Source organism: Variovorax endophyticus, from assembly GCF_025376855.1.
In the GTDB taxonomy this organism is placed as follows: Bacteria; Pseudomonadota; Gammaproteobacteria; order Burkholderiales; family Burkholderiaceae_C; genus Variovorax.
Genome location: NZ_JAHUTH010000012.1, coordinates 1 through 56,045 on the forward strand (window position 1 = coordinate 1; position 56,045 = coordinate 56,045).

51 protein-coding genes (1 of these 51 running past the window's edge) are annotated in these 56,045 nt (G+C 69.4%); 26 read left to right on the plus strand and 25 right to left on the minus strand.

From position 1 onward, the window contains the following. Positions 1 to 185 precede the first annotated feature (185 nt). Positions 186 to 1,319 carry a class I SAM-dependent methyltransferase gene (locus tag KV106_RS17055; RefSeq protein ID WP_261211259.1) on the minus strand — a complete coding sequence of 378 codons (1,134 nt, stop codon included), beginning with the start codon at positions 1,317 to 1,319 and terminating at the stop codon, positions 186 to 188. 21 nt (positions 1,320 to 1,340) lie between these two features. Here KV106_RS17055 and KV106_RS17060 point away from each other — a divergent pair, with 21 nt between their 5' ends. The 5 genes from KV106_RS17060 (at position 1,341) to KV106_RS17080 (ending at position 4,965) form a co-directional block, all read left to right on the plus strand. Then, entirely contained in the window at positions 1,341 to 2,141 is an 801-nt protein-coding gene (locus KV106_RS17060; RefSeq protein ID WP_261211260.1) for an SDR family oxidoreductase, read from the plus strand. A 44-nt stretch (positions 2,142 to 2,185) separates the two neighbouring features. Then, positions 2,186 to 2,563 (plus strand): dihydroneopterin aldolase, encoded by a 378-nt coding sequence (locus KV106_RS17065; RefSeq protein WP_057591108.1) that lies wholly within the window; start codon positions 2,186 to 2,188, stop codon positions 2,561 to 2,563. A 58-nt stretch (positions 2,564 to 2,621) separates the two neighbouring features. Then, complete coding sequence (gene ttcA / locus KV106_RS17070; protein ID WP_057591109.1) at positions 2,622 to 3,566, plus strand: tRNA 2-thiocytidine(32) synthetase TtcA; 945 nt, start codon at positions 2,622 to 2,624, stop codon at positions 3,564 to 3,566. Between the two features lie 46 nt (positions 3,567 to 3,612). Further along, the gene (locus KV106_RS17075; protein ID WP_409976532.1) at positions 3,613 to 4,254 is read left to right on the plus strand and encodes a DUF4136 domain-containing protein; all 642 of its coding nucleotides are present in this window, start codon (positions 3,613 to 3,615) and stop codon (positions 4,252 to 4,254) included. Positions 4,255 to 4,317: 63 nt separating this feature from the next. Further along, the gene (locus KV106_RS17080; RefSeq protein ID WP_057591111.1) at positions 4,318 to 4,965 is read left to right on the plus strand and encodes a histidine phosphatase family protein; all 648 of its coding nucleotides are present in this window, start codon (positions 4,318 to 4,320) and stop codon (positions 4,963 to 4,965) included. Between the two features lie 9 nt (positions 4,966 to 4,974). Here KV106_RS17080 and KV106_RS17085 read toward each other — a convergent pair whose 3' ends face one another. The 9 genes from KV106_RS17085 to KV106_RS17125 all read right to left on the minus strand — a co-directional run bounded on the left by KV106_RS17085 (position 4,975) and on the right by KV106_RS17125 (position 13,305). Continuing rightward, positions 4,975 to 6,021, minus strand: coding sequence for an ABC transporter permease (locus KV106_RS17085; RefSeq protein ID WP_261211264.1), 1,047 nt, complete (start codon positions 6,019 to 6,021; stop codon positions 4,975 to 4,977). Further along, the gene (locus KV106_RS17090) at positions 6,018 to 7,523 is read right to left on the minus strand and encodes a sugar ABC transporter ATP-binding protein (RefSeq protein ID WP_057591112.1); all 1,506 of its coding nucleotides are present in this window, start codon (positions 7,521 to 7,523) and stop codon (positions 6,018 to 6,020) included. The genes KV106_RS17085 and KV106_RS17090 overlap by 4 nt, the downstream gene beginning before the upstream one ends. 8 nt (positions 7,524 to 7,531) lie before the next feature. After that, positions 7,532 to 8,326, minus strand: a complete 795-nt coding sequence (gene torT, locus KV106_RS17095) for a TMAO reductase system periplasmic protein TorT (protein WP_261211267.1) — start codon at positions 8,324 to 8,326, stop codon at positions 7,532 to 7,534. 178 nt (positions 8,327 to 8,504) lie between these two features. After that, a complete protein-coding gene (locus KV106_RS17100; RefSeq protein WP_261211269.1) occupies positions 8,505 to 8,876 on the minus strand; it encodes a hypothetical protein in 372 nt (123 codons plus the stop codon). Positions 8,877 to 8,940: 64 nt separating this feature from the next. Next, entirely contained in the window at positions 8,941 to 9,918 is a 978-nt protein-coding gene (locus KV106_RS17105; RefSeq protein ID WP_261211270.1) for a 5-oxoprolinase subunit C family protein, read from the minus strand. Next, on the minus strand, positions 9,908 to 10,816 hold the full coding sequence (locus KV106_RS17110) for a 5-oxoprolinase subunit B family protein (RefSeq protein WP_261211273.1): 909 nt from the start codon (positions 10,814 to 10,816) through the stop codon (positions 9,908 to 9,910). Before KV106_RS17110 ends, KV106_RS17105 begins: the two co-directional genes overlap by 11 nt. Continuing rightward, on the minus strand, positions 10,813 to 12,219 hold the full coding sequence (locus KV106_RS17115; RefSeq protein WP_261211274.1) for an acetyl-CoA carboxylase biotin carboxylase subunit: 1,407 nt from the start codon (positions 12,217 to 12,219) through the stop codon (positions 10,813 to 10,815). The genes KV106_RS17110 and KV106_RS17115 overlap by 4 nt, the downstream gene beginning before the upstream one ends. 13 nt (positions 12,220 to 12,232) lie before the next feature. Next, a complete protein-coding gene (locus KV106_RS17120) occupies positions 12,233 to 12,481 on the minus strand; it encodes an acetyl-CoA carboxylase (RefSeq protein WP_261211275.1) in 249 nt (82 codons plus the stop codon). 50 nt (positions 12,482 to 12,531) lie between these two features. Further along, positions 12,532 to 13,305 (minus strand): 5-oxoprolinase subunit PxpA, encoded by a 774-nt coding sequence (locus tag KV106_RS17125; RefSeq protein WP_057591118.1) that lies wholly within the window; start codon positions 13,303 to 13,305, stop codon positions 12,532 to 12,534. 222 nt (positions 13,306 to 13,527) lie between these two features. On the opposite strand from KV106_RS17125, the gene KV106_RS17130 reads away from it, so the two are divergent. Then, positions 13,528 to 14,454 carry a LysR family transcriptional regulator gene (locus tag KV106_RS17130; protein ID WP_057591119.1) on the plus strand — a complete coding sequence of 309 codons (927 nt, stop codon included), beginning with the start codon at positions 13,528 to 13,530 and terminating at the stop codon, positions 14,452 to 14,454. A gap of 15 nt (positions 14,455 to 14,469) precedes the next feature. Here the strand turns inward: KV106_RS17130 and KV106_RS17135 are convergent, their stop codons facing one another. Together KV106_RS17135 and KV106_RS17140 are read right to left on the minus strand one after the other, a co-directional pair. Further along, positions 14,470 to 17,619 carry an efflux RND transporter permease subunit gene (locus KV106_RS17135; RefSeq protein ID WP_057591120.1) on the minus strand — a complete coding sequence of 1,050 codons (3,150 nt, stop codon included), beginning with the start codon at positions 17,617 to 17,619 and terminating at the stop codon, positions 14,470 to 14,472. Then, entirely contained in the window at positions 17,616 to 18,845 is a 1,230-nt protein-coding gene (locus KV106_RS17140; protein WP_082321631.1) for an efflux RND transporter periplasmic adaptor subunit, read from the minus strand. Before KV106_RS17140 ends, KV106_RS17135 begins: the two co-directional genes overlap by 4 nt. 184 nt (positions 18,846 to 19,029) lie before the next feature. Here KV106_RS17140 and KV106_RS17145 point away from each other — a divergent pair, with 184 nt between their 5' ends. From KV106_RS17145 to KV106_RS17185, 9 genes are all read left to right on the plus strand, one after another. After that, entirely contained in the window at positions 19,030 to 19,488 is a 459-nt protein-coding gene (locus tag KV106_RS17145; RefSeq protein ID WP_057591121.1) for a hypothetical protein, read from the plus strand. A gap of 133 nt (positions 19,489 to 19,621) precedes the next feature. Then, positions 19,622 to 20,980, plus strand: coding sequence for a tRNA (N6-isopentenyl adenosine(37)-C2)-methylthiotransferase MiaB (gene miaB, locus KV106_RS17150; protein WP_261211276.1), 1,359 nt, complete (start codon positions 19,622 to 19,624; stop codon positions 20,978 to 20,980). After that, a complete protein-coding gene (locus tag KV106_RS17155; protein ID WP_057591123.1) occupies positions 20,980 to 22,404 on the plus strand; it encodes a sensor histidine kinase in 1,425 nt (474 codons plus the stop codon). Before miaB ends, KV106_RS17155 begins: the two co-directional genes overlap by 1 nt. A 63-nt stretch (positions 22,405 to 22,467) precedes the next feature. Then, on the plus strand, positions 22,468 to 23,133 hold the full coding sequence (locus KV106_RS17160) for a hypothetical protein (protein ID WP_261211277.1): 666 nt from the start codon (positions 22,468 to 22,470) through the stop codon (positions 23,131 to 23,133). Further along, positions 23,130 to 24,530, plus strand: a complete 1,401-nt coding sequence (locus KV106_RS17165) for a sigma 54-interacting transcriptional regulator (protein ID WP_057591125.1) — start codon at positions 23,130 to 23,132, stop codon at positions 24,528 to 24,530. Before KV106_RS17160 ends, KV106_RS17165 begins: the two co-directional genes overlap by 4 nt. A gap of 181 nt (positions 24,531 to 24,711) precedes the next feature. Continuing rightward, a complete protein-coding gene (locus KV106_RS17170) occupies positions 24,712 to 24,918 on the plus strand; it encodes a hypothetical protein (RefSeq protein WP_057591126.1) in 207 nt (68 codons plus the stop codon). Between the two features lie 5 nt (positions 24,919 to 24,923). After that, complete coding sequence (gene mdoH / locus KV106_RS17175) at positions 24,924 to 26,927, plus strand: glucans biosynthesis glucosyltransferase MdoH (protein ID WP_057591127.1); 2,004 nt, start codon at positions 24,924 to 24,926, stop codon at positions 26,925 to 26,927. Between the two features lie 319 nt (positions 26,928 to 27,246). Beyond that, complete coding sequence (locus KV106_RS17180) at positions 27,247 to 28,146, plus strand: RNA ligase family protein (RefSeq protein ID WP_261211280.1); 900 nt, start codon at positions 27,247 to 27,249, stop codon at positions 28,144 to 28,146. Next, the gene (locus KV106_RS17185) at positions 28,143 to 29,282 is read left to right on the plus strand and encodes an AAA family ATPase (RefSeq protein ID WP_261211282.1); all 1,140 of its coding nucleotides are present in this window, start codon (positions 28,143 to 28,145) and stop codon (positions 29,280 to 29,282) included. Before KV106_RS17180 ends, KV106_RS17185 begins: the two co-directional genes overlap by 4 nt. A 67-nt stretch (positions 29,283 to 29,349) precedes the next feature. Here KV106_RS17185 and ffh read toward each other — a convergent pair whose 3' ends face one another. Then, on the minus strand, positions 29,350 to 30,738 hold the full coding sequence (gene ffh, locus KV106_RS17190; RefSeq protein WP_261211284.1) for a signal recognition particle protein: 1,389 nt from the start codon (positions 30,736 to 30,738) through the stop codon (positions 29,350 to 29,352). Between the two features lie 125 nt (positions 30,739 to 30,863). Here ffh and KV106_RS17195 point away from each other — a divergent pair, with 125 nt between their 5' ends. From KV106_RS17195 to KV106_RS17230, 8 genes are all read left to right on the plus strand, one after another. Beyond that, positions 30,864 to 31,673 carry a cytochrome C assembly family protein gene (locus KV106_RS17195; RefSeq protein ID WP_261211286.1) on the plus strand — a complete coding sequence of 270 codons (810 nt, stop codon included), beginning with the start codon at positions 30,864 to 30,866 and terminating at the stop codon, positions 31,671 to 31,673. Between the two features lie 9 nt (positions 31,674 to 31,682). After that, positions 31,683 to 31,934: a PP0621 family protein gene (locus KV106_RS17200; RefSeq protein WP_261211288.1), complete on the plus strand. Its 252-nt coding sequence runs from the start codon at positions 31,683 to 31,685 to the stop codon at positions 31,932 to 31,934. A gap of 28 nt (positions 31,935 to 31,962) precedes the next feature. Beyond that, positions 31,963 to 33,669 carry a two-component system sensor histidine kinase NtrB gene (locus KV106_RS17205; RefSeq protein WP_261211291.1) on the plus strand — a complete coding sequence of 569 codons (1,707 nt, stop codon included), beginning with the start codon at positions 31,963 to 31,965 and terminating at the stop codon, positions 33,667 to 33,669. Positions 33,670 to 33,673: 4 nt separating this feature from the next. Then, a complete protein-coding gene (locus tag KV106_RS17210) occupies positions 33,674 to 35,269 on the plus strand; it encodes a sigma-54-dependent transcriptional regulator (RefSeq protein ID WP_261211292.1) in 1,596 nt (531 codons plus the stop codon). Next, a complete protein-coding gene (gene ampD / locus KV106_RS17215; RefSeq protein WP_261211293.1) occupies positions 35,256 to 35,876 on the plus strand; it encodes a 1,6-anhydro-N-acetylmuramyl-L-alanine amidase AmpD in 621 nt (206 codons plus the stop codon). The genes KV106_RS17210 and ampD overlap by 14 nt, the downstream gene beginning before the upstream one ends. 352 nt (positions 35,877 to 36,228) lie before the next feature. Next, positions 36,229 to 39,147 carry a ribonucleoside-diphosphate reductase subunit alpha gene (locus KV106_RS17220; protein ID WP_057591137.1) on the plus strand — a complete coding sequence of 973 codons (2,919 nt, stop codon included), beginning with the start codon at positions 36,229 to 36,231 and terminating at the stop codon, positions 39,145 to 39,147. Between the two features lie 214 nt (positions 39,148 to 39,361). Next, positions 39,362 to 40,582, plus strand: coding sequence for a ribonucleotide-diphosphate reductase subunit beta (locus KV106_RS17225; protein ID WP_057591138.1), 1,221 nt, complete (start codon positions 39,362 to 39,364; stop codon positions 40,580 to 40,582). A gap of 197 nt (positions 40,583 to 40,779) precedes the next feature. Further along, positions 40,780 to 41,280 carry a histone H1-like DNA-binding protein gene (locus KV106_RS17230; RefSeq protein ID WP_082321630.1) on the plus strand — a complete coding sequence of 167 codons (501 nt, stop codon included), beginning with the start codon at positions 40,780 to 40,782 and terminating at the stop codon, positions 41,278 to 41,280. 121 nt (positions 41,281 to 41,401) lie between these two features. On the opposite strand, the gene KV106_RS17235 is transcribed toward KV106_RS17230, so the two are convergent. The 7 genes from KV106_RS17235 to KV106_RS17265 form a co-directional block, all read right to left on the minus strand. Continuing rightward, positions 41,402 to 42,307: a carbohydrate kinase family protein gene (locus KV106_RS17235; protein WP_261211296.1), complete on the minus strand. Its 906-nt coding sequence runs from the start codon at positions 42,305 to 42,307 to the stop codon at positions 41,402 to 41,404. Between the two features lie 69 nt (positions 42,308 to 42,376). Beyond that, positions 42,377 to 43,795 carry a zinc-ribbon and DUF3426 domain-containing protein gene (locus KV106_RS17240; protein ID WP_261211298.1) on the minus strand — a complete coding sequence of 473 codons (1,419 nt, stop codon included), beginning with the start codon at positions 43,793 to 43,795 and terminating at the stop codon, positions 42,377 to 42,379. Between the two features lie 88 nt (positions 43,796 to 43,883). Then, entirely contained in the window at positions 43,884 to 44,768 is an 885-nt protein-coding gene (gene prmA, locus KV106_RS17245; RefSeq protein WP_057591145.1) for a 50S ribosomal protein L11 methyltransferase, read from the minus strand. Positions 44,769 to 44,784: 16 nt separating this feature from the next. Further along, positions 44,785 to 46,134: an acetyl-CoA carboxylase biotin carboxylase subunit gene (gene accC / locus KV106_RS17250; protein ID WP_057591146.1), complete on the minus strand. Its 1,350-nt coding sequence runs from the start codon at positions 46,132 to 46,134 to the stop codon at positions 44,785 to 44,787. A gap of 2 nt (positions 46,135 to 46,136) precedes the next feature. After that, positions 46,137 to 46,598, minus strand: a complete 462-nt coding sequence (gene accB, locus KV106_RS17255) for an acetyl-CoA carboxylase biotin carboxyl carrier protein (protein WP_057591148.1) — start codon at positions 46,596 to 46,598, stop codon at positions 46,137 to 46,139. Positions 46,599 to 46,699: 101 nt separating this feature from the next. Next, positions 46,700 to 47,245, minus strand: coding sequence for a TlpA family protein disulfide reductase (locus tag KV106_RS17260; RefSeq protein ID WP_261211303.1), 546 nt, complete (start codon positions 47,243 to 47,245; stop codon positions 46,700 to 46,702). Continuing rightward, entirely contained in the window at positions 47,242 to 47,841 is a 600-nt protein-coding gene (locus tag KV106_RS17265; protein WP_057591151.1) for a hypothetical protein, read from the minus strand. Before KV106_RS17265 ends, KV106_RS17260 begins: the two co-directional genes overlap by 4 nt. A gap of 105 nt (positions 47,842 to 47,946) precedes the next feature. Between KV106_RS17265 and mpl the strand changes: the two genes are divergently transcribed. Genes mpl through KV106_RS17280 form a run of 3 tightly spaced genes read left to right on the plus strand, consistent with a single transcriptional unit; the run spans position 47,947 to position 51,191 of the window. Then, the gene (mpl, locus tag KV106_RS17270) at positions 47,947 to 49,356 is read left to right on the plus strand and encodes a UDP-N-acetylmuramate:L-alanyl-gamma-D-glutamyl-meso-diaminopimelate ligase (RefSeq protein ID WP_261211305.1); all 1,410 of its coding nucleotides are present in this window, start codon (positions 47,947 to 47,949) and stop codon (positions 49,354 to 49,356) included. A 12-nt stretch (positions 49,357 to 49,368) separates the two neighbouring features. Then, a complete protein-coding gene (locus KV106_RS17275; RefSeq protein ID WP_261211307.1) occupies positions 49,369 to 50,670 on the plus strand; it encodes a hypothetical protein in 1,302 nt (433 codons plus the stop codon). A 14-nt stretch (positions 50,671 to 50,684) separates the two neighbouring features. Next, a complete protein-coding gene (locus tag KV106_RS17280) occupies positions 50,685 to 51,191 on the plus strand; it encodes a cupin domain-containing protein (protein WP_093353427.1) in 507 nt (168 codons plus the stop codon). A 4-nt stretch (positions 51,192 to 51,195) separates the two neighbouring features. Here the strand turns inward: KV106_RS17280 and KV106_RS17285 are convergent, their stop codons facing one another. The 5 genes from KV106_RS17285 to KV106_RS17305 all read right to left on the minus strand — a co-directional run. Beyond that, entirely contained in the window at positions 51,196 to 52,314 is a 1,119-nt protein-coding gene (locus tag KV106_RS17285; protein WP_057591158.1) for a 3-deoxy-7-phosphoheptulonate synthase, read from the minus strand. Positions 52,315 to 52,576: 262 nt separating this feature from the next. Further along, positions 52,577 to 53,113, minus strand: a complete 537-nt coding sequence (locus KV106_RS17290; RefSeq protein ID WP_261211309.1) for a hypothetical protein — start codon at positions 53,111 to 53,113, stop codon at positions 52,577 to 52,579. Between the two features lie 79 nt (positions 53,114 to 53,192). Beyond that, positions 53,193 to 54,653, minus strand: coding sequence for a metalloprotease TldD (gene tldD, locus KV106_RS17295; protein ID WP_261211310.1), 1,461 nt, complete (start codon positions 54,651 to 54,653; stop codon positions 53,193 to 53,195). Between the two features lie 59 nt (positions 54,654 to 54,712). After that, the gene (gene rodA, locus KV106_RS17300; protein ID WP_261211311.1) at positions 54,713 to 55,867 is read right to left on the minus strand and encodes a rod shape-determining protein RodA; all 1,155 of its coding nucleotides are present in this window, start codon (positions 55,865 to 55,867) and stop codon (positions 54,713 to 54,715) included. 32 nt (positions 55,868 to 55,899) lie between these two features. Then, a protein-coding gene (locus tag KV106_RS17305; protein ID WP_261211312.1) for a sensor histidine kinase crosses the window boundary here: on the minus strand, positions 55,900 to 56,045 show its 3' portion. The gene runs 1,717 nt beyond the window's last position; only the last 146 of its 1,863 coding nucleotides appear in the window; its start codon lies beyond the right edge, outside the window — the gene reads right to left on this strand; it ends in the stop codon at positions 55,900 to 55,902.

Genomic DNA, 56,045 nt, shown 5'->3' on the forward strand with positions numbered 1-56,045 from the left:
CGAAGCGAGTTCTGCGAGACCCCGCGAAACGCGAGCACCGCAGGTTGCCCGTAGCGAAGCGCAGGGTCGCAGACAGTGGGGTCGCCTTCTTTTGCTTACTTTTCTTGGCGAGACAAGAAAAGTGAGTCGCCCGCCGGGGCGAGTCCCGGCCTACAGCCTCAACAAAAGCACGTCTTCAAAAAAGATCAGAGCGTATGACTCCGATCCCCCTCAACAAACCCAAGCGCCTCCCAAGCATCACCCACAGCAAACCCCACCACCTTGAACAGCTCCCCCATCTCATGCTCATGCACCAGCCGAGCACCCATGGCCCTCTCCCCCACGGAAGCCGTCTCCATCAACGAAACCAGCCCGCAGTTCAACAGAAAGCGCGCCTGACTCGCATACCCCAGCACGGCAAGCCCCGCCTCCTGCCCCGCCAACGCCACCCCCGTGAAGTCAACGTGCGCAGTGATGTCCTTCAACCCCACGTCGGACAGCGGATCCCCATCCGCCCGATGCGCCCGATGGCACATCACCGTCCCCATGTGCCGCTGCGGGTGGTAGTACTCGCTCTCGGGAAAGCCGTAGTCGATCAAGAAGGCAGCCCCGCGCTCGAGCCGGTCCGCCAGCGTCGCGACGAAGGCCTTGGCCTGGGGATGGATCTCCGTCAGGTAGTCGTGCTCGCCCGGCACCTCGACCGGCGGCCGCAGCTCGGTCTCGCGGTCGGCCCAGGCCCAGCCGTCGCCGGCCGCATTGCGCACCACGCCGCGCTCGAACCAGCGCCCGCCATGGCGCGCGAGCAGTTGCACCGGCATCGCGTCGAGCACCTCGTTGCCGACCACCACGCCCTGCATCGCCGCGGGCAGCTCGAGCCGCCATTCGACGCGGTCGCCGAAGCGCGCCAGCGCCTGCTGCTGGCGCGCGCGCAGGGTGCCCGAGAGGTCGACGATGCGGTAGTTCACGTCGCTGCGGCCCAGGGCATCGAGCGCATCGAGCAAATGGGCGGCGAGCGCGCCCGAGCCGGCGCCGAACTCCCACACCGTGGCGGTGCCGGTCTTCTCGAGCGCCTCGGCCAGCTGCGCGGCCAGCGCGCGGCCGAACAGCGGGGTGAGCTCGGGAGCGGTCACGAAGTCGCTGCCCGATTCGGGCATCTGGCCGAACTTGGCGAGGCTGTTGGCGTAGTAGCCGAGCCCCGGCGCATAGAGCGCGAGCGCCATGAAGCGGTCGAAGCCGATCCAGCCGCCGGCGCGCTCGACGGCACGGGCGATCAGGGTGTCGAGGGCGATGGGTAAACTGCTGTGGGTCTGTGTCGTCACGGGCACCGATTCTCCTCGCATCCTCCAACCCCCACCTTCCGCATGAGCGCCGCGCCCTCCTCCACCGCCACGCCACCCGAGCGCCGCACCGTCCTCGTCACGGGCGCGGGCAAGCGGCTGGGGCGCGAGATCGCGCTGGCGCTGGCCGCGGGCGGCTGGCGCGTGGCGGTGCATTTCCGCCAGTCGCGCGCCGAGGCCGAGCAGACGGTGGCCGACTGCGCCGCGCTCGCGGGCGAGGCCCATGCCTTCGGCGCCGACCTGCTCGACGAGGCCGCCACGCGCGCGCTGCTGCCGCAGGTGGCGGCGCACTTCGGCCGGGTCGACGCGGTGGTGCACAGCGCCGCGCTGTTCGAGCACGACGACGCGGCCAGCTTCAGCTACGCGCTGATGGACCGCCATGCGCGCGGCAACACGGGGGCCGCGATCGTGCTGGCGCAGGCGCTGCACGCGCACCTCGCGCAACGCGATCCAGAAGGCACGCTCACCGGCGCGATGGTCCACATGCTCGACCAGAAGCTGTGGAACACCAACCCCGATTTCCTCAGCTACACGCTCTCCAAGGCCGCGCTCGAGGCCGCCACGCCGATGCTGGCGCTGGCTCTCGCGCCGCGCGTGCGCGTGGTGGGCGTGGCGCCCGGCCTCACGCTGCCGAGCCACATGCACGACGACGACAAGTTCGCGCAGCTGCACAAGCTGTCGCCGCTGGGGCGCTCGTCCACGCCGGCCGACGTGGCCGCCACCGTGCGCTTCGCGCTCGAGAACGGCTCGATCACCGGCACCACGCTGCTGGTGGACGGCGGCCAGCACCTGATGAAGTTCGAGCGCGATTTCTCGCACATGTGAATCCAGGCCCGCCGCCCGAGGCCCCCTTTTTCGAGCACCACCCGATGTCACCCACCACCCCCCTCGGGCGCCAGACGCTCACCCTCAACGGCCTGCGCTTCGACGCCAACCTCGGCATCCTCGAGCAGGAAAAGGTCGCGCCGCAGCCGATCCAGGTCGATGCCGAGCTCAACCTCGGCCCGCAGCCGCTGCTGCCCAAGGACGACGACATCTTCCACGTGCTCGACTACCGCAAGGTGCGCCGGATCATCATCGACGAGTGCACGGCCGAGCACGTGAACCTGCTCGAAAGCCTGATCGGCAAGCTCGCGCAGCGCCTGCTGCAACTGCCCGGCGTGCTGGGCGTGCGCGTGAAGATCGCCAAGCTCGAGATCTTCGAGGACTGCGAGGTCGCGATCCGCATCGAAGCCGGGGAATGGTGATCCGGGGCAAAATCGCCCCCTTCCCCCGTTTTTTGCTGCCCCGGGCAGCCCTTTTGCCATGAACGCCGTCTGGATCGACGAGGCGCCCGTCGCCGACGCCTCCGCCTCGCCCCCGCCCGCCAACTCGATGAAGATCGAGCGCGAAACGCACAAGCTCGAGAAACGCCTGTGCCGCGAGGTGGGCCGCGCCATCGTCGACTACAACATGATCGAGGAAGGCGACAAGGTCATGGTCTGCGTGTCGGGCGGCAAGGACAGCTACGGCCTGCTCGACATCCTGCTCAAGCTCAAGGCCCGCGCCCCTATCCACTTCGACATCGTCGCGGTCAACCTCGACCAGAAGCAGCCCGGCTTCCCCGAGGAAGTGCTGCCGAAGTACCTGAGCGACCTCGGCGTGGCCTTCCACATCGAGAACCAGGACACCTACAGCATCGTCAAGCGCGTGATCCCCGAGGGCAAGACCACCTGCGGCCTGTGCAGCCGGCTGCGCCGCGGCATCCTCTACCGCGTGGCCGACGAGTTGGGCGCCACCAAGGTCGCGCTGGGCCACCACCGCGACGACATGCTGCAGACCTTCTTCCTCAACATGTTCTTCGCGGCCAAGCTCAAGAGCATGCCGCCGAAGCTGGTGAGCGACGACGGCCGCCACGTGGTGATCCGGCCGCTGGCCTACGTGGCCGAGAAGGACCTGGTGCGCTGGGCCCAGCACCGCGAGTTCCCGATCATTCCGTGCACGCTGTGCGGCAGCCAGGAGAACCTGCAGCGCAAGCAGGTCGGCGAGATGCTGCGCGAATGGGAGCGCAAGTACCCGGGGCGCATCGAGAACATGTTCAGCGCGATGCAGAACGTGGTGCCTTCGCACCTGCTCGACGGAACGCTGCACGACTTCAAGGGTCTGAAGCCGACGGGCGTGGCCGACGAGAACGGCGACAAGGCCTTCGACACGCCCTCCTTCGACCCGCTCTCCCAGGCACCCGCCGCCCTGCGCATCGTTCAGGGCTGATCCGGCTACCCAGGGGAATTTTGGGCTCACCGGCCCGGAGACCCTCATGAAACGCGCCTTCTCTGCTCTTCCCGCTCTCCTTTTGGTAGCAACCCTGTCCGGCTGCGCCACCTCCTGGGTGGTCGACAGCGACGTGAAGAGCTTCTCCTCGATCGACACCGTTCCCGCCGGCGCCACCTACCGCTTCGAGCGCCTGCCCTCGCAGCAGGCCAACGGCGAGCGCCAGGCCTCGCTCGAGGCCATGGCCGCCGCCGCGCTCGAGCAGGTCGGCCTGCGCCGCGACGACGCCAACCCGCGCTACACGGCGCAAATCAGCGCCCGCGTGACCACCACGCTGTCGCCCTGGGCCGACCCCTGGCTCTGGGACGGCCCTTTCGGCTACGGCTACGGCTATGGCTACGGCCCCTACGGCTACGGCCGGCGCTGGTACGGCGGCGGCTGGTATGGCGCGCCGATGATCCCGCAGGCCTCCAACCCCTGGTACGAGCGCGAGGTCGGCGTGGTGCTGCGCGAGCTCGGCAGCAACCGCGTGGTCTACGAGACCCGCGCGCGCAACGACGGCCCCTACACCTCGAGCGCCGCGGTGCTGCCGGTGATGTTCCAGGCCGCGCTGCAGGGCTTCCCGAAGCCGCCCGAGGGCGTGCGGCGCGTCAACATCGAGCTGCCCACGGCGAAGAAGCAACAGTAAGGGCCCGCCTCGGGCCTGGAGCGGCGGCACGATCCGAAATGCCGCCCTCCTAGAATTTCGACCATGGAAGACCTCACCCGCCTGATCGCCGTTCGCCATGGCGAAACCGCCTGGAACGTCGACACGCGCATCCAGGGCCAGCTCGACATCGGGCTCAATCCCACCGGCGTCTGGCAGGCCCAGCGCGTGGGCCAGGCGCTGGCCGACGAGCCGCTGGCCGCCATCTATGCGAGCGACCTCTCGCGCGCCTGGCAGACCGCGCTCGAGATCGCCAGGCCGCACGGCCTCGAGGTCCGGCCCGAACCCGGCCTGCGCGAGCGCGCCTTCGGCCGCTTCGAGGGCATGAGCTTCGCCGAGATCGAGGCCGAGCTGCCCGAACAGGCCAGGCGCTGGCGCGAGCGCGATCCCGAATTCGAACCCGAGGGCGGCGAGAGCCTGCTGGTGTTCCGCGAGCGCATCACGCGCGTGGCCGCCGACCTGGCCTCGCGCCACACGGGCGAGTTGGTGGCGCTGGTCGCGCACGGCGGCGTGATGGACGTGCTCTACCGCGCCGCCACGCGCCAGGAGCTGCAGGCGCCGCGCACCTGGCAGCTCGGCAACGCGGCCATCAACCGCATGCTGTGGAGCAGCGAGGGCTTCAGCCTCGTGGGCTGGAGCGACATCTCGCACCTCGCGGCCGAGGGCGGGCCGCGCGACGAGTTCGCCAACTAGCTCGGTGCGTCAGTGCGAGCCGCGCGCCACCATCCGGTGGCGCAGCTGGTCGGCCACCACCGCCACGATCAGCAGCGCGCCCAGCACCACCATCTGCAGGTACGACCCCACGCTCGCGAGGTTCATGCCGTTCTGCACCAGGCCGATGAAGATCGCGCCCATCACCACGTTCGGCACCCGGCCCATGCCGCCACGCAGGCTCACGCCGGCGATCACGCAGGCCGCGATCGACTCCAGCGCCACGGTGCCGCCGAGGTTGGCCTCGCCGGTCTCGACGCGCGCGGTCAGCAGCAGGCCGCTGACGGCCGCGAGGCCCGCGCACAGCAGGTAGGCCACGAGCAGCACGCGCCGGGTGTCGATGCCCGACAGCGCCGCCGCCTTGGCATTGCCGCCCACGGCCAGCAGGTGGGTGCCGGTCGGCATGCGGCCCATCAGCACGCCCATGGCCGCCACGCAGACCGCCGTGACCCAGATCGGCACCGGCACGCCCAGCAGCGTGCCGAAGCCGAACAGCTCGCTGAAGCCCGCGGGCAGGCCCGACACCGGCACGCCGCCCGTGAGGTAGAGCGCCAGGCCGAAGCCGATCGACTGCACGCCCAGCGTGACGATGAAGGGCGAGACGCCGATGAAGGCCACGCCGATGCCGTTGATCAGCCCCACCGCGAGCCCGGCCAGCATGCCGCAGGCGCAGCCCAGCGCGATCGCCAGCCAGGCGGCGTCGGGCAGCGCGGCGCCGAAGAACTGCATGGCCAGCGCCGCCACCACCGAGGTGATCGCCATCACGGTGCCGACCGAGAGGTCGAAGCCGCCGGTCACCAGCGCCAGCATCTGGCCCATGGCCACCAGGATCAGGTAGACCGACTGGCGCAGCAGGTTGACCAGGTTCTGCACCGTGAGGAACTGGTCCGACAGGGTGCCGAACACCACGAAGGCGATCGCCAGCATGAAGGGCAGCACGCCCAGGCGCAGGAACAGGGCGCGCAGCAGGGCCAGCGCGCGGCCGGCGGGCCCCGGTGCCGAAGGCACGGCGGTGGCGACGGAGGAAGACGAAGTCATGGCTTGTTGTTCTCGCTGGAACCGAAGAAGAGATTGAGCACGGCGGTCTCGCCGATGGCGTCGCCCTGCAGCTCGCCGGCGATCTCGCCGCGGCACATCACGTAGACGCGGTGGCTCAGGTGCAGCACCTCGGGCAGGTCGGAGGAGATCACGACCACCGCCGCGCCGCCTTCGCAGAGCTTGCGGATCACCTGGTAGAGCGCGCTGCGGGTGCCGATGTCGACGCCCACCGTGGGCTCGTCGAACACGTAGAGCGCGGCGTCGCGCGTCATGCCCTTGCCGAACAGCACCTTCTGCTGGTTGCCGCCCGACAGGAGCGCCACCGGCCGCTCGAGGTTGCGCGGCGCGAGCTCCACGCGCTCGGCCGCGGCCGTCGACAGCCTTCGCCCGAGCCGCTTGCGCAGCCAGCCGCCATGGCCGCGCAGCGGGCCGTGCACCAGCGGCAGCGTGATGTTGGCGCGCGAGCTGAAGCCCAGCACCAGCCCCTCGCCCTTGCGGTCGGGCGGCAGGTAGAACAGGCCCTCGTCGAGCAGCCGGCGCACCCTGGCGCCGGTGCGCGGCTGGCCCTTGAACAGCACGCGGCCCGCGCTCACCGGATCGAGCCCGCAGACCGCGCGGAACAGCTCCGACTTGCCGCAGCCCACGAGGCCGGCCAGCCCGACCACCTCGCCGCGCCGCACCCCGAGGCTGGCGCCGCGCACGCCGTTGGGCGAATGCAGGCCCTCGACCTCGAGCACCGTCTCGCCCGGCGCAAAGGCGATGCGCGGATAGACCTGTTCGATGGCACGCCCGCTCATCAGCTCGATCAGGCGGTCGGCATCGGTCTCGCGCGCCTCGACCGTCGTCACCTGGCGGCCGTCGCGCAGCACCGTGATGCGGTCGGCGATGCGCGCGATCTCCTGCATGCGGTGCGAGATGTAGACGATGCCCACGCCGCGCGCCTGCAGCCGCGCCACCAGCTCGAACAGGCGCTGCGTCTCGGCATCGGTCAGCGAGGCCGTGGGCTCGTCGAGGATCAGCACCGAGACCTCGCCGCGCAGGCCCTTGGCGATCTCCACCATCTGCTGCTGCGCGCGCGTGAGGCCGGCCACGGGCGCATCGACGTCGATCGCGAAGCCCAGGTCGGCCAGCATCGCGCGGGCACGTTCGCGCAGCGCGCCGCGGTCGAGCAGGCCGCCGCGGCGCGGCTCCTCGCCGAGGCTCAGGTTCTGCGCCACCGACAGCGTGGGGATCAGCGAGAACTCCTGGAACACGGCGCTGATGCCGTGGCGCCGCGCCTCGTGCACGTTCGCGAAGCGCACCGGCTCGCCGCGCAGCCGGATCTCGCCGGCGCTCGGCACATTGGCGCCGGCCAGCAGCGAGATCAGCGTCGACTTGCCGGCGCCGTTCTCGCCGAACAGCACGTGCACCTCGCCCGCGCGCAGTTCGAAGTCCACGCCGTCGAGCGCCAGCACGCCCGGATAGCGCTTGCCGAGTCCGCGGGTCTGCAGCAGGGGTGGCATCGCGGGCCTTACTTGACCTCGAACACCGGCTTGAAGCCGGTCGGCGGCAGGATGTCGGCCTGCTTCACGCTCTGGATGTTGCTGCTGTCGACCACGAAGATCTTCGGGCCCACGTGCTTCGCGACCTCCTTGCCCTCGAGCAGGCGCACCGCCTGGTCGACCGCGATGCGGCCCTGGATCACCATCGAGTCGGCCGGCGCCGCCACGATGCGGCCGCGCTGGATGCCCTCGTAGACGCCCGGCGTCATGTAGAAGGACAGCACCTGCACCTTCTTGTCGAGGTTGCGCGAGCGCAGGATGCCGGTGGCGGCCTCGGCCGTGACGGCCGTGCCGGCCACGTAGGCCAGGTCGGGGTTGGCCTGCAGCACGTCCTCGATCAGCTTGCTCTGCGCTTCCTTGCCGGTGTCGCCGTACTTCGGATCGAGCACCACCACCGCGCTGCCCTTGACCGCCTCCATGAAGCCCTTGTGCGCGGCCTCGACCCAGCCCGCGCCGGCCGGGCCCGGGAACCAGCCGACCTTGACCGGCGGCGAGCTGGCCGGATGCTTCTTCGCGAGGTAGGCGCCGGTCGACTGGCCCATGGTGTGGAAGGACACCAGCGACTTGGCCGAGAGGTCGGGCGAGTTGATGCCGTTGACCAGATCGATCACCGGCACCTTCTTCGCGGCCGTGGCCTTGATGACGTTGTTGAGGCCGTCGCCCGAGATCGCGCCGATGATCACCGCGTTGGCGCCGCGCGCCACGCAGTCCTCGATCTGCGAGACCTGCTTGCCGAGGTTGCAGGGCCTGTTAACGCTATGCAAGGGGTCGCGTTGCCCCGCAAAGGGGCTGGATGCAAGGCGCCCGCGCGCAGCAAGGCGTCCGCCTTGCAAGCGCGGGCAACGCCGCAGACGGCCCCTTTGCGGGGCAACCCGGAGGGAAGCTCACCACAGGCCGCCCCTCGGCGTTGCGCTCCTAGCGTGTGCGCACGCACACGCGTCGTCACGCGCCTTGATGGGCGGGCTGTGGTGAGCTTCGCGACCCCTTGCATAGCGTTAACAGGCCCTCGCCGCCCGCGTCGGCCACCTGCAGCTTCACGCCCTGGCGCCGGGCCTCCTCGATCACGCCGTAGTCCACGCCGAGCCAGTAGGCGTCCTTCATGTGCGGGAACGACACGCAGAGGTCCCACTTCTTCGAGGCCTTGGGCAGCGGCACGTAGTCGATGGGCTTCTTCGTGCCCTCGGCCGAGAAGGCGGGCTCGGTGGCCTCGGCCTTGTAGGGAAACCAGTCGGCGGCCGAGGCGCCGCCGTGCCACAGCACGGTGGCGGCGAAGGCGGCGGCGGTCAATGAAACGCGCAGGGGCAAGCTGTTCATGAAGAACTCCTAGGTGGCAACGGGGAAGAAAAGGAAGGGGTGGGCGGCCGCGCCGCCCGGGCGCTCAGTCGGCGAGCGCGGCGCGCAGGCGCTCGATGCGCCGTCGTCGCTCGGCGCGCGCGGCCAGCGCCTGCGCCATGTCGACCGCGACGAAGCGCGCCTTGTGGTTGGGCTGCATCTGGGCGATCAGGTCCATGTCGGCGCTGATCACCGTGCCGACCATCGCGTAGCCGCCGCCCGAGACCGCGTCGCGGTGCAGGATGATCGGCTCGCGCCCGCCCGGCACCTGGATCGAGCCATAGGGATAGCCGGCATCGACGATGTTCGACGGATCGGCGCCCGCGCCGAAGGGCGGCGTACGCTCGATGAACTTCAGCGGCGTGCCGTTCTTGTAGCGGTAGCCGATGCGGTCGGCCTCCGAGCCCACGCTCCAGGTGTCGGCGAAGAAGCTGCGCACCGAGTCCTGCTGCAGCCGGTGGAAGTAGATGCCGGGCAGCACGCGCAGCGTCACCTCCTTCGCGAGCACCGGCAGCAGATCCGCCGCCACGCTACGCCCGGGCCGCGCGCGCGCCGAGGGCGTGCCCACGGGCAGCCGGTCGCCGGCCAGCAGCTTGCGGCCCTCGAAGCCGCCGAAGGCGCCGAGGCCGTAGGTCGAGCGGCTGCCGAGCACCAGCGGCACGTCGATGCCGCCGGCCACCGCGATGCACATGCGCGCGCCCAGCAGCATGAAGTCGAAGCCGAGCACGTCGCCGGCCTGCACCGCGAAGGCTTCGTTGCGCGGCCTCTCGGCGCCGTTGAGCTTGACCTTGGCCTGCGCGCCGGTCACCGCCACCACGGCGGGCGCGTCGAAGCGCAGCTCGGGCCCGAGCAGCGTGCTCTCGATCACGGCCGCGCCCTCGTCGTTGCCCACCAGCAGGTTGGCCAGCACCAGGCCCTGCTGGTCGAGCGCGCCCGACAGCGGGATGCCCAGGTGGTAGTAGCCGGGACGGCCCGCGTCCTGCACGCTGGTCGCGAGGCCGGGCTTGAGCACTTCAATCGCCATGGAGCACCTTCAGCAGCTGTTGGTTGTAGCCGTCGGGATCGGCCAGGAATTCCTGCAGCGAGAACGACACCGGCGCGATGCGCAACGCGTAGTCGCCGGCCTCCACCTGCGCCACCTGGCGGTCGTACTCGGCGCGGTCGATCGGCTTCCACTTGACGATGTCGCCGGGACGGAAGAACACCATCAGCTCCTTGAGGTACGGCAGGCGCTGGGCCGGATCGAAGATCGGCGCCGGCGTGACGCCGAACATCTGGTAGCCGCCGGCACCGCGCACCGAGTAGATGCAGCTGAAGCAGCCGCCATGGCCCAGGGTGAGCCGCGGCGTGTCGGTGCGCGGGCTCAGGTACTTGGGCACCTCGAGCTGGCGCTCGCGCTCGACCATCTGGAACAGGAAGGGCAACCCGGCCACGAAGCCCACCATGGAGACGAACCACGGCGCGCCCGAATGCGCGGCGATGAAGGCATCGACGGAATCGAGGCCGTTGATGCGCGCGGCGTACTCGATGTCGGTGCTGGCCGGGTCCTGGTGGCGCTCGCGGAAGCGCATCAGGGTCTCGTGCGTCCACGGGTCGTTGTAGAGCACGGGGATCTCGACGATGCGGGTCGAAAGCCGCAGGTCGGCCTCGCCGATGCCGGCCTCGATCCCCTCGAGCACGGCCTGCAGCGCATCGGGCGCGATCAGGTCGGGATCGAAGCGCACCAGGTAGGCCGCGTTGGCCGGGCAGATCTCGGTGACGCCCGCGATCTCGCCGGCCTGCACGCGGCGGCGCAGCTCGTTGCAGATCGCCATGCCCTTGAAGAAGGCGGGCAGCGACATCGATTCGCTGATCTCGACGAACAGGTGCTCGTCGCCGCCGAAGCTGTAGCGGGCCTGGGCCGGGAGGATGGCGGCGGTCATGCGGGCACCTTCTCGAGAGTCGGGACGGAAGCGGCGGGCTCCGCCAGCGGGTTCGCCGCGAGCCATTGCTCGAGGAAGCCGGTGTGGAAGGCCGCGGCCGCGACCTCGGCGTCGTCGCACAGCGCGCGGTGCAGCGGGATCGTGGTGTGGATGCCCTCCACGCGCAGCTCGCCGAGCGCACGGCGCATGCGCGCGAGCGCGGCGGCGCGGTCGCTGTCGTGCACGATCAGCTTGCCGAGCAGCGAGTCGTAGTAGGCCGGCACGTTGCAGCCCGCGAACATCAGGGTGTCGAAGCGCACGCCGGGCCCGCCCGGCACCGCGAGCCGCGTCACCAGGCCCGGGCTCGGCATGAAGTTCTTCGCGGCGTTCTCGGCGTTGATGCGCACCTCGATGGCGGCGCCGGCGAGCCGGATGTCCTCCTGCTTCAGGCGCAGCGGCTGGCCCAGCGCGATGCGCAGCATCTCCTTCACGAGATCGATGCCGGTGACCATCTCGGTGATCGGATGCTCGACCTGGATGCGGGTGTTCATCTCGATGAAGAAGAATTCGCGCGTGTCGTCGTCATAGAGGTATTCGAGCGTGCCCGCGCCGCGGTAGGCCACGGCGCTCGCGAGGCGCAGCGCCGATTCGCACAGCGCGGCGCGCGTGGCGGCATCGATGGCGGCCGAGGGCGCTTCTTCCCACACCTTCTGGCGCCGGCGCTGCAGCGAGCATTCGCGTTCGAAGCAGTGCACCACGCGCTGGCCGTCGCCGAGGATCTGCACCTCGATGTGGCGCGCCTTGCGGATGAAGCGCTCGAGGTAGACCTCGCCGTTGCCGAAGGCGGCCTGCGCCTCGGCGGTGGCGGTGGCGAACTGCTGGCGCAGCTCGGCCTCGTCGTGCGCCACGCGGATGCCGCGCCCGCCACCGCCGGCCGAGGCCTTGATCATGATCGGGTAGCCGATGTCGCGCGCGAGCTCGACCGCCACGCCGGCATCGCTCACCACGCCGGCGCTGCCGGGCACGGTGGGCACGCCGGCCTTCATGGCGGCGGCGCGCGCGGCCGCCTTGTCGCCCATGGTGCGGATCGCATGCGGCGTCGGGCCCACGAACACCAGGCCCGCGGCCTCGACGCGCGCCGCGAAGTCGGCGTTCTCCGAGAGGAAGCCGTAGCCCGGATGCACGGCGCCCGCGCCGCTCTGGGCCGCGGCCTGCAGGATGGCGTCGGCGCTCAGGTAGCTCTTGCCGGCATGGGCCGGGCCGATGCGCACGGCCTCGTCGGCCATCTGCACGGCCAGGCTCTGGGCGTCGGCGTCGCTGTAGACGGCGACGGTCTTCAGGCCCAGCTCCTGCGCGGCGCGGATCACGCGCACCGCGATCTCCCCGCGGTTGGCGATCAGCAGCTTGTCGAATGCAGCGGTCATCGCGTCGTCTTCCTCAGGCGGTCTCGATCACGGCCAGCGGCTGGCCCGGATCGACCGGCTCGGCGTTCTCGACCGCGAAGCGCAGCAGGCGACCGGCCGCGTCGGCCGTGACTTCGCTGAACTGCTTCATCACCTCGACCAGGCCCAGCACGTCGCCCACGGCCACCGTGTCGCCCTCGGACTTGAACGGCGGCGCGCCGGGCGCCGAGCGGCGGTAGAAGGTGCCCGGCAGCGGGCTCAGGACTTCATGGGTAGCGGACATGGGATGCACTCCTGGGGACGAAACGGAAAACGGGGAAGGGAAAGAGGGGATCAGCCCTGCGCGGCGAGCCCTGCAACCTCGATGCCATGCGCGGCCAGCGCGCGCCGCGTGGCCTGCACCAGCGCGAGCGCACCGGGCGTGTCGCTGTGGATGCAGACCGAGTCGAAGCCGATGGCCAGGTCCTCGCCCTCGACCGTGCGCACCGTGCCCTCGGTGCAGGCGCGCAGCACCTTGGCCGCGACCGCCTCGGGGTCGAGCGCGCCGACGCGGCGCGTGAAGACGATGGAGCCGCTCAAGTCATAGTCGCGGTCGGCATAGAACTCGCGCACCACGGGCTGGCCCAGCTCGCGCGCCACGCGGCAGGTGACCGAGGACTCCATGCAGAACAGGCGCAGGCCGGGCTCGATGCGCTGCAGCGCCTCGACCAGCGTGCGCGACAGCGCCTCGTCGCGCGCCGCATGCATGTAGAGCGCGCCGTGCGGCTTGATGTGCTGCAGCGCCAGCCCCTCGAGCCGCGCGAACTCGCGCAGCGCGCCGAGCTGGTAGACCATGTCGTTGACCAGTTCCTCGGCCGGCGCCTGGATGTGGCGCCGGCCGAAGCCCACGAGGTCGCGAAAGCCCGGGTGCGCGCCGATGCCCACGCCGTGCTCGCGCGCCAGCGCGACCATGCGCCGCATGATGTTCGGATCGCCGGCATGGAAGCCGGTGGCGATGTTGGCCGAACTGATCAGGGGCATCAGTTCCGCGTCGACGCCATCGCCGATGGTCCAGGGGCCGAAGCCCTCGCCCATGTCGGAGTTCAGATCGATCCGCTTCTTCTTCACGTGTGACAGCCTTTGTTCGATGGACGGGCCGAAGATTAGTGAGCGGTCCAAAGGCTGAAAAGCATTGTTTTCCGCGCGCTCGGTATCTGAAAAACAGATGCTGCGTTGCGGCGCGTGCCTTGCTACGCTGGCGCCATTCGATCGCGCGGTATCGGGTTTTCACCAACCCATGCACCGGCTGCGCCGCGTTGCCGATACCGATCCACTCCCCGAAGCCCCGCCATGTCCCTGACCCTTCGCCAGCTCAAGTACTTCTCGGCGGTGGCCGAGGCAGGCCGCATCTCGCACGCGGCGCTGCAGCTCAACATCTCGCAGTCGGCCGTGACCACTGCGATCCGCGAGCTCGAGGAGATGCTCGGCCAGCAGCTGTTCGAGCGCCATCCGCACGGCGTGGAACTGACCAAGGGCGGGCGCCGCTTCCTGAGCCATGCCTACGCGGTGCTCGCCGCGGCCGACGAGGCGCAGCGCATGCCCCACGAGGACGCCGCCGTGCAGGGCGAGCTGACCATCGCCGCGAGCTACACGGTGCTGGGCTACTTCCTGCCGCACCACCTGCAGCGCTTCGAGCAGCTGCATCCGCAGGTCACGCTGAAGGTGCACGAGGTGGCGCGCGAGGCGATCGAGGAAGGGCTGATCACGCGGCGCTACGACCTCGGCGTGGTGCTGACCTCGAACGTGGTGCTGCGCGAGCTCTCGCTCGAGACCTTCTTCGGCTCGCAGCGCCGGCTGTGGGTGCCGGCCAAGCATCCGCTGCTCGACAAGGCCGAGGTCACGCTGGCCGACGTGGCGGCCGAGCCCTACATCATGCTCACGGTCGACGAGGCCGCGGCCACCGCGCTCAAGTACTGGGGCCGCACGCCGCACCAGCCCAAGGTGCGGCTGCGCACCAGCTCGGTGGAGGCGGTGCGCAGCACGGTCGCCAACGGCGGCGGCGTGACGGTGCTGTCGGACATGGTCTACCGCCCGTGGTCGCTCGAGGGCAAGCGCATCGAGACCATCAACCTGCGCGACCCGATCCCCACGATGAACATCGGACTCGGCTGGAAACAGGGCGTGGAGTTCTCGCCCGCGATGACGGCGCTGCGCGACTACTTCCGCCAGCTGTTCCTCGATCCCGCGTCGGCGCGGCAGGGGCGCGGGCGCGCCTGAGCCCGCCGCGCTCGCTCAGGCGTGCGAGACCTCGGCCTGCGCTTCCTTCGGCAGGTCGACCATCGGCCCGCTGCCGCTGTAGCGGTCGAGCGCGAGGTAGATCGCGGGCGTGATGTAGAGCGTGATCACCTGCGAGAAGATCAGCCCGCCCACCACCGCCACGCCCAGCGGCTGGCGCAGCTCGGCGCCGGCGCCCAGGCCCAGCGCGAGCGGCAGCGCGCCCATCAGCGCGGCCAGCGTGGTCATCAGGATCGGGCGGAAGCGCAGCCGGCAGGCCTCGCGGATCGCCTCCACCGGCTGCAGGCCCTCGGTGCGCTGCGCGTCGAGCGCGAAGTCGATCATCATGATCGCGTTCTTCTTCACGATGCCGATCAGAAGCAGGATGCCGATGGTCGCGATCAGCGTCAGGTCGAAGCCGAAGATCTTCAGCGAGATCAGCGCGCCCACCGCCGCCGAGGGCAGGCCCGCGAGGATCGTGATCGGGTGGATGTAGCTCTCGTAGAGCACGCCCAGCAGCACGTAGATGACCAGCACCGCGAGCACCAGCAGCACGGCCTGGCTGGACTGCGAGCTCTGGAACACCGCGGCATCGCCCCCGTAGGTGGTGATGATCGACTGCGGCATCTTGAGCTCTTCCTTGAAGCGGTCGATCTTGGCGGTGGCGTTGCCCAGCGGCACGTCGGGCCCGAGGTTGAACGACACCGTCACCGCCTGCAGCTGGCCCTGGTGGTTGACCGAGGTCGGGCCCACGGTGCGCTCGATGCTCGAGAAGGCCGACAGCGGCACCAGCCGGCCGGTGGTGCTGCGCACCGACAGGCGCGAGACGTCGTCCTCGAACTGCCGGTCGTTGTCGGCCGCCGAGAGGATCACCTGGTAGGTGTTGCTGGCCGCGTAGATGCTGCCGATCTGGCGGTCGCCGTAGGCGTTGTAGAGCGCGGTGCGCAGGTCGCCCACGGCCACGCCGAGCACGCCGGCCTTGTCGCGGTCGATCTTCAGCGTGGCCTGCAGGCCGCGGTTCTGCGAATCGCTGGTGACGTCGCGGAAGTCGGGGTCGGCGCGCATGCGTTCCATCAGCCGCGTGGCCCAGGGCACCATCTCGCCGGCGTTCACGCTCTGCAGCGTGTACTGGAAGCGCGCCTTGCTCTGGCGCCCGCCCAGGCGCAGGTTCTGCACCGGCTGCATGTAGACGGCGATGCCGGGAATCTCGCGGAAGCGCTGGCGCAGCGACTCGAGCACCTTCGACATCTTCGGCCGCTCGCCGCGCGCCTTGAGCACCGCGAACAGCCGGCCCGAGTTCTGCGTGGCCGTGGGGCCGCCCACGCCGACGAAGGAGCTCACGTAGTCGACGCTGGGGTCGGCCATCAGCGCGTCGGACACGCGGTCCTGCAGCGCCTTCATGGCGGTGAAGGAGATGTCCTCGGCGGCCTCGGTCGTGATCTGGATCTGGCCGATGTCCTCCTCGGGGAAGAAGCCCTTGGGGATCGTGATGAACAGCCAGGCCGTGACCACGAAGGTGGCGCCGGCCATCAGCAGCATCAGCCCGCGGTGCGCCAGGGTCCAGTCGAGCGTGCGCATGTAGCTGCCGTGCACCCAGCGGTAGCCGCGCTCGAAGGCGCGGCCGATCGCGGTGCCGGGCTCGGGATGCTCCTCTTCATGGTCGTGGCGCGCGCCGCCCTCGGGCCGCGGCACCTGCTTGAGCAGCCGGCTCGCGAGCATCGGCACCAGGGTCAGCGAGACGATGGCCGACACCAGCACCGCCAGCGCCACCACCACCGCGAACTCGTGGAACAGGAGGCCGATCACGCCCGGCATGAAGAAGATCGGGATGAACACCGCCACCAGCGAGATCGAGATCGAGACGATGGTGAAGCCCACCTCGCGCGCGCCGCGCAGCGAGGCCGCCAGCGGGTCCATGCCCTTCTCGACGTAGCGCATGATGTTCTCGAGCACCACGATGGCGTCGTCCACCACCAGGCCCACGGCCAGCGTGATGCCCAGGAGCGAGACGTTGTCGAGGCTGTAGCCGAAGGCATAGAGCAGCGCCACCGCGCCGATCAGCGAGATCGGGATGGTGGCGGCCGGGATCAGCGTGGCGACCAGCCGGTGCAGGAACAGGAAGATCACCAGCACCACCAGCGCGATGGTGCCCAGCAGGGTGAGCTGCACGTCGTGCACCGCCTCGCGGATCGACAGCGAGCGGTCGTTGACCATCTGGATCTCGACCGACTGCGGCAGCTCGGCCTTGAAGCGCGGGATCAGCGCGCGCACCGCGTCGACCACCTGCACCGTGTTGGCATTGGGCTGGCGCTGCACGGCCAGCGAGATCGAGCTCTGGCCGTTGAAGCTGCTGGCGGTCTTGACCGACTCGAAGCTGTCCTCGATGGTCGCGACCTCGTCGAGCCGCACCGGTGCGCCGTTGCGCTGGCCGACGATCAGCTTGGCGAAGTCGGCCGCGCGCGTGAGCTGCTGGTTGGCCTGGATGGTGAGCGTCTGGCGCGGGCCGTCGAGCACGCCGACCGGCGTGTTGGCATTGGCCGAGTTGACCGCGCGCGCGAGCTCGTCGAGCGTGATGTTGCGCGCGTTGAGCAGGTCGGCGTTGGCCTTGATGCGCACCGCGAAGGCCTTGCGGCCGTACACGCCCACCTGCGCCACGCCGTCGATGGTCGAGAGCGTGGGCGAGATCAGGTTCTCGGCGTAGTCGTTGAGCTCCGAGGGATTCATCGACGGCGAGATCAGCGCGATGAACAGCACCGGCGCGTCGGCCGGGTTGACCTTGCGGTACGAGGGCAGCTGCGTGAGCTCCTGCGGCAGCTGGCGCTGCGCGCGCAGGAGCGCGGCCTGCACGTCGACCGCGGCGGCGTCGATGTCGCGGCTGCTGACGAACTCGAGCGTGAGCGAGGTCACGCCCTGCGTGTTGACCGAGCTGATGGTCTGCAGACCCGGGATGGTCGAGAACTGCTTCTCGAGCGGCAGCGCGACCGAGCTCGCCATGGTGTCGGGACTGGCGCCCGGCAGCTGCGCATTGACGTTGATGACGGGCGTGTTGTAGCTGGGCAGCGCGGCGACCGGGATGCTGAAGTAGGCGAAGATGCCCACCACCACGACGGCCGCGGACAGCAGCACCGTCATCGCGGGACGGCGGATGCACAGCTCGGAAATGTTCATGCGCGTTCCCGCTGCGTCGACCGGATGTCGACGCCATCGGACGACGCCGCGCTGCCTGGTGTCACGCCCGTGGTGCCGCCGGGCGCGGCCGGGGTCGCGGGCGCGTCGCCGCGCGGCTTGTCGTCGACGCGCACCTTGCCGTTGGGCCGCACGTTCTGGCTGCCCTCGATCACGACCTGCTCGCCCGGCTCGACGCCGCTGACCGCGACCTTGGTGCCGAAGGTGTGCAGCGTCTTCACCTTGCGGCGGCTCGCGTTGCGCTCCTTGTCGACCACGTAGAGCGAGGTGCCCTCGGGCAGCATCATCAGCGCCGCCGCCGGCACCACCGTGACGCCCTCGAGCGTGCGCACCGTGATGCGGGTGCCGACGAACTGGCCGGGCCACAGGCTCTGGTCGGCGTTGTCGAACACGGCCTTGGCGCGCACGGTGCCGATCTGCGGGTCGACCGTGTTGTCGACGAAGTTGAGCGTGCCCTGCAGCGTGTCCTTGCGGCCCGTGACCACGGCCTCGACGCGCGAGCGGGTGCGCGCGGCGGCCAGCAGGTCCTGCAGGTTGGCCTCGGGCACGGGGAAGCTCACGGCGATCGGATCGAGCTGCGTGACGGTGACCAGCGACAGCGTGGGCTGCACCAGCGTGCCCGGGTAGATGTTGACGGCGCCGATGCGGCCCGCGATCGGCGCATGCAGCTTGGTGTAGCTCAGCGCCACCTGGGCCGACTGCACCGCGGCGCGGTCGGCCGCGACCGCCGCGCGCTGCGCCTCGAGCTGCGACAGCGTGGCATCGGTCGCGCTCTTGGAGATGAAGTTCTGCGCCAGCAATTCCTGGCTGCGCTTGTACTGGCGCTCGAGGTCGGCCAGCGTGGCCTCGTCGCGCTTCTGCTGGGCCTGGGCGCGCGCCAGGTTGGCCTGGTCGTTGCGGTCGTCGAGCGTGAAGAGCAGTTGACCCTGCTTCACGAACTGGCCTTCCTTCACGTGCACCACGTCGACCGTGTTGGTCACCTGCGGTCGCAGGTCCACGCTGTTGAGCGAGACCACGCTGCCGTTGACCTGCACCGTGACCGGCACGTCCTGGCGCACGGCGGTGGCGAGCGTGACCAGCGCGGTCGGCGCGGCGGCCGGCCCCTTGGCGCTCTTCGCCGCGGCGCGCTCGCCCGAGCCGCTCCACCACCATCCCGCGGCGGCGACGATCGACACGCCCACGAGGGCGATGACTGCGTTCTTCTTCATGGGTTTTTGTGCACTTTGGGCTGACAGCGGCTATTGGATCGCGGGGGGTTCCGAGTGTCCATCCGCACCGTAAAGAAAAGTAAAGGCCAGGGCGCCGCGCCCGGTAAAAACGGTCGGGATAAGCACGGATGGACAGGCACCCCGCTCGCTAGAATCCCCGCTCCACAGCCTCTGGATGAACCCCATGAACCGCTGCAAGACACCCACGAACGCTCTTCATTTCATAGCAGCCTGCGCAACGCTGGCAGCCACTTCCAGCTTCTTCCCGCTCCAGGCGAGCGCGCAGGACGCGGTGCCCCGGCCGCAGACCCAGAACGAATCGCTGGTCGGCGGGCGCAATTTCCCGGTCGGCACCCTGCGCGGCAAGTTCCGCGTGATCGACGGCAACGACGTGATGCTCGACGGCCGCGCCGACCGGCTCGCGCCCGGCGCGCGCATCCGCAGCGGCCAGAACATGCTGGTGATGAGCGGCGCGATCGTCGGCCAGAACCTGCTGGTCAACTACACGCGCGATGCCGCCGGCATGCTGCGCGAGGTCTGGATCCTCACGCCCGACGAAGCCACCGCCAGCCGCGAATCGCTGAACAAGCCCTTCCTCAACATCTGGCCCTTCGTGCAGAACGACACGGTCAACACGCAGTAGGCATCTCGCCCGCAGGCCCTCGGCCGCACCGGCATTCCTCTCGCGGACACGCCCCGCCGCTTTCGCCACGAAAGCCCCGTGTCCGCCCGGCCCTCCGCAAGACGAGGGCCCCTCCCATATAGAAGAGCTCCCCATGACCGCCAAGAAAGTCTTCATCAAAACCTTCGGCTGCCAGATGAACGAGTACGACTCGGACAAGATGGCCGACGTGCTCAACGCGGCCCAGGGCTACGAGCCGACGCAGAACGTCGACGAGGCCGACCTGATCCTGTTCAACACCTGCTCGGTGCGCGAGAAGGCGCAGGAGAAGGTGTTCTCCGACCTGGGCCGCGTCAAGCACCTGAAGGCGCGCGGCGTGAAGATCGGCGTCGGCGGCTGCGTGGCCAGCCAGGAGGGCAACGCCATCATCGCGCGCGCGTCCTACGTCGACATCGTGTTCGGCCCGCAGACCCTGCACCGGCTGCCCGAAATGCTGGCCGAGCGCGAGCGGCTCGACCGCCCGCAGGTCGACATCAGCTTTCCCGAGATCGAGAAGTTCGACCACCTGCCGCCCGCGCGCGTGGAAGGCGCCACCGCCTTCGTGTCGATCATGGAAGGCTGCTCCAAGTACTGCAGCTACTGCGTGGTGCCCTACACGCGCGGCGAGGAAGTCAACCGGCCGCTCGACGACGTGCTGGTCGAGATCGCCGGCCTGGCCGACCAGGGCGTGCGCGAGGTCACGCTGCTGGGCCAGAACGTCAATGCCTACCGCGGCCGCATGGGCGACACGGCCGAGATCGCCGACTTCGCGCTGCTGATCGAGTACGTGGCCGAGATCCCCGGCATCGAGCGCATCCGCTACACCACCAGCCATCCGAACGAGTTCACGCCGCGGCTGATCGAGGCCTATGCCAGGGTGCCGCAGCTCGTGAGCCACCTGCACCTGCCGGTGCAGCACGGCAGCGACCGCATCCTGATGGCAATGAAGCGCGGCTACACCGCCATGGAATACAAGAGCACGGTGCGCAAGCTGCGCGCGATCCGGCCCGAGCTCGCGCTGTCGAGCGACTTCATCGTCGGCTTCCCCGGCGAGACCGAGGCCGACTTCGACAAGATGATGAAGCTGATCGACGACTGCCAGTTCGACGCCAGCTTCAGCTTCATCTTCAGCCCGCGCCCCGGCACGCCGGCCGCCGCGCTGCACGACGACACGCCGCACGAGGTCAAGCTGGCGCGGCTGCAGAAGCTGCAGGCCGTGATCGACGGCAACGTGAAGCGCTTCGGCGAAGCGCTGGTGGGCAGCACCCAGCGCGTGCTGGTGGAAGGCGCCTCGCGCCGCGACGCGAGCGAGCTGATGGGCCGCACGGCCTGCAACCGGGTCGTCAACTTCGAGGGCGACGCACGGCTCGTGGGCCAAATGACCGACATCCGCATCACGCGCTCGCTGGCCTACACGCTGCGCGGCGAAGTGCCCACGCGCGAGAGCGCGTCCGCCGCCGGGGCGCTCGCCTGATGGCGAAGCGATCGATACGGGGCTCGTTCCAGCAGCTCCTGCTGTTCGCCTTCCTGCTGATCACCGCGCTGCTGGTGGGCGTGGCGCTGCGCTCGGTGCTGCAGTACGACACATTGATGACGCAAAGCCGCGACGCCGCGGCGCGCGCGCTGCGGCTGTCGGGCGCGGCGCAGTCGCTGGCCGAGCGCAGCGCGGCGATGGAGCGTGCCGGGCGCCAGTCGCTGGTGCTCAACGATTCGGTGCTGCGGCGCCGCTTCGACGATGCCGCGCGCGAGGCCCATGGCGTGCTCGAGCGGCTCGAGAAGAACGGCCTGGCGCCCGCCAGCACCGAGGCCTGGCGCACCCAGCTCGGCGTGATCGAGGGCCTGATGAGCGGCAGCGCCGACAGCGCGCTGCAGCGCGAGAGCACGATGGCGATGCAGTTCCGCGACCTCGACGCGCTCAACACCAACATCGCGCAGCAGGCCCAGTTCCTGATCGAGATGCAGAACGACGCGCTGTCCAAGCGCATCGAGAACGCGCGCCGCCGGCTGATGCGCGAGGTGGTCGCGGCCAGCGTGCTCGCGGTGTCGCTGGCGCTGGCCTTCGGCATCTGGCTGGCGCGGCCGTTCAAGCGGCTGGAGCACGCCATCGTCGGCCTGGGCCAGAACCGGCTCGACGAGCCGATCGACATCCGCGGGCCGGCCGACGTGCGGCGCGTGTCGCAGCAGCTCGAATGGCTGCGGCTGCGGCTGACCGAGCTCGATGCCGACAAGGCGCGCTTCCTGCGCCACGTCTCGCACGAACTCAAGACGCCGCTGGCGGCGCTGCGCGAGGGCGTGTCGCTGCTGGAGGACGGCGTGACCGGCGCGCTGAACCCGGCGCAGCTCGAGGTGGCGCAGATCCTGAACCAGAACACGGTGGCGCTGCAGGGCCAGATCGAGGCGCTGCTGCGCTTCAACGCGGCCGCCTTCGAGGCGCGCGAGCTGCGCCGCGAGCGCACCGACCTGCTGCCGCTGATCGAGGAGCAGATCGAGTCGCAGCGGCTGCAGTGGCAGGCCCACGGCCTCACGGTGCGCGCCGAGGGCGAGCGCATCGCGCTCACGGTGGACCGCACCAAGCTCGGCACCGCGATCGCCAACCTGCTGTCGAACGCGATCCGCTTCTCGGCGCGCGGCGGCACCATCACGCTCGCGGTCTCGGGCACGCCCGAGGCGGTGCGCATCGACGTCAACGACGCCGGCCCGGGCATCGCCGAGGGCGACCGCGACCGCATCTTCGAGCCCTTCTACCGCGGCGAACGCCAACCGGAACACGCGGTCAAGGGCACGGGCATCGGACTTTCCATCGTGCAGGAGTACATTGCAGCCCATGGGGGCCGCATCGCCCTGCTGCCCGAGGGGCCCGGCGCGCGTTTCCGCATCGAGCTGCCGCGCACGGCCTGAGCTTCCCGGCGCCCCCACCTCCCCGTAGCCATCGCCAACGCCCCGCGTCGTCCTTCCTCGTCCATGTCTTTTTCGTCCGTACGCCCCTCCACCGCCACCCGCGCACTGGCTGCGCTGGCCGCGCCGTGGCTCCTGCTGCTGGTCGCCTGCAGCGCGCCGCCCAAGCCGCCCGCGGAGGCCGATGCGCTGCCGCCGCCGCCGGTGCTGCCGCGCGTGATGCCGGTCGAGGCCGAGCCGAAAGCGCCGGCCACCCAGCCGGCCTCGCTGTTCACGCTGATGACCCAGGGCCCGGTGGCCGCCATGCTGGCCTACGCCGACAAGGTGCGCCCGCTCAACGGCGGCGAACTCAGCGCCGAGATCCAGCGCCTGGGCGACCCCGGCGACGCGCCCACGGCGCAGATGCAGCTCGCGATCCTGCTCTCGCAGACCCGCGTGCCGGCCGACCTGGCGCGCGCGCTGGGCCTGCTGCAGCGCGTGATCGCCAATCCCGCGCCCGAGGCCCAGCAGTTGCAGCCGCTGGCGCGCGCGCTGGCCGCGCGCTACGTCGAACAGCGCCGCGTCGAGGACGACCGCGACAAGCAGGTGCAGCAGCTGCGCGACAGCCAACGCCGCATCGATCAGCTCAACGACCGCATCGAAGCCCTGCGCGCCATCGAGCGCAGCTTCGCGCGGCCCAACACGCCCGCGGCCCCGGCCTCGGCACCGAACGGAAGCAGGTCCACCCCATGAGTACTTCGGGCGCCCGCCTCCTGGTCGTCGACGACGATCCGGACATGCTGCGGCTGCTGTCGATGCGGCTGAGTTCGGCGGGCTACCAGGTCACGGCCGTGACCTCGGCCGAGACGGCGCTCACGCAGCTCGAGATCGAGCATCCGCAACTGGTGCTCAGCGACGTGCGCCTGCCCGGGCGCGACGGCCTGGCGCTGTTCGATGAGATCCGCAAGCGCCATCCCTCGCTGCCGGTGATCCTGCTGACCGCGCACGGCACCATACCCGACGCGGTGGAAGCCACCGCGCGCGGCGTCTTCACCTACCTCACCAAGCCCTACGACGGGCGCGAGCTGCTCGACAAGATCGCCCAGGCGCTCGCGCTGGGCGCGCCGGCCACGGTGCCGAGCAAGGCCGGCGACGACAGCTGGCGCGCCGACATCGTGAGCCGCAGCAACCGCATGGCCGAGCTGCTGGCCGAAGCGCGCATGGTCGCCAAGTCCGACGCCTCGGTGCTGCTGCGCGGCGACTCGGGCGCCGGCAAGGAGATGCTGGCGCGCGCCATCCACAAGGCCAGCGCGCGCGCCGACAAGCCCTTCGTGGCGGTCAACTGCGGCGCCATTCCCGAGGCGCTGCTCGAGTCGGAGCTGTTCGGCCACATGAAGGGCGCCTTCACCGACGCCCACGCCAACCACAAGGGCCTGTTCCAGCAGGCCGACGGCGGCACCCTGCTGCTCGACGAGATCGGCGACATGCCGCCCGCGCTGCAGGTCAAGCTGCTGCGCGTGCTGCAGGAGCGCGCGGTGCGCCCGCTGGGCGCCAGCCAGTCGATCGAGGTCGACGTGCGCATCATCTCGGCCACCCACCGCGACCTCGATGCCGCGATGGAAGCCGGCCAGTTCCGCGAGGACCTCTACTACCGGCTCAACGTGGTGACGCTGACGCTGCCGCCGCTGTCGGCGCGCCGCGAGGACATCCCGCTGCTGGCCAACCACTTCCTGCAGAAGCTCTCGACCAAGTACGGCAAGCGGCTGTCGGGCTTCGCGCCCGAGGCGCTGAAGGCGCTGACCACCGCGGCCTGGCCCGGCAACGTGCGCCAGCTCTACAACGTGGTCGAGCAGGTCTGCGCGCTGTCGAGCTCGCCGCTGATCCCGCTGGCGCTGGTGCAGCGGGCGCTGCGGGTGCCGACCGTGGAGGTCCAGACCTATGCCGAGGCCAAGCAGCGCTTCGAGCGCGAATACCTGGTCGGTCTGCTGAAACTGACGGACGGTAACGTCGCCGACGCGGCCCGCCTGGCCGACCGCAACCGCACGGAGTTCTACCGCCTGCTGCAGAAGCATGAGCTCACTCCGGGCCACTTCAAGGCCGACGCTGTCGCTGCCGGTGGCGAGGGTGTCGCCGACGAGCGACGCCCCTAAGTCGTTGATTCATATGGGTGTTTTTCGGCGGGCCGGCAGGCCTGTCGGGATTCGGCGACAAAAACGGGGGTTTTGAGGCCCCTTTGGCCCTCCGGCCCCGGGAAATTCCGGTCGAAGTGGCCCAAGTGCTTGATTCCAAAGCACTTTTCCATGCTGGCACAGGGTTTGCCCCTGTAGTCGCATGACAGCATTCAACAGCCCATCTTTCGCACTGCGTCCGCAGCGCGACGGCCTGCGTCAAAAGCAGTTTTCCGCCTCGCGGCCCCGTGCCGCGGGCCATTCGCCAGCCGCGCTCGCCAGCGCCGGCGGCGTCGCGACCGATTGCGTCTTCAAGCGCTTTCCGGCCATCGGCGACACCTCCTCCTCCCTCGACAAGCAACGTTGGTAAACACCATGAAGCCGAACGACTTCTCCCAACTCAATGTCCTGGCCGATTCCGACTTCTCGCACCGCAGCCCGGTGCGTGAGGAACGCCATCCCAACGCCGTCACCGCGCCCCCGCTCAACCGCGGCTCGATGACGCCGCGCCCCTGGCGCGGTTTCTGGAACAGCCTCGGCACCGCCCTGCTGGTCCGCCTGGGCGCCGGCGGCAAGCGCGAAAGCGCCCCGGCCGAAGCCAGGCAGCCGTGGCAGCGCGCCGCCTCGCAGCGCCGCCTGGCCTTCATGCTGCTGACCGTGCTGAGCACCGTGGTCGCTTCCACGCTGTTCGCGGGCGTGCAGCCCGACTACGACAACGTCTGGCTCGAATACGGCCAGATCGGCCTCTACGGCCTGCTCTCGGGCTGGGTCGTGACCGGCTTCGTGACCGCCCTCATGGGCTTCTACGTCTCGGTGCGCGGCGACAAGCACGCGCTCTCGGCGAAGCAGGTGGCCAACCACCCGATGAACCCGGAAGCCCGCACCGCGATCATCATGCCGATCTGCAACGAGGACGTGGCCACCGTGTTCGCCGGCCTGCGCGCCACCTGCGAATCGGTCGCGGCCACGGGCCACGCGAAGCAGTTCGACGTGTTCGTGCTGTCCGACAGCTACAACCCCGAGACCGCCGCCGCCGAGCGCGCCGCCTGGGAAGACCTGCGCGCCGCGCTGGCCGACAGCCCGAACCAGCCGCAGGTCGAGGTCTACTACCGCCTGCGCACCCGCCGCACGCACCGCAAGGCCGGCAACGTGGCCGACTTCTGCCGCCGCTGGGGCAAGGACTACCGCTACATGGTCGTGCTCGACGCCGACTCCGTGATGAGCGGCGACTGCCTGACCTCGATGGTCAAGCTGATGGAAGCCAACCCCACCGCCGGCATCATCCAGACCGCCACCCAGGCCATCGGCCACGTGACGCTGCATGCCCGCGCACAGCAATTCGCCTCCCGCGTGACGGGCCGCCTGTTCACGCTGGGCATGCAGTTCTGGCAACTGGGCGAATCGCACTACTGGGGCCACAACGCGATCATCCGCGTCGAGCCCTTCATGAAGCACTGCGCGCTGGCCCCGATCAAGGGCACCGGCGGCATGTCGGGCGGCATCATGTCGCACGACTTCGTCGAAGCCGCGCTGATGCGCCGTGCCGGCTACCACGTGTGGCTGGTGTCCGACCTGGTCGGCAGCTACGAACAGCAACCGCCGGACCTGCTGGCCGAGCTGCAGCGCGACCGCCGCTGGTGCCAGGGCAACCTGCAGAACGCCCGCCTGATGGCCGAGCCCGGCATCCACTCGGTGCACCGCGCAATGTTCGTGACCGGCACCATGGCCTATGTTTCCGCCCCGCTGTGGCTCGCGTTCCTGACGCTGGGCACCGCGCTGTGGCTCAGCGGTTCCAGCCTGATCTCGAGCTGGAGCGTGCTGCCGGCCGAACTCGCCGGCCTCTGGGTCTGGACCCTGTGCCTGCTGTTCCTGCCCCGCGTGCTCGGCGTCGCCGCCGTGCTGATGCGCGGCGAGCAGCGCCAGTTCGGCGGCCTGTGGGGCCTGGTCAAGAGCTCGGTGATGGAAAGTGGTCTCGCGATCGTGCAAGCCCCGGTGCGCATGCTGGCCCACTCGCTGTTCGTGCTGGTCGCCCTCACCGGCATCAAGCTCGACTGGAAGTCGCCCCCGCGCGAAGCCGCCGCCGTGCCGTGGAAGGTCGCCGCCTCGCAGCTGGCCCCCATGACGCTGGTGATCGCACTGCTGGCCGTCGGCGTCGCGATGATCGACCCGAGCGCCCTGATGTGGCTCATGCCGGTCGGCCTGCCGCTGCTGCTGGCGATCCCGCTGACCGTGCTGACCAGCCAGATCGCGCTGGGCACCACGCTGCGCGACCGCGGCTTCCTGCTGATCCCCGAGGAATCGCGTTCGCCGGCCGTGCTGCGCCGCGCCTGGATGCACGCGCTGCGCCTCTCGCGCCCCGCGGCGCTGGCCACGGCCTGACGCGCGCACGCCACACGCCTCGCACGAAGCCGGCCCCGAGGGGCCGGCTTTTTTCATGGCGCGCCTAGAATCGCGCCTTCCTTTTTTCAACCCACGGATCCTCCCGATCCCCTGGAGTGCCAAGTGCCCCGATTCGCCGTCACCACCCTCTGACGCCGACAACACCACTTCACTGGTCATGTCGGGCGCCAAGCTGCGCATCCGCTGACCGGACACGGCCCTTCGCTGGAAACAGCGGCCGTCGAAGTCGCTCCCGATCTCTCTCAGCTTCGCTCCCGCACGTTGTCGGTTCTTCCTGGTTTCCATCCGGAGAACAAACGTGTTTCCCCTTTCTTCCTCCCTCTCGTCGCTGCCGCTGCTGAAGTACCCGCGGACCGCGCACCTCGAAGGCTCGCGGCTGCAGCCCGGCGACAGCGATGACGGCCAGACGCCGCTGGCGGCGCTGCACGGACTGCACGTGGTCATCGAGGAGAAGCTCGATGGCGCGAACGCCGCCGTGTCGTTCAGCGCGGCCGGCGAACTGCTGCTGCAGTCGCGCGGCCACTACCTCGCGGGCGGCGCCGGCGAGCGCCAGTTCAACCTGTTCAAGCACTGGGCCGCCACGCACGAGGCGGCGCTGCTCGAACGGCTCGAGGATCGCTACGTGATGTACGGCGAATGGTGCTTCGCCAAGCACAGCTGCTGGTACGACCGGCTGCCGGCCTTCTTCCTGGAGTTCGATCTCTACGACCGCCAGGCGCAGTGCTTTCTCTCGACGCCGGCGCGGCAGGCGCTGCTCGCGGGCGGCCCGGTGCTGTCGGTGCCCGTGCTCTACGAGGGCGCGATGCCACGCCAGCCGAAGGCCCTGCGTTCGCTCGTGCGGCCTTCGCTCGCGCGCAGCACCGACTGGCGCTCGGCCTTCGAGCAGGCCGTGGCCGACGAGGGCCAGCCGCTCGCGCTGACGCGGCAGCAGACCGACCTGTCGGACCTGGCCGAGGGCCTGTATCTCAAGACCGAGTCGAACGGCCAGGTGACGGGCCGCTACAAGTGGGTGCGCCCGGACTTCGTCCAGACCATCCTCGACTCGGGCTCGCACCACAGCCGCCGGCCGCTGCTGCCCAACCGGCTGGCACCGGGCGCGGACCTGCATGCGCCGGTGCCGTCGCTCGGCTGGCACGACCTGGGACTGCGCACGCTGCGCGATCCCGCCGAACTCACGACCACCGGGAGGCCGCGATGACTTTCGACGAACTTCGCACGCTGGTGCCCGCGCCCGGCGCAGGCGCCGACTGGGCACGCTGCTGCGAACTGCTGCCGGGCCTGCTGCGCCTCGAGGAAACGCCGCAGGATCCGTACTACCACGCCGAGGGCAACGTCGGCATCCACACGCGCATGGTGCTCGATGCGCTGGCGCAGGACGAGCACTACCGGCGCGCCGATGCCGACGGCCGCTTCGTGCTGTTCATGGCCTGCCTGCTGCACGACATCGCCAAGCCCGGCACCACGGTGATCGACGAGGCCAGCGGCCGCATCGGCCAGCCCGGCCATTCGCGTCGCGGCGCGGTCGATGTGCGCGTGCTGATGTGGAAGGCGCGCGTGCCCTTCGCGCTGCGCGAGGCCGTGTGCCGGATCGTCGCGGTGCACCAGCTGCCGTTCCATGCCTTCGCCTCGCGCAAGGGCGAGCGGCCCGAGCGGCTGGTGCATCGGCTGTCGTGGGAGCTGAGCCTGCCCGACCTGTGCTGCGTCGCGCGCTGCGACATGCTGGGGCGGCACTACGAGAAGCGCTCCGACAGCCTGGCCGACATCGCGCTGTTCGAGCAGCTCGCGCAGGAGGAAGGCTGCTGGGACGGCCCGCGACGGATGGTCGACGCCCACACGCGCCTGGCCTACTTCCGCGGCGCCGACACCAGCCCCGACTACCCGCTGTTCCACAACCCGGGCTCGCGCGTGACGGTGATGTGCGGCCTGCCCGCGAGCGGCAAGAACCACTGGGTGGCACAGCAGCGCAAGGGTTGGCCGGTCGTGTCCTTCGACGATGCGCGCGCCGAGCTGGGCCTGAAGCACGGCGAGAACGACGGGCTCGCCGCGCACCATGCGGTCGACCAGGCGAAGGCGCTGCTGCGCAGGCAGGAACACTTCGTCTGGAACGCCACCCACCTGAGCCAGCAGATGCGTACCAAGACGCTGGACCTGCTGTGGGCCTATCACGCGCACATCGAGCTGGTGTACCTTGAGGTGCCGCATGCCGAGCTGATGCGCCGCAATCGCGAGCGCGACACGACGCTGTCGAACGCGGGCATCGAGCGCATGCTGCACCGCTGGGAGCTGCCGACGCCGATCGAGGCACATGCGACGGTCTACGAGGTGCAGACCTGAAAAAACGACGAAGCCCGCCGGGTCGTCCCCGGCGGGCTTCGTCCATCTCTCTATATATGTACGCGGCTCAGAACGGCAGCTTCGGCCCGCCGGGACCACCCATCCCGCCCATGCCCTTCATGCCGCCCATCTTCTTCATCATCTTCATGAGGCCGCCGCCCTTCATCTTCTTCATCATCCCCTGCATCTGCTCGAACTCGTTGAGCAGCCGGTTCACTTCCTGAACCTGCACGCCCGCGCCGGCCGCGATGCGGCGCTTGCGCGTGGCCTTGAGCAGCTCGGGCTTGCGGCGCTCCAGCGGCGTCATGCTCTGGATGATCCCTTCCTTGCGGCGGATGTCGCGCTCGGCGCGCGTCATGTCGGCCTCGCTGGCCTTGGCCGCCATCTGCGTGGGCAGCTTGTCCATCAGGCTCGAGAGGCCGCCCATCTGCTTCATCTGCTGCAGCTGGCCGAGGAAGTCGTTGAGGTCGAAGCCCGCGCCGCTCTTGACCTTGGCCGCGAGCTTCTGCGCCGCCGCCACGTCGACGCCGGCCGTGACCTGCTCGACCAGCGCGACGATGTCGCCCATGCCCAGGATGCGGCCCGCATGGCGCTCGGCGTCGAACACCTCGAGGCCGTCGATCTTCTCGCTCACGCCCGCGAACTTGATCGGCACGCCCGTGACCTGGCGCACCGACAGCGCCGCACCGCCGCGCGAGTCGCCGTCGGTCTTGGTCAGGATGATGCCGGTGAGCGGCAGCGCCTCCTTGAAGGCACGCGCCGTGTTGATCGCGTCCTGACCCTGCATGGCGTCGACCACGAACAGGGTCTCGACCGGGTTCAGCGCGCCGTGCAGCTGCTGGATCTCGGCCATCAGCACCTCGTCGATCGCGAGCCGGCCGGCCGTGTCGACCAGCAGCACGTCGAAGAAGTGGCGCTTGGCGTGGTCGAGCGCGGCGCGCGCGATGTCCAGCGGCTTCTGGTCGGCCGTGCTCGGGAACCATTCGGCGCCGGCCTGCCTGGTGACGGTCTTGAGCTGCTCGATGGCGGCGGGCCGGTAGACGTCGCCCGAGACCGTGAGCACCTTCTTCTTGCGCTTCTCGATCAGGTGCTTGGCGAGCTTGGCGGTGGTGGTGGTCTTGCCGGCGCCCTGCAGGCCGGCCATCAGGATCACCGCCGGCGGCTGGGCCGCGAGGTTGATGTCGGAGACGCCCTCGCCCATGGTGGCGGCGAGCTCGCGGTTGACGATGCCGACCAGCGCCTGGCCCGGCTTGAGCGAGCCCAGCACTTCCTGGCCGAGCGCCTTTTCCTTCACGCGGGCGACGAAGTCGCGCACCACGGGCAGCGCCACGTCGGCTTCGAGCAACGCCATGCGCACTTCGCGCAGCATGTCCTGCACGTTGCTTTCGGTGATGCGCGCCTGGCCGCTCATCGTCTTGACGAGGCGGGAGAATTTTTCGGTGAGAGCGCTGGCCATGGAGGGGATGCCTTGCTTGCTGCCCGCTGCGGCGGGACGGATGGGAGAAGTCGCGGGAGACGGGTAGGAGGGAAGCTGGCGCGCGGCACCCGGAAATGCAAGGGTGAGCGGCTAAACTCCGATCGATGATTTTAGCGATCCCCTCCCCACTCGGCGTGGCGCTGGGCATCGCCGCCGCGGCCGCCTACGGTTTTGCCGCCGCCGCAGGCGCCCGGCTGAGCCGGCAGGCCACCCAGTGGGCGCTCGGCCTGGCCTGGCTGCTGCATGCCGCGGCGCTCGGCCACGGCATGGTCGGCCACGAACCCCGCTTCGGCTTCGCGCCCGCGCTCTCGGTCACGGCCTGGCTGGTGCTCTCCGTCTACGCGGTCGAAAGCCGCATGTACCCGCAACTGCGGGTGCGCCGCGCGCTGGCCTGGCTCGGCGCGGCGGCGGTGCTGCTGGCGATCCTCTTTCCCGGCACGCCGCTGCACGTGTCGGCTTCGCCCTGGCTGCCGCTGCACCTGGCGCTGGGCATCGCCTCGTATGGCCTGTTCGCCGCCGCGGTGGTGCACGCCTGGCTCACGACCCGCGCCGAAAAGCAGATCCGCCTGGCCACCGAGCCGCAGGGCGGCGTGCCGCTGCTGACGCTCGAGCGCCTGACCTTCCGCTTCGTGACGGCCGGCTTCGTGCTGCTGTCGGCCACGCTGCTGGCCGGACTGCTGTTCAGCGAGCAGCTCTACGGCGCCGCGGGCCGGGCCTGGAAGTGGGACCACAAGTCGGCCTTCTCGGTACTGGCCTGGATCAGCTTCGCGGTGCTGCTGATCGGCCGCGCGCGCTTCGGCTGGCGCGGGCGCACCGCGCGGCGCGTGCTCTACGCGGGCTCGGCGCTGCTGCTGCTGGCCTACGTGGGCTCGCGCTTCGTGCTCGAAGTGGTGCTGGCGCGTCCGCCCGTCTGAAAACATTCGATGAAATACCTTCTCGTCCTCGCGGTGGTCTGGGTCGCGATCTGGCTCTGGCGCAAGAACCGCCGCGAAGAAATGCAGGAGCGCGCCGCCCGCGCGCCGCGTCCCGCCGCGCCGCCCGCGGTGGGCGCGCCGCAGGCGATGGTGCGCTGCGCGCATTGCGGCCTGCACCTGCCCGCGAGCGACGCGGTGCGCGGCGCCGACGGCACCCCCTTCTGCAGCGCCGCGCACCGGCAGCTCGCCGAGCGCGCCTGAACGGCGCCGCGCCGGCTTCGTCGCAGCGATGGGCAGTAGCTCCTCCCTCTGGGCCAGCGGCGAACCGGTCACCGACTGGGACGTGCTGGAACCCGGCGCGCGCGAGAGCGCCGCGCTGCTGCGGCTGTGGCGCGGCTTCATGGGCGCGCGCTGCTTCGTCGCGCTGGTGCTGGTGCTGCTGCAGGGCGTGAGCTTCGCGCTCGGCCAGACCATGCAGCCGGTGGCGGTGGCGCTGTCGGCGAGCTACCTCGCGGCGACCGCGCTGGGCGCGCGCTACGTGCATTTCGAGCCGCCGATGCGCGGTTTCGGCGCCACCTGGATGCTGAGCACCGGCATCGACCTCGCGGTCTTCGCGGCGCTGCAGGTCACGCAGGGCGGCAACATCAACTACACGCCGCTGTTCGCGCTGCCGGTGCTCATGAGCGCGGTGCTCGGCACGGTGATGGTGAGCATGGGCACCACCGCCGGCGTCACGCTGCTGCTGCTGGCCGATGCCGCCTGGCACTGGGCCCAGCAGCCCGGCGACTCGCCCGCGCGCTTCGTGCAGGCGGCACTGACCGGCACCGGGCTGTTCGTGGTGGCGCTGCTGGCGCACGAGCTCGCGCGGCGGCTGGCGCGCGAGGAAGCGGTGTCCCAGCACAACCGCAGCAGCGCGCAGATGCAGGCGCAGGTCAACGACCTGGTGATCGAAACGCTGAGCGAAGGCGTGCTGGTGATCGATGCCGAGGGCCTGGTGCACGCGGCCAATCCGGCGGCCGACGCGATCCTGGGCCAGGGCCTGGGCCAGCTGCGGCTGCCCTTTCCGCTGCACGCCCAGCCGGCCTGGCATGCGCTGGCCGCGCTGGCGCGCCAGACCTATGCGCGCCGCGAGCCGCAGTCCGAGGAGATCCCGGTCGCGCAGGCGCGCGGGGCGGCGCGCGAGGTGCGCGTGCGCACCCGCCTCACGCCCTCGAGCGACCGCCGCATGGGCAGCCTGTGCGTGATGTTCCTGCAGGACCTGCGCGAGCTCGAGGCCCGCATCCGCACCGAGAAGCTGGCCGCCATGGGCCGCATGTCGGCCGCGGTGGCGCACGAGATCCGCAACCCGCTGGCGGCCATCACGCAGGCCAGCGCGCTGCTCAACGAGGACCTGACCGACCCCGCGCACCGCCAGCTCACGCACATGGTGCAGCACAACGCACAGCGCCTCGCGCGCATCGTCGACGACGTGCTCGACGTCTCGCGCGCGCGCCAGCAGCGCGTGCTGTCGCTCGGCGAGCAGGTGGTACTCGACCCCACGGTGCAGGCACTGACCGAGGAGTGGATGCGCCAGACCCGGCGCCAAGGCGTGACCCTCGCGCTCGACGCGCCGGGCGTCGAGGTGCGCTTCGACGTCGAGCATCTGCGCCGCCTGCTGGTGAACCTGCTCGACAACGCGGCGCGCTACGCGAGCCTGCGCGAGGGCGCGATCCAGGTCGTGACCACGCTGCAGCGCGCGGGCAGCCCGGGCCGGCCGACCTTGCAGGTCTGGAGCGACGGCGCACCGCTCGAGCCCGCGGTGCAGCGCCACCTGTTCGAACCCTTCTTCTCGTCGGAAAGCCGCTCGAGCGGACTCGGACTGTTCCTGTGCCGCGAGCTGTGCCGGCGCCATGGCGCGACCATCGGCTACGAGCGGCGCGCGCTGGCGGGCGAGGCGCCCGAGGGCAACGAATTCTTCGTCGGCTTCGCCGCGAGCGAAAACCGGCTGACACAATAGCGGCGTGAGCAGCTCCCATCCGCCCTCCCAGCGTCCCGCGCAGATCCTCGTCATCGACGACGAACCCGACCTTCGCACGCTCTACGAACTCACGCTGCTGCGCGAAGGCTACCGGGTCGAGGCCGCGGGCAGCGTCTCCGAAGCCTGGCAGCACCTCGAGGCCACGCGCTTCGACGCCGTGATCACCGACATGCGGCTGCCCGACGGCCAGGGCATGGAGATCATCCAGCGCATCCAGAAGAACCAGCGCAGCGAGCGCTGCGTCGTGATGACCGCCTACGGTTCGGCCGAGAACGCGGTCGAGGCGCTGAAGGCCGGCGCCTTCGACTACCTCACCAAGCCGGTCGACCTCAAGCAGTTCCGCGCGGTCGTTGCCTCCGCGGTGCAGGCGCAGCAACAGCAGCCGGTCGCTCAGGCCGCCCTACGTTCGGCCAAGGCTGCGGATGCCGGCGACGGCGCTTCGGCACTGGCGGCAGCGGGCAGCGCGGGCGCTTCCGCGCTCGAACGGCTGGTCGGCGATTCGGAACCGATGCGGCTCGTGAAGTCGCGCATCGCCAAGGTCGCGCGCGGCATGGCGCCGGTGCTGGTGCGCGGCGAATCGGGCACCGGCAAGGAACTGGTGGCGCGCGCGGTCCATGCCTGCAGCCAGCGCAGCGAAGGCCCCTTCGTCGCGGTGAACTGCGGCGCGATTCCCGAGAACCTGCTCGAGGCCGAATTCTTCGGCGCGCGCAAGGGCTCCTACACCGGCTCGGCGCAGGACCGCGACGGCTACTTCCAGGCCGCGCGCGGCGGCACGCTGTTCCTCGACGAGATCGGCGACCTGCCGCTGGCGATGCAGTCGAAGCTGCTGCGCGCGATCCAGGAACGCAGCGTGCGGCCGATCGGCTCCACGCAGGAGGACGCAGTCGACGTGCGCATCGTGAGCGCGACCCACAAGGATCTGCACGCCGAGGTGCAGGCCGGCCGCTTCCGGCAGGACCTGTTCTACCGGCTCAACGTGATCGAGATCGCGGTGCCCGCGCTGCGCGAGCGCCGCGAGGACCTGCCCGCGCTGTGCGTCGCGCTGCTCGCGCGCATCGCGCAGGACGGCGGGCTGCCCGCGCCGCGCCTGTCGGACGCACTGCTGCGGCAGCTCGCGCAGCATCCGCTGCATGGCAACGTGCGCGAGCTCGAGAACCTGCTGCACCGCGCGGTCGCGCTGTACGACGGCGACGAACTGCAGCTCGACCTGATGGATGGCGCGGGCAGCGGCGGCTGGATGGCGGCCGCTCCCGGACCCGCCGCGCCGCACGCCGCAGCGGCCGCGACGACCGCGGCAACCTCTCCACCCGAGGCTTTCGAAGCGAAGCCCGTCGTGGCCGCGCCCCCGCCCGCGCCGCGCCCCGTGGTACCCACGCCGCTGCCCTCCGACCTGCAGGCCTACCTCGATCAGCAGGAGCGCGAGATCCTCGTGCGCGCGCTGCACGAGAGCGGCTTCAACCGCACGGCCGCGGCCGCGCGCCTGGGCATGAGCCTGCGCCAGATCCGCTACCGCATCGCGCGCCTGGGCATCAGCACGCCCAACGGCGACGATGGCGCGAGCAGCCATGTCGACGACTGAAGACGGCGCGCTCGGCCCCAAGGACGATGCGCTCTGGCGCGACGGCTGGTACCGCTTCGCGAAGGCGCTGCCCTCGCCCAACTTCGGGCCGCGCCCCGCGGCTGCGCGCGCGCGCATCGACCTCGTGGTGCTGCATTCGATCAGCCTGCCGCCCGGCGAGTACGGCGGCGACGCGGTGCAGCAACTGTTCACCAACCGGCTCGACTGGGACGCGCATCCTTACTTCGAAAGCATTCGCGGGCTCGAGGTGTCCTCGCATTTCTACGTGCGCCGCAACGGCGAGCTCTGGCAGTTCGTGAGCGGCGACGACCGCGCATGGCATGCGGGCTTGTCGTCGTGGCGCGGCCGGGACAACTGCAACGACGACTCGATCGGCATCGAGCTCGAGGGCCTCGAGGGCGGGCCGTTCGAGGACGCGCAGTACGAGACGCTCGCGAGCCTCGCCGCGGCGATCGCGCAGCACTATCCGATCGCGCACATCGCGGGCCACGAGCACATCGCACCGGGCCGCAAGCAGGATCCCGGCGCCGGCTTCGACTGGCACCGGCTGCGCGATCACCTCGGCTGGGGTCCACACATGTTTCCCTCGCAGGTGGTGGACCGCTAATTTTTTCAATCGATGCGCGCCGTGCGATGCGCTGGAATCGCGGTGCAGCAATCGCTCCATTCGCAAACGCGATGCGTAGCAACCATGCGCCTTGCAGGCCCAAATCGGCTCGGAAGCCGCATGGGGCGCGGGTTGCGAGAGGATGAGCCAGTGTTCATGCGGCAAAGATGGCCGCGAATCACGAAAACTGTTTTCCTCTCCCTCTTGAAGGCTGAAGGAAAACGCTACATCTAGTGGGTTGTACACCCCCTGCACCCTAGATATAGTGTCTCCCGGCCGGCCTCAGCGCCGACGAAGCGGCCCCAGCAGCGCCGCTCATCCAACAAGAATTTTGCCAACCGAGAGGAAGCGAATGCAAACAGCACTGAACACACCCACCGCCGCGCGTGCCATCCCCTCCACGCCGCCCCAGTCCCCCCGCGACACCGCCGGTTCGCCCACCGGACAGAACCTCGCGCACTACCAGATCATCCGCCGCAACGGCGCCGTGGTCCCGTTCGAGCCGAACAAGATCGCGATCGCGATGATGAAGGCCTTCCTGGCCGTGCACGGCACCCAGGGTGCGGCCTCGGCCAGCGTGCGCGAGACCGTCGACGCGCTGACCCAGGCCGTCGTGAAGGCGCTGGTGCGCTCGCGTCCGGGCGGCGGCACCTTCCACATCGAGGACGTGCAGGACCAGGTCGAACTGGGCCTGATGCGCGGCGGCCACCAGGAAGTGGCGCGCGCCTATGTGCTCTACCGCGAGCGCCGCACCCAGGAACGCGCGAAGCAGGGCGAGCAGGAAGCCCAGATCGCGGCCCCCGCGCTGCACGTGCTGGACCGAGGCGAACGCGTCGCGCTCGACGTCAGCGAACTCAAGGGCCTGATCGAATCGGCCTGCCAGGGCCTGGGCGACAGCATCACGGCCGCGCCGATCGTGGCCGAGACCATGCGCAACCTGTACGACGGCGTGCCGCTCGACGAGGTCTACAAGGCCTCGATCCTCGCGGCCCGCACGCTGATCGAGAAGGATCCCGACTACACCTTCGCCACCGCACGGCTGCTGCTGCACACGATCTTCAAGGAGATCGTCGGCCGCGAAGTCATGCCCGCCGACCGCGCCACCGCCTACGCCGACTACTTCCCCTCGTTCATCAAGAAGGGCGTCGAGAACGAGCTGCTCGACGAGAAGCTGCTGCAGTACGACCTGCCCCGCCTGGGCGCGGCGCTGAAGGCCGAGCGCGACAACCAGTTCGACTACCTCGGCCTGCAGACCCTGTACGACCGCTACTTCCTGCACGTGCGCAAGAACCGCATCGAGCTGCCGCAGGCCTTCTTCATGCGCGTCTCGATGGGCCTGGCGCTCAACGAGATCGACCGCGAAGCCCGCGCCATCGAGTTCTACGAAGTGCTGTCGTCCTTCGACTTCATGTCGAGCACGCCGACGCTGTTCAACAGCGGCACGCTGCGCTCGCAGCTGTCGAGCTGCTACCTGACCACCGTGCCCGACGACCTCGACGGCATCTACGAGTCGATCAAGGAAAACGCGCTGCTCTCGAAGTTCGCGGGCGGCCTGGGCAACGACTGGACCCGCGTGCGCGCGCTCGGCAGCCACATCAAGGGCACGAACGGCGAATCGCAGGGCGTGGTGCCCTTCCTCAAGGTGGTGAACGACACCGCCGTGGCCGTGAACCAGGGCGGCAAGCGCAAGGGCGCCGTCTGCACGTACCTCGAGACCTGGCACCTCGACATCGAGGAGTTCCTGGAGCTGCGCAAGAACACCGGCGACGACCGCCGCCGCACGCACGACATGAACACCGCCAACTGGATCCCCGACCTGTTCATGCGCCGCGTGATGGAAAAGGGTTCGTGGACGCTGTTCTCGCCCTCGAACGTGCCCGACCTGCACGACCTGTTCGGCGCCGACTTCGAGAAGGCCTACGTCGCCTACGAAGAGAAGGCCGCGCGCGGCGAGATCAAGCCCAGCCGCACCGTGCAGGCCACCGACCTGTGGCGCAAGATGCTCACGATGCTGTTCGAGACCGGCCATCCCTGGATCACGTTCAAGGACGCCTGCAACGTGCGCTCGCCGCAGCAGCACGCCGGCGTGGTGCACTCGTCGAACCTCTGCACCGAGATCACGCTGAACACCAGCGACACCGAAACCGCGGTCTGCAACCTCGGCTCGGTCAACCTGCTGCAGCATCTGAAGGACGGCAAGGTCGACCAGGAGAAGCTCAAGAAAACGATCTCGACCGCGATGCGCATGCTCGACAACGTGATCGACATCAACTACTACGCCGTGAAGAAGGCGCGCGACTCGAACCTGCGCCACCGTCCGGTCGGCCTGGGCCTGATGGGCTTCCAGGACGCGCTGTACGACCTGCGTATTCCTTACGCCTCGCAGGAAGCCGTGCAATTCGCCGACGAATCGATGGAAGCGATCTGCTACCACGCCTACTGGGCCTCGACCGAGCTGGCGCGCGAACGCGGCAAGTACTCGAGCTACAAGGGCTCGCTGTGGGACAAGGGCATCCTGCCGATCGACTCGCTCGACCTGCTCGAGAAGGCACGCGGCGGCTACGTCGAGGTCGACCGCTCGGCCACGCTCGACTGGGACGCGCTGCGCGCCAAGATCAAGGCCGACGGCATGCGCAATTCGAACTGCGTGGCCATCGCCCCGACCGCGACCATCTCGAACATCATCGGCGTGGACGCCTCGATCGAACCGTGCTTCGGCAACCTCTCGGTCAAGTCGAACCTGTCGGGCGAATTCACCGTGATCAACCACTACCTGGTGCGCGACCTCAAGCGCCTGGGCCTGTGGGACGACGTGATGGTGATGGACCTGAAGCACTTCGACGGCTCGCTGCGTCCCATCGACCGCGTGCCGCAGGACGTGAAGGCGCTCTACGCCACCGCGTTCGAAGTCGAGACGACGTGGCTGGTGGAAGCCGCCGCGCGCCGCCAGAAGTGGATCGACCAGGCGCAGTCGCTGAACATCTACATGGCCGGCGCCTCGGGCAAGAAGCTCGACGACACCTACAAGCTCGCATGGCTGCGCGGCCTGAAGACCACCTACTACCTGCGCACGCAGAGCGCGACGCACGCCGAGAAGTCGACGGTGCAGTCGGGCCGCCTCAACGCGGTGTCCTCGGGCAGCGACGCACCGTCGGGCATGAGCGCACTCGAGGCCGCGGCCGCCGCGGCGAAGGCACAGATGAGCGCGATCCCCGCGACCGACATCGCCTTCTGCGGCGTCGACGATCCGACCTGCGAAGCCTGCCAGTGATGCACGCAGCGCACCGCGAACACAGCGCGGTGCGCTGCGCGACGAAGCGTGAGGCGCATGCGATGTCGTGCGATGACGGAGGCCGGTTGAAGGCATTGACCGACATCGCGCGATGCATGCGAGCAACATAACAACCACATAAATGGAGTGCGATGTGAACGAGCACTTTGCAACTCACATCGTTGCTCGGATAATTTGAGCATTGGATTTTTCTATGTTGACCTGGGACGAAGAAGTCAAGCCCTCCTTGCCAAAGGACATGCAACAAGGTTTGCAGCATCACGCATCGACCGGCGTCGCCGCCGGCCGTGCGGATGTGTCGGCTTCATCGATGGCACAACCTTCGCTGCAACCCGTGCAGCAGCCTGCCCGCCAGGCCGCGCCCGCATCCGCCGGCGCCAGCGCTCCGGCTGAAACGCGCCGCGTCAGGGCCGCCGACAAGCGCATCATCAACGGCGAGACCGACGTCAACCAGCTGGTCCCGTTCAAGTACAAGTGGGCGTGGGAAAAGTACCTCGCCACCTGCGCCAACCACTGGATGCCGCAGGAAGTGAACATGACGCGCGACATCGCGCTGTGGAAAGACCCGAACGGCCTGACCGAAGACGAGCGCCGCATCGTCAAGCGCAACCTCGGCTTCTTCGTCACCGCCGACTCGCTGGCCGCCAACAACATCGTGCTGGGCACCTACCGCCACATCACGGCCCCCGAATGCCGCCAGTTCCTGCTGCGCCAGGCCTTCGAGGAAGCGATCCACACGCACGCCTACCAGTACATCGTCGAGTCGCTGGGCCTGGACGAGAGCGAGATCTTCAACGCCTACAACGAGGTGCCGTCGATCCGCGAGAAGGACCAGTTCCTGATTCCGTTCATCGACGCGATCAGCGACCCGAACTTCAAGACCGGCACGCACGAGACCGACCAGACGCTGCTCAAGTCGCTGATCGTGTTCGCCTGCTTGATGGAAGGCCTCTTCTTCTACGTCGGCTTTACGCAGATCCTCGCGCTGGGCCGCCAGAACAAGATGACCGGCGCCGCCGAGCAGTACCAGTACATCCTGCGCGACGAGTCGATGCACTGCAACTTCGGCATCGACCTGATCAACCAGCTCAAGCTCGAGAACCCCGGCCTCTGGACGGCAGAGTTCAAGGCCGAGATCAAGGCGCTGTTCATGCGCGCCGTCGAGCTCGAATACAAGTACGCCGAAGACACCATGCCCCGTGGCGTGCTCGGCATGAACGCCTCCATGTTCAAGGGCTATCTGCGCTACATCGCCAACCGGCGCGCGCAGCAGATCGGCCTCGAAACGCTCTTCCCGAACGAGGAAAATCCGTTCCCGTGGATGAGCGAGATGATTGACCTGAAGAAAGAGCGCAATTTCTTCGAGACCCGCGTGATCGAATACCAATCGGGTGGTGCGCTCTCCTGGGATTGAATATTTCGATAACAATAAATGAATTCAAGAATTGCTCTTGCCACCGACCGCGCCGAAGAGCGCGGCATGGACGAGGGCTCAGGTGTTCATGGTGCTGGAGCACGGAATCCAACGCCATGAATCGCTCCAGCGCTACCAACATGCGCGGAGTGCTTCAATAGGTTGATTTTTTCAACTTGATCAAGGAGAAAACAGAAATGGCAACTGCAAAGAAAGCACCGGCTAAGAAAGCCGCAGCGAAGAAGGCTCCGGCCAAGAAGGTCGTAGCGAAGAAGGCCCCGGCCAAGAAGGTCGCCGCCAAGAAGGCTCCGGCCAAGAAGGTCGCTGCCAAGAAGGCTCCGGCCAAGAAGGTCGCTGCCAAGAAGGTAGCCGCGAAGAAGGTCGTCGCGAAGAAGGCGCCGGCGAAGAAGGCAGCTCCGGCCAAGAAGGCCGCAGCGAAGAAGGCACCGGCGAAGAAGGCCGCTGCCAAGAAGGCGCCTGCGAAGAAGGCTGCCGCCAAGAAGGCCCCTGCCAAGAAGGCTGCGGCCAAGAAAGCCGCGAAGAAGCCTGCTGCCAAGCCTGCCGCTGCTGCCAAGAAGCCTGCTGCGAAGAAGGCTGCCAAGGCGCCCGCCAAGGCTGCCGCTGCGCCCGCCCCCGCTGCGCAGACGACGCTGAATCCCCAGGCAGCCTGGCCGTTCCCGACGGCCAGCAAGCCCTGAGTTTTCTCGGCAGCCCTGAAAAGGCATCAAGCCCGGCACCGCAAGGTGTCGGGCTTTTTCATTGGGCAAAGCAGATCGCGAAGCGACGCGGCGATGGCATCCGCCGCCGCGCCGTCGCTCGTCAGGCCAGGCCGAGTGCCTGGCGATCGACCTGGTAGTTCTGCGGGCCGCGTTGCGCGATCTTGAGCGCGCCGACCTGGTTGCCGAGCGCCGCGCACTGCGCGAGCGGCCAGCCCTTTTCCAGGCCGAACAACAGCGCGCCGCGCCATGCATCGCCGCAGCCCGTGGGCTCGACCACCGCGGTCGGCACCACGCCCGGCACGTGCTCGCGCTCGCCGTTCGTCCACACCTCGCAACCCTCGGCCGCGAGCGTGACCACGAGGCCCTGCACGCGCCGCGAGATCTCCGCCAGGCTCCAGCCCGTGCGCTGCGAGAGCATCTTGCCCTCGTAGTCGTTGACCACCACCCAGCTCGCGAGCTCGACGAAATGCTTGAGCGCCTCGCCGTCGAACATCGGCAGGCCCTGGCCCGGATCGAACACGAAGGGAATGCCGGCGGCCGCGAACTGCTCGGCGTGCTGCAGCATCGCCTCGCGCCCATCGGGCGCGACGATGCCGAGCCGGATGTCCTCGCGCGCCGCGACCTTCGTAACGTGGGCCTGCTGCATCGCGCCCGGATGGAAGGCCGTGATCTGGTTGTTGTCGGCGTCGTTCATGATCATCGCCTGCGCGGTGAAGGTGTCGTCGAGCTGGCGCACGAACTCCGTGCTGATGCCCAGCGAACGCATGCGCTCGATGTAGTCGGCGCCGTCGCTGCCCAGCGTGGCCATCGGCAGCGCCGTGCCGCCGAGCGCGTTGAGGCTGTAGGCGATGTTGCCGGCGCAGCCGCCGAAGTCGCGGCGCAGGCCCGGCACCAGGAAAGACACGTTGAGGATGTGCAACTGGTCCGGGAGGATCTGGTCGGCGAACCGGCCCTCGAAGGTCATGATGGTGTCGAAGGCGAGGGAACCGCAAATCACTGCTGCCATGGGCTGATCCGTTGAGGTGAGAAAAAAGGAAAGAAGGCGTGGGCGCGCAACCGGCGGCTCGCCAGGCGCCTAGGGATAGAAGGCCTCGACACGATAGCCTGCGATCGGCGGCAGGGCCGCGGCCTCGGTCACCGTCAGCGTCATCGGCAGCGAGGCCACGCGTTCGCCGCGTGCCGCGAGCACCGAAGGCGCGCCATAGTCCGCCGGCGCGAGCACGCGCCGCACGACGGCCCGCTCCTGCGTATCGAGCAGCACCAGTTCGATCGACGGCATCGCGAGCGGCACCGCGGCATTGCTGCGCAGGTTGAAGCTGAAGCGGTAGTCGTTGCCGCCGCTCTTCTCGCGCGCGAAGGCGGCGCCCTCGATGACGATGTCGCCGATGCGGCGCAGCGGCGCGAGCTCGCAGCCCGTCGCCTGGCACAGCGCGGCCAGCGCGGGACGCAGCGAGGGCTGGCGCGCGACGATGCCGTCGCGCTCGTGCCGCAGGACCTGCACGACCAGCAGCAGGCCCGCGATCGCCGCGAGCGCGATCAGCCCGCGCCGCTTGCCGATGCGCTGCCAGAAGGACTTCGGTCGATCGTCTCTTTCGTCGTCGTCGATCTCGTCGGCGAAACGGTGCGCCGCGCGTTCCTCGGTCTCGTCCGCCGCGTCGAGCACGGAGGCGAAGGGCAGCAGCGCGGGGTCATCGCTCTTCGCGCGCTCCTCCGGTTCGCCGCGTTCGTCGCGCGCCTTGGCGCTGGCGGCGATCTTGGCCGACCTGGCGCGCGCCCGGCGCAGCGCCTTCTGCATCTGCAGCCGGTCCTTGTCGTCGCCTTCCTCGGGCGCATCGGCGTCGTCGCGCTCGAGCTCGGTGTCCTCGTCGCTGTCTTCGTCGGACCCGGAACGGCGCAGCGTCGCGAAGCCCGCGGGCTTTTCATTCGACGGGATCGCGGGCGCGTTGGAACGGCGCGTCCACACCGCCGGCAGTGGCGGTGCCGGCGAGGGCGGCGGCAATGGCGGTGCGGCGAGATTGAGATCGATGTCGGGAAAAGGTGGCAGCGAGCTCGGCGGCGGCCGCCATTGCGGCTCGCGCACCTCGAGGTCGGACCAGGGCTCGTCGGCGACGATGCCGTGCGCGGGCGGCGCGGGCGCAACTGGCGGCATCGGCTCGGCGCCTGGCGGCGGCGGCGCTTCCTCGCCGACCTCGTCATCGAGGAAGTCGGCCTCCTCGACGCGGGGCAGGACGGGCGAATTCGCATCGTCCGCGACACCCGATTCATCGGGCCGAGTATCCGGCGTACCAGCCGGCATCGGAGCCGGCGCCGGCGGCATCTGCTGCATCGGCGGCGGCGCGACGCCGGCCGCATCCGGCGTCTCCTGCAGGTCGAGCGTCGCATCGAACACGTGGCTGCAGCGACCGCAACGCACCCACCCGTCCGAGATCCGGAGCTGGTCGCGCACCACCTTGAAGGTGGTGGCGCAGGCGGGGCAACGCGTGACGAGGCTCATGAGGGGGCGATTGTAGGGTTGGGCCCTCGGCGCGACGCGATGCCGGCAGCGCCGTTTGCGCCGGAGAAAGCCCCCGGCGCGAGCGCGTTCAGCGGCGTGCCGTCATGAGGATCCAGCCGTCCTCGCTGTCGCTGACTTCGAGCGCCACATAGGGCGCGTAGGCTTCCTTCAGCTCGTCGGCCTGGCGCTCGAGGATGCCGGCGAGCACCAGCGAGCCACCGGGCGCCACGCGCTCGCACAGCAGCGGCGCGAGCACCTTGAGCGGGGTCGCGAGGATGTTCGCGAGCACCGTGCCGTACTGACCCTGCGCCGCTTCGGGCAGGCCCGCGTCGAGCGTCACGCCGTTGGCCTCGGCGTTGAGGCGCGTCGAACTCACGGCGGCCTCGTCGATGTCGACCGCGTCGATCTCGCCCGCACCGTACTTCGCAGCACCGATGGCCAGGATGCCGGAGCCGCAACCGTAGTCGAGCACGCGCTGGCCCGCGAGCGCACCGCGGGTCGCGATCCAGCGCAGGCACATGCGCGTGGTGGGATGGGTGCCGGTGCCGAAGGCCAGGCCCGGATCGAGCCGGATCACCTGCGTCGCCTGCGCGGGCGCCTCGTGCCAGCTCGGCACGATCCAGAACTCGGGCGTGATCTCGACCGGCGCGAACTGCGACTGCGTGAGCCGCACCCAGTCCTGGTCCTGCAGCTCGGCGATGCCCAGCAGCGTGCAGCCTTCGAAGAAGTCCTGCAGCGCGAGCACCGAGCCCGCGTCGCGCGCCAGTTCCTCGGTGGCGAACAGCGCGATCACGCGCGAGCGCTGCCAGCCCTCCTTGGGCGGCGGCATGCCGGGTTCGCCGAACAGCGCCTGCTCGGCGTCGGTCTGCGCGTCGGCATCCTCGACCGAGATGCTCAGTGCGTCGAGCGCATCGAGCGCGTCGCCGAGGGTCTCGATGCGTTCCTCGGGGGCCAGCAGGCGGAGTTCGAACATGGCGGGCAGGGACGGCTCAGCGCTTGTGCGCGGCCAGCCACTCTTCGAGGTAGTGGATGTTGGTGCCGCCGGCCATGAACTTGGCGTCGACCATCAGCTCGCGGTGCAGCGGGATGTTGGTCTGGATGCCTTCGATCACGGTCTCGTTGAGCGCGGTGCGCATGCGCGCCATGGCCTGCTCGCGGGTGTCGCCGAAGACGATGATCTTGCCGATCATCGAGTCGTAGTTGGGCGGCACGAAGTAGTTGGTGTACGCGTGCGAATCCACGCGCACGCCCGGGCCACCCGGCGGGTGCCACATCGTGATGCGGCCCGGCGACGGCGTGAACTTCCAGGCGTCCTCGGCGTTGATGCGGCACTCGATCGCGTGGCCGTGCATCTGGATCTGGCGCTGCGTGAACGGCAGCTTCTCGCCGGCCGCCACCATGATCTGCGTCTTGACGATGTCGATGCCGGTCGTGAGCTCGGTCACCGGATGCTCCACCTGCACGCGGGTGTTCATCTCGATGAAGTAGAACTCGCCGTTCTCGTAGAGGAACTCGAAGGTGCCGGCGCCGCGGTAGCCGATCTTCTTGCAGGCGGCCGCGCAGCGTTCGCCGATCTTCTCGATCAGCTTGCGCGGAATGCCCGGCGCGGGCGATTCCTCGATCACCTTCTGGTGACGGCGCTGCATCGAGCAGTCGCGCTCGCCGAGGTAGACCGCGTTGCGATGCTTGTCGGCCAGCACCTGGATCTCGACGTGGCGCGGGTTCTGGAGGAACTTCTCCATGTAGACCGAGGGATTGTTGAAGGCCGCCGCGGCCTCCGCCTTGGTCATCTGGATCGCGTTGATCAGCGCGGCCTCGGTATGGACCACGCGCATGCCGCGGCCACCGCCGCCGCCCGCGGCCTTGATGATCACCGGGTAGCCGATGGCGCGCGCGATTCGCTTGTTGGCCGTGGCGTCGTCGGAGAGCTCGCCGTCGGAACCGGGCACGCAGGGCACGCCGGCCTTGATCATGGCCTGCTTGGCCGAGACCTTGTCGCCCATGGTGCGGATGTTCTCGGGCGTCGGCCCGATGAACTGGAAGCCGCTCTGCTCGACGCGCTCGGCGAAGTTGGCGTTCTCGCTCAGGAAGCCGTAGCCGGGATGGATCGCCTCGGCATCGGTCACTTCGGCCGCCGAGATGATGGCCGGCATGTTGAGGTAGCTCTGCGCAGAGGGCGCGGGGCCGATGCAGACGGCCTCCTCGGCCAGCTTGACGTACTTGGCGTCGCGGTCGGCCTCGGAATAGACCATCACGGCCTTGATGCCGAGTTCGCTGCACGCGCGCTGGATGCGCAGCGCGATCTCGCCGCGGTTGGCGACCAGGATCTTCTTGAACATGGTCACTCGATGATGAACAGCGGCTGGCCGTATTCGACCGCCTGACCGTTTTCTCCGAGGATCTGGGTGACCGTGCCGGCCTTGTCGGCCTCGATTTCGTTGAGGATCTTCATCGCCTCGATGATGCAGAGCGTGTCGCCCTCGTTGACCTTGCTGCCGACCTCGACGAAGGACGGAGCGCCCGGGCTCGCGGCGCGGTAGAAGGTACCGACCATCGGCGACTTCACGGCATGGCCGGCCGGAGCGGCTTCGGCCACCGGGGCGGCGGCAGGCGCTGCAGCACCGGCGGGCGCTGCGACCGGTGCCGCGGCGGGCGCCGCCGCCAGGGTCTGCACGTACTGAACGGGAGCGGCGCCGCCGCCCTTGACGATGCGGACCTTGCCTTCGGTTTCAGTGATTTCCAGCTCGGAAATATTCGATTCGGACACCAGATCGATCAGTGTCTTGAGTTTGCGCAGATCCATGGGACTCCAGTGCCGGGGTTTTCCGGTTATTAGGATACAACTAGGCCGAACATCGTTGATTGTCGGCTTTCGGCGGTTAACGCCGACCTGTGTATCTAATTCTAACTGTGAACGAGTTCACGTCGCCAACCCTCCAGGTCGGCCTCTTCGAGCTTGCCCATTTTACGGGCCGCCACCGACCCATCGGCGTTCAGCACCAGCGTGAACGGCAGGCCGCCGCCGGTATTGCCGAGATTCTTGACCAGTTCGGTGCCCTGCAAACCAGCCAATCCGGTCGGATAGGTGACCGGCGTGCGCTGCAGGAACTTGCGCACGGAGCTCGGCTGATCGATCGCCAAGCCCACGACTTGCCAGCCATTGGCACCATGATCGCGGAAGAAGCGATCGATCATCGGCATTTCTTCCACGCAAGGCGGGCACCAGGTGGCCCAGAAGTTGAGCAGCAGCGGCTTGCCGCGCAAGCTGGTCATGGCGAGTTCGCCGCCTTCGGGCCGCTCGAAACGCTGGGCCCAGAAATCGGCCCCGAGCATTTCGCCGGCCGCGCCGCTGCCACGATGGCGCCACCAGGCACCGCCCAGGCCGGCCGCGGCAGCCGCCACCGCCACGCCGCCATACAACAGGCCGCGTCGTGTGGCCGAAGAAGTCATCCGTTGTCCTTTTCTCTTTCGATCAGCCGCCGCAGCGCCGCCAAGTCACCACGCGGCGAACGGCCCTGGGCGTCGGGCTTGAGCGCGCCGCGCAGGTCGTCGAGGTCGTAGACCAGCAGGTGCACGCCGATTTCCTCGCCGAGGGCCCGGCTCGGCGCATGCACGCTCAAGGCCTCGACCTGCTCGCCATGGAAGCCGGTCACCATGCGCGGCTCGTAGTCCACGTGATGGTCGATCAGCGCGATCTCGGCCGACTTCGAATCATCGCAGAACAATTGAATATAAATGTCTGACAGCCGGGTGGCCGTGCCGTGCCAGACGGCACCGCCGACATGGGGCCGGAACGCCGCCATGCGCTCCATCCATTCGAGGGCCAGCATCCGCAGCGCATGGAGCTCCTTGGGCTGGGTGTCGGCGCAGAACAGGGCGATGTAGTCGCGCACCTCGGCCTCGACCTCGTCGTTGTTCGGCAGCGCGGTGCGCGCCGAGAGCCCCAGGTCGCGCAGCGCCCGGCGCTTGGCCGGGCCGTATTCGAGCCCCTCCTCGACCACGAGACGGGCGGCGGAGGCAGCAATTTCGCGCTTGGACGTGTCCATCGAGGCATTTTGCCCGCAGAGCATGGTCCGTACGATGAACATCAGTACCGCGGCCAAGGCCGTGGCCTCGGGCCCGGACGATCGGCCTCCCTAGAATCGCCTCCCATGCATATTCATGTTCTGGGCATCTGCGGCACGTTCATGGGCGGCCTGGCCGCCCTGGCGCGCGAGGCAGGCCACCGGGTCACGGGCTGCGACGCCGGCGTGTACCCGCCGATGAGCGACCAGTTGCGCGCACTCGGCATCGACCTGATCGAGGGATTCGGCGCCGACCAGCTCGCGCTGGCCCCCGACGTGTTCGTGGTCGGCAACGTGGTGTCGCGCGCCCGGCTGGCCGACGGCACGCCGAAGTTTCCGCTGATGGAAGCCATCCTCGACGCCGGCAAGCCCTACACCAGCGGCCCGCAGTGGCTGGCCGAGCACGTGCTGCTGGGCCGCCACGTGATGGCGGTGGCCGGCACGCACGGCAAGACCACCACCACTTCGATGCTGGCCTGGGTGCTCGAGCGCGCGGGCAAGGCGCCGGGCTTCCTGGTCGGCGGGGTGCCGCTCGATTTCGGCGTCTCGGCCCGGCTCGGCGACGGACCGGCCTTCGTGATCGAGGCCGACGAGTACGACACCGCCTTCTTCGACAAGCGCAGCAAGTTCGTGCACTACCGCCCGCGCACGGCGATCCTCAACAACCTCGAGTTCGACCACGCCGACATCTTCGACGACCTCGCGGCCATCGAGCGGCAGTTCCATCACCTGGTACGGACCGTGCCGTCCACCGGCCGGCTGGTGGTGAATGCCACGGAGCCCAGCCTGGAGCGCGTGCTGGCCCAGGGCTGCTGGAGCGAACTCGCGCGCTTCGGCGGCGAAGGCCCGGGCGCGCAGTGGGAGGCGCGCGGCACGCACGACGCCTTCGACGTGCTGCACGAGGGCGAGCAGGTCGGCCGCGTCGAATGGACGCTGTCGGGCCTGCACAACCAGATGAATGCGCTGGCCGCGATCGCGGCCGCCGAGCACGTGGGCGTGGCGCCGGCCGACGCGGCGCGCGCGCTCGGCAGCTTCCGCAACGTGCGCCGGCGCATGGAACTGCGCGGCACGGTGGAGCGCGCGGGCGGCGCGATCACGGTCTACGACGACTTCGCCCACCATCCCACCGCGATCCGCACCACGCTCGACGGCCTGCGCCAGAAGCTCGACGCCGCGGGTCGCCAGGGCGAGCGCATCCTCGCGGCCTTCGAGCCGCGCAGCAACACGATGAAGCTCGGCGTGATGGCGGCGCAACTGCCCTGGAGCCTCGAGTCGGCCGACCTGTCGTTCTGCCACACGGCCGGGCTCGACTGGGATGCGGCCGCGGCGCTGGCCCCGATGGGCGAGCGCGCCCGGGTGGCTGGCGACATCGGGACGCTGGTGGGCCAACTGGTCGCCGCGGCGCGGCCCGGCGACCACATCGTCTGCATGAGCAACGGCGGCTTCGGCGGCGTGCACGACAAGCTGCTGCAGGCCCTGCGCGACGGCATCGCCTGAGCGGGATCGCGCATGGCGGCCGCGGCACCCGACGACACGCTGCTCGGCCTGCTGCGCCGCGTCTACGACAGCGGCAACAGCTACTTCGACGCCGACGGCAACCACTGCCACCGCATTCCCGACACCTTCGGCGCGGCCGAGCGGCAGGTGCTGGTCGACGCGGGCCTCGAGCCCAACCGCTTCGTCGCGATCCCGCACGACGAGGCGGTGAGCCGCCTGCGGCAGGCCGCGGCCGGCGTGGACCTGCGCCGCGCGGCCGATGCCTTCGTCGCCTCGATGACCTCGAGCGACCTGGCGTGGCTCACGGTGCTGCCCGCCACCGCCCTCGGCCTCGCGATGCCGGCGCATCCGATGGGCGCCATGGGCGGCGGCAGCTGCCGTGTCTGCTTCCACCGCGAGGAGCGCGCCGATCCGACGCTGCGCGCCTACTTCCGCCATCTGCAGGGCGCGGGCTGGGGCACCGGCGGACCGATCGAAGGCCTGCTCGCGCTGGAAGCCGCGGGCTCGGCCGAAGGCTGGCCGCAACCGACGCCGCGCGACATCTGGGTCTTCCATCGCCTGCTCGACCTGCTGCGCGCCCTGCCGGCCGACACGCGCTACGGCAAGGCGCGCACTGCGCTCAAGAACGCGAAGCTGTTGCGCGTGAACAATCCCTACCGCTGCGAGACGGTGCTCGAGGCCCTGGCCACGCTCGGCGTCATGCAGACGCCCGAGCATCCGGGCCTCTTCACGCGCTGGACCACCGCCGTCGAACGCGACCAGCGCCCTTCCACCAAGGTCGAGGCACCGGCCCCGCTGGGCTGGTGGCGCGCGGCCGATGGTCTCGACGAGCAACTGGTGGCGCGGCTGTTCGGCCATCTGAAACGCCCCAGGCAGGAACCGCCTGCCGAGGCCGCCGAACCGGTTCGGCGCAAACCCGCCGCCGGCGCGCGCGCCAAGTCGATCCCCGGGCCACCGGCCGCGGGCGACGTGCATGCCGTGCGGCTGCGCGAGGACCTGTGGACCGCCGCCTACTGCCACGAAGTAAAGGCCGACCATCGCGGCATCGTGCGCGGCCGCGTGGAATACCTGGACCTGCTCTCGCCCACGCCGCCCACCGCCGGGCAGATCGCCGGCATCGGCTTTCGCGACCGCCGCAACGGCGAGCGCTGGCAGAGCTGGGTCGCCGGACTCGGCAAGACCACCGGCGTGACGCGGATCGCGGTCGGCGTGCCGGCCCCATCGCATGCCCAGCCCCTGCCGGAGCGCATTCCCGGCGGCCAGGCCAGCGACCTGAAGCACCTGGCCGGCTGGCACTTTCCGGCCACACCCTGAACGAGGATCCGCCCATGACCCAGCGCGCCACCCAACTCATCGACACGCTGGGGCTGCAGCCGCATCCCGAGGGCGGCTGGTACCGCGAGGTGTTCCGCTCCGCGGTGCAGGTGACTCCCGCCGACGAGCGCGCGGCCCGCAGCGCGCTCACCAGCATCTACTTCCTGCTCGAAGCCGGCCAGCATTCGCGCTGGCACCGGGTGCTGTCCGACGAGGTCTGGGTGCATCTCGAAGGCGTGCCGCTGGCACTGTGGACCTGCGATGCCGCGCTGCGCACCGCGCCGGCCCATGTGCGGCTCGGGCCGGTCGACGTGCACGGCACGCGGCCCCAGCACGTGGTGCCCGCGGGCCAGTGGCAGGCCGCGCGGCCGATCGAAAGCCATTCGGCGGGCGACTTCACGCTGGTCGCCTGCATGGTCGGGCCGGGCTTCGACTTCGCCGACTTCTCGCTGATGGCGCCCGACGGCGACGAGGCCGCCGCAGTGCGCCATCACTGGCCCGAACTCGCCGCGTTGATCTGAGCGATCAGCCGCGGCGCTGCTTGACCGCCTGCGACAGCGTCTCGAGCACCTGGGTCGAATCGTCCCAGCCCAGGCAGGCGTCGGTGATGCTCTTGCCGTACTCGAGGCCCGCGATCTTGTCCTTGCCGGGCGTGAACTTCTGGGCGCCGGCCTGCAGGTGGCTCTCGACCATCACGCCGAACACGCGGCGCGAACCGCCGGCGATCTGGCCGGCAATGTCCTTCGCGACGTCGATCTGCTTCTGGTGCTGCTTCGAGCTGTTGGCATGGCTGCAGTCGACCATCAGCGTGGGCGGCAGCTTGGCCGCCTCGAGGTCCTTGCAGGCCGCCTCGACGCTGGCCGCGTCGTAGTTGGGCGCCTTGCCGCCGCGCAGGATCACGTGGCAGTCGCGGTTGCCGTTGGTCTGCACGATCGCGACCTGGCCGTTCTTGTGCACCGAGAGGAAATGGTGGCCGCGCGCCGCGGCCTGGATGGCGTCGGTGGCGATGCGGATGTTGCCGTCGGTGCCGTTCTTGAAGCCGATCGGCGCCGACAGCCCCGAGGCCAGTTCGCGGTGCACCTGGCTCTCGGTGGTGCGCGCGCCGATCGCGCCCCAGGCGATCAGGTCGCCGATGTACTGTGGCGAGATCACGTCGAGGAACTCGCTGCCCGCCGGCAGGCCCAGGCGGTTGATGTCGATCAGCAGCTGGCGCGCGATGCGCAGGCCTTCGTCGATGCGGTAGCTCTCGTCGAGGTAGGGGTCGTTGATCAGGCCCTTCCAGCCGACCGTGGTGCGCGGCTTCTCGAAGTACACGCGCATCACGATCTCCAGCGTGTCGGCGTACTTCTCGCGCTCGACCTTGAGGCGGCGCGCGTAGTCGAGCGCGGCGGCCGGATCGTGGATCGAGCAGGGACCCATCACCACCAGCAGCCGGTCGTCCTTACCGCCCATGATGTTGTGGATGCTGCGGCGCGTGCCCGTGATCAGCGTTTCGACCGGCGTGCCGCGAATCGGGAAGAAGCGGATCAGATGTTCGGGAGGGGGGAGCACGTTGATGTCCTTGATGCGTTCGTCGTCGGTCTTGCTGGTTTTTTCGACGCTCGCATACCAGCTCTCGCTGGCCGGGGCAGTGTTCGTGCTCATGAAGGTTCCTTGTTGGATTGAATATCGTCAGGGCATAAAAAAACCGCCGGGGCTGCTTGCGCCGGCGGTTTTGGGAGGGGTGCCTGTCTGCTTTACGCGCTCGCCTCTCGTCCGCCGGAAACCGGGAACCAAAAGTAGGCAAAGAAATAGGCGCGGAGAGCGGCGGACATGGGCGCGAATGTAGCACGGAAAAACAAAACCCGGCTTCGAGGCCGGGCGTTCGTTGTTTTGGCGCCGACGGGGTCGGCGCCTGGACACGGGCTCAGCGGTAGCCCGACTCGTTGGCGTTGTGGATGATCCAGATCAGGTTGCCGCTCGAGTAGTCGCCCATGCCGCCACCCGCGAAGATCAGGCGGCCCTGGCCCTTGTAAGTCATCTCGAAACGATGGCGATCGCTGCCGAAATAGAACGGAATGAAGGCCTTGCCGGTCACGTAGGCGCCCTGGTCGGTGGGCTGCCCCGCGAGGTCGGTGACCTGCCGCGCGCTCATGCCGATCTGCAGCCGGGCGAACTTGCTGTTGCGCGCCGGGTTGCCGGTGATCTCGCCTTCGTAGCCGTTGAGGCCCTTGACGGTGCGGCCGCTGCCGGCCTCGACCTTGGACGAATCGACGACATTGCCCTGGGCGTCCATGCCGGCCTTGGAACCGCTGCGCGCGGGGGCGGCCGGGGCCGCGGCCGCCACGGGCGCGGCCTCGCTCTGGCTGCCCGAGCCGCCGCGCGATGCGCAGCCGGCGCTGGCCAGCGCGACCAGGGCGGTCATGGCCCAGAGGGCGGCGGGCGAGTGGATCCTGTTCCCCATTGAAATGCTCCTTGAATGCGTCGTCGCAAAAGGGCGCAGCTTAGCAACGGGAGGAAACGCTCCGCAAGTGACGAAAGTCTTAAGCCGTTCCGCCTACAGTGAGCCCGTCGATGCGCAAGGTGGGCTGGCCGACGCCCACCGGCACGCTCTGGCCCTCCTTGCCGCAGGTGCCCACGCCCGAGTCGAGCGCCATGTCGTCGCCGATCATCTTCACGCGGGTCAGCGCGTCGGGGCCGTTGCCCACGATGGTCGCGCCCTTGACCGGGTACTGGATCTTGCCGTTCTCGACCCAGTAGGCCTCGCTGGCCGAGAACACGAACTTGCCGCTCGTGATGTCGACCTGGCCGCCACCGAAGTTGACGGCGTACAGGCCCTTCTTGATGCTCGCCACGATCTCCTCGGGCGCCTTGTCGCCGCCCAGCATGTAGGTGTTGGTCATGCGCGGCATCGGCACGTGGGCGTAGCTCTCGCGGCGGCCGTTGCCGGTGGGCTTGACCTTCATCAGGCGGGCGTTGAGCGCGTCCTGGATGTAGCCCTTGAGGATGCCGTCCTCGATCAGCACGTTGCGCTGGCTGGCATTGCCCTCGTCGTCGACGTTGAGCGAGCCGCGGCGATCGGCGATGGTGCCGTCGTCGAGCACGGTCACGCCCTTGGCGGCTACGCGCTGGCCGATGCGGCCCGAGAAGGCGCTCGAGCCCTTGCGGTTGAAATCGCCCTCGAGGCCGTGGCCGATGGCCTCGTGCAGCAGGATGCCGGGCCAGCCCGGGCCGAGCACCACGGTCATCTCGCCCGCGGGCGCGGGGCGCGACTCGAGGTTGGTCAGCGCCGACTTGACGGCATGGTCGACGTACTCGGCGATCTGCTCGTCGTCGAAGTAGGCCAGGCCGAAGCGTCCACCGCCGCCGCCCGAGCCCACCTCGCGGCGGCCGTTCTGCTCGGCGATGACGGTGACCGACAGCCGCACCAGCGGCCGCACGTCGGCCGCCAGCGTGCCGTCGGCGCGCGCCACCAGCACCACGTCGTACTCGCTCGCGAGGCCGGCCATGACCTGCGACACGCGCGGGTCGCGCGAGCGGGCCAGTTGCTCGACCTTCTCGAGCAGCTTCACCTTGGCGGTGCTGTCGAGCGTGGCGATGGGATCGAGGCCGGCGTAGAGCGAGCGGCTCGAGGCGATCTTGCGCGGCACGGTCTTCACGCGGCCGGTGCGGCCCGCGGCGGAGATCGAGCGCACGGTGCGCGCCGCGTCGAGCAGCGAGGCCTCGGAGATGTCGTCGGAATAGGCGAAGGCCGTCTTCTCGCCGCTGACCGCGCGCACGCCGACGCCCTGGTCGATGCTGAAGCTGCCGGTCTTGACGATGCCTTCCTCGAGGCTCCAGCCCTCGCTGCGGGTGTACTGGAAGTACAGGTCGGCGTCGTCCACGCGGTGCGCGGTGATCTCGGCCAGGGCCTTGCTCAGGTGCGATTCGTCGAGGGCGAAGGGCGTGAGCAGCAGTTGTTGCGCCGTGGCGAGGCGCTCGATGGTGGGTTCGCGGGAGATCATAAGAGCCATTCTAGGCAGCCGCCCCATTCCGCGGGGACGGCGGGATGCTCGGGCCGCGCTCAGTTCTGCGCCAGCTTCCGGGCGCGCGCGATCGACATCAGGATCCCGAGCCCCAGCCCCAGCGTGACCATGGCCGTGCCGCCATAGCTGATGAAGGGCAGCGGCACCCCCACCACCGGCAGGATGCCGCTGACCATGCCCATGTTCACGAAGGCGTAGGTGAAGAAGATCATGGTCACCGCGCCCGCCAGCAGGCGCGAGAACAGCGTGGTGGCGTTGAGCGCGATCGCCAGCCCGCGGAAGATCAGCAGGATGAAGGCCGAGATCAGCGCCAGGTTGCCCACCAGGCCGAATTCCTCGGAATAGGCGGCGAAGATGAAGTCGGTGGTGCGCTCGGGAATGAACTCCAGGTGCGTCTGGGTGCCCTGCATGAAGCCCTTGCCTCCGACGCCGCCCGAGCCGATGGCGATCATCCCCTGGATGATGTGGAAGCCCTTGCCCAGCGGGTCCTTGCTCGGGTCGAGCAGCGTGCACACGCGCTGCTTCTGGTAGTCGTGCAGCACGCGCCAGTCGACGCCGTCGGTGCACAGCTGCGATTCGAAGCTCACGATCAGCGTGATCGCCACGGCGCCCAGCAGCACCGGCGGCACGATCAGCTTCCAGGGCAGCCCCGCGAAGAAGATCACCGCCAGGCCGGCCGCCAGCACCAGCAGCGAGGTACCGAGGTCGGGCTGCTTCATGATCAGGCCGACCGGCACCGCCAGCAGGACGGTCGCCACCACGAAGTCGAGCGGCCGCAGCTGCCCCTCGCGGCGCTGGAACCACCAGGCCAGCATCAGCGGCATGGCGATCTTCAGGATCTCGCTGGGCTGGATCACCATGCCCACGTTGATCCAGCGCGTGGCGCCCTTCTTGGTGATGCCGAACAGCGCCACCGCCACCAGCAGCGCCACCCCCGCCGCATAGAGCGGCACGGCGGCGAGCATGAGCTTCTGCGGCGGCACCTGCGCCACCACGAACATGATGAAGCCGGCCAGCAGCATGTTGCGGCCATGGTCGACGAAACGGGTGCCGTGGTCGTAGCCCGAGGAATACATCGTCAGCAGACCCGCGAAGGCCAGCAGCAGCACGGCGAAGGCCAGAAAGCCGTCGAAGCCCTGGAAGATGGGCGCGACCCGGCGCGCCAGGGAGGGCTGATTGAACACGGCGGACATGGGCGCGGATTATCCGCGCCCGCCGGGCCCGCTCAGTCGAAAACCAGCTGAACGACCGTGCGGCCCGGTCGGCTTTCGAGCGCCAGCCGCGCGCCGATGGCGCCCGCCCGCTCGGCCAGCGAGCGCGGCGCCCGGGTGGCGTCGAAGCCGCGCCCGTCGTCGATCACGCGCAGCGCCA

What these genes read in the sequence shown, in the direction of transcription:
- KV106_RS17115 (WP_261211274.1), bottom strand. Translation starts at nt 12,219, where the DNA reads ATGACCGCTGCATTCGACAAGCTGCTGATCGCCAACCGCGGGGAGATC.
- ttcA (WP_057591109.1), top strand. Translation starts at nt 2,622, where the DNA reads ATGAACGCCGTCTGGATCGACGAGGCGCCCGTCGCCGACGCCTCCGCC.
- KV106_RS17195 (WP_261211286.1), top strand. Translation starts at nt 30,864, where the DNA reads ATGATTTTAGCGATCCCCTCCCCACTCGGCGTGGCGCTGGGCATCGCC.
- tldD (WP_261211310.1), bottom strand. Translation starts at nt 54,653, where the DNA reads ATGATCTCCCGCGAACCCACCATCGAGCGCCTCGCCACGGCGCAACAA.
- KV106_RS17205 (WP_261211291.1), top strand. Translation starts at nt 31,963, where the DNA reads ATGGGCAGTAGCTCCTCCCTCTGGGCCAGCGGCGAACCGGTCACCGAC.
- KV106_RS17225 (WP_057591138.1), top strand. Translation starts at nt 39,362, where the DNA reads ATGTTGACCTGGGACGAAGAAGTCAAGCCCTCCTTGCCAAAGGACATG.
- KV106_RS17235 (WP_261211296.1), bottom strand. Translation starts at nt 42,307, where the DNA reads ATGGCAGCAGTGATTTGCGGTTCCCTCGCCTTCGACACCATCATGACC.
- KV106_RS17135 (WP_057591120.1), bottom strand. Translation starts at nt 17,619, where the DNA reads ATGAACATTTCCGAGCTGTGCATCCGCCGTCCCGCGATGACGGTGCTG.
- KV106_RS17200 (WP_261211288.1), top strand. Translation starts at nt 31,683, where the DNA reads ATGAAATACCTTCTCGTCCTCGCGGTGGTCTGGGTCGCGATCTGGCTC.
- rodA (WP_261211311.1), bottom strand. Translation starts at nt 55,867, where the DNA reads ATGTCCGCCGTGTTCAATCAGCCCTCCCTGGCGCGCCGGGTCGCGCCC.
- KV106_RS17090 (WP_057591112.1), bottom strand. Translation starts at nt 7,523, where the DNA reads ATGCCACCCCTGCTGCAGACCCGCGGACTCGGCAAGCGCTATCCGGGC.
- KV106_RS17110 (WP_261211273.1), bottom strand. Translation starts at nt 10,816, where the DNA reads ATGACCGCCGCCATCCTCCCGGCCCAGGCCCGCTACAGCTTCGGCGGC.
- KV106_RS17100 (WP_261211269.1), bottom strand. Translation starts at nt 8,876, where the DNA reads ATGAACAGCTTGCCCCTGCGCGTTTCATTGACCGCCGCCGCCTTCGCC.
- KV106_RS17160 (WP_261211277.1), top strand. Translation starts at nt 22,468, where the DNA reads ATGTCTTTTTCGTCCGTACGCCCCTCCACCGCCACCCGCGCACTGGCT.
- KV106_RS17080 (WP_057591111.1), top strand. Translation starts at nt 4,318, where the DNA reads ATGGAAGACCTCACCCGCCTGATCGCCGTTCGCCATGGCGAAACCGCC.
- ffh (WP_261211284.1), bottom strand. Translation starts at nt 30,738, where the DNA reads ATGGCCAGCGCTCTCACCGAAAAATTCTCCCGCCTCGTCAAGACGATG.
- KV106_RS17060 (WP_261211260.1), top strand. Translation starts at nt 1,341, where the DNA reads ATGAGCGCCGCGCCCTCCTCCACCGCCACGCCACCCGAGCGCCGCACC.
- KV106_RS17145 (WP_057591121.1), top strand. Translation starts at nt 19,030, where the DNA reads ATGAACCGCTGCAAGACACCCACGAACGCTCTTCATTTCATAGCAGCC.
- KV106_RS17220 (WP_057591137.1), top strand. Translation starts at nt 36,229, where the DNA reads ATGCAAACAGCACTGAACACACCCACCGCCGCGCGTGCCATCCCCTCC.
- KV106_RS17240 (WP_261211298.1), bottom strand. Translation starts at nt 43,795, where the DNA reads ATGAGCCTCGTCACGCGTTGCCCCGCCTGCGCCACCACCTTCAAGGTG.
- mpl (WP_261211305.1), top strand. Translation starts at nt 47,947, where the DNA reads ATGCATATTCATGTTCTGGGCATCTGCGGCACGTTCATGGGCGGCCTG.
- KV106_RS17280 (WP_093353427.1), top strand. Translation starts at nt 50,685, where the DNA reads ATGACCCAGCGCGCCACCCAACTCATCGACACGCTGGGGCTGCAGCCG.
- KV106_RS17155 (WP_057591123.1), top strand. Translation starts at nt 20,980, where the DNA reads ATGGCGAAGCGATCGATACGGGGCTCGTTCCAGCAGCTCCTGCTGTTC.
- KV106_RS17260 (WP_261211303.1), bottom strand. Translation starts at nt 47,245, where the DNA reads ATGACTTCTTCGGCCACACGACGCGGCCTGTTGTATGGCGGCGTGGCG.
- KV106_RS17230 (WP_082321630.1), top strand. Translation starts at nt 40,780, where the DNA reads ATGGCAACTGCAAAGAAAGCACCGGCTAAGAAAGCCGCAGCGAAGAAG.
- KV106_RS17075 (WP_409976532.1), top strand. Translation starts at nt 3,613, where the DNA reads ATGAAACGCGCCTTCTCTGCTCTTCCCGCTCTCCTTTTGGTAGCAACC.
- KV106_RS17140 (WP_082321631.1), bottom strand. Translation starts at nt 18,845, where the DNA reads ATGAAGAAGAACGCAGTCATCGCCCTCGTGGGCGTGTCGATCGTCGCC.
- KV106_RS17165 (WP_057591125.1), top strand. Translation starts at nt 23,130, where the DNA reads ATGAGTACTTCGGGCGCCCGCCTCCTGGTCGTCGACGACGATCCGGAC.
- KV106_RS17170 (WP_057591126.1), top strand. Translation starts at nt 24,712, where the DNA reads ATGACAGCATTCAACAGCCCATCTTTCGCACTGCGTCCGCAGCGCGAC.
- mdoH (WP_057591127.1), top strand. Translation starts at nt 24,924, where the DNA reads ATGAAGCCGAACGACTTCTCCCAACTCAATGTCCTGGCCGATTCCGAC.
- KV106_RS17265 (WP_057591151.1), bottom strand. Translation starts at nt 47,841, where the DNA reads ATGGACACGTCCAAGCGCGAAATTGCTGCCTCCGCCGCCCGTCTCGTG.
- miaB (WP_261211276.1), top strand. Translation starts at nt 19,622, where the DNA reads ATGACCGCCAAGAAAGTCTTCATCAAAACCTTCGGCTGCCAGATGAAC.
- KV106_RS17185 (WP_261211282.1), top strand. Translation starts at nt 28,143, where the DNA reads ATGACTTTCGACGAACTTCGCACGCTGGTGCCCGCGCCCGGCGCAGGC.
- KV106_RS17290 (WP_261211309.1), bottom strand. Translation starts at nt 53,113, where the DNA reads ATGGGGAACAGGATCCACTCGCCCGCCGCCCTCTGGGCCATGACCGCC.
- KV106_RS17275 (WP_261211307.1), top strand. Translation starts at nt 49,369, where the DNA reads ATGGCGGCCGCGGCACCCGACGACACGCTGCTCGGCCTGCTGCGCCGC.
- accB (WP_057591148.1), bottom strand. Translation starts at nt 46,598, where the DNA reads ATGGATCTGCGCAAACTCAAGACACTGATCGATCTGGTGTCCGAATCG.
- KV106_RS17120 (WP_261211275.1), bottom strand. Translation starts at nt 12,481, where the DNA reads ATGTCCGCTACCCATGAAGTCCTGAGCCCGCTGCCGGGCACCTTCTAC.
- prmA (WP_057591145.1), bottom strand. Translation starts at nt 44,768, where the DNA reads ATGTTCGAACTCCGCCTGCTGGCCCCCGAGGAACGCATCGAGACCCTC.
- ampD (WP_261211293.1), top strand. Translation starts at nt 35,256, where the DNA reads ATGTCGACGACTGAAGACGGCGCGCTCGGCCCCAAGGACGATGCGCTC.
- KV106_RS17085 (WP_261211264.1), bottom strand. Translation starts at nt 6,021, where the DNA reads ATGACTTCGTCTTCCTCCGTCGCCACCGCCGTGCCTTCGGCACCGGGG.
- KV106_RS17105 (WP_261211270.1), bottom strand. Translation starts at nt 9,918, where the DNA reads ATGGCGATTGAAGTGCTCAAGCCCGGCCTCGCGACCAGCGTGCAGGAC.
- accC (WP_057591146.1), bottom strand. Translation starts at nt 46,134, where the DNA reads ATGTTCAAGAAGATCCTGGTCGCCAACCGCGGCGAGATCGCGCTGCGC.
- KV106_RS17055 (WP_261211259.1), bottom strand. Translation starts at nt 1,319, where the DNA reads ATGCGAGGAGAATCGGTGCCCGTGACGACACAGACCCACAGCAGTTTA.
- KV106_RS17065 (WP_057591108.1), top strand. Translation starts at nt 2,186, where the DNA reads ATGTCACCCACCACCCCCCTCGGGCGCCAGACGCTCACCCTCAACGGC.
- KV106_RS17130 (WP_057591119.1), top strand. Translation starts at nt 13,528, where the DNA reads ATGTCCCTGACCCTTCGCCAGCTCAAGTACTTCTCGGCGGTGGCCGAG.
- KV106_RS17285 (WP_057591158.1), bottom strand. Translation starts at nt 52,314, where the DNA reads ATGAGCACGAACACTGCCCCGGCCAGCGAGAGCTGGTATGCGAGCGTC.